Origin of the sequence: Pseudomonas sp. NBRC 111119 (assembly GCF_001320125.1) — a bacterium.
In the GTDB taxonomy this organism is placed as follows: domain Bacteria; phylum Pseudomonadota; class Gammaproteobacteria; order Pseudomonadales; family Pseudomonadaceae; genus Aquipseudomonas; species Aquipseudomonas parafulva.
Genome location: NZ_BCAV01000024.1, coordinates 1 through 55850, shown reverse-complemented (window position 1 = coordinate 55850; position 55850 = coordinate 1). Strand labels below are relative to the sequence as shown.

Annotated in this window: 60 protein-coding genes and 1 pseudogene (1 of these 61 running past the window's edge); 40 read left to right on the top strand and 21 right to left on the bottom strand. The window is 61.4% G+C overall.

Going from position 1 to position 55850, the window contains the following annotated elements; genetic code table 11:
• The 3 genes in view from uvrA to APH25_RS11245 are tightly spaced (at most 6 nt apart) and all read left to right on the top strand, a layout consistent with a single transcriptional unit that may run on beyond the window.
• Positions 1-132: the 3' end of an excinuclease ABC subunit UvrA gene (gene uvrA, locus APH25_RS11255; RefSeq protein ID WP_060481980.1), read on the top strand. The gene continues 2382 nt to the left of window position 1, outside the view; only the last 132 of its 2514 coding nucleotides appear in the window; its start codon lies off the left edge, out of view; it ends in the stop codon at positions 130-132.
• Between the two features lie 6 nt (positions 133-138).
• A complete protein-coding gene (locus tag APH25_RS11250; RefSeq protein ID WP_060481979.1) occupies positions 139-1785 on the top strand; it encodes an MFS transporter in 1647 nt (548 codons plus the stop codon).
• Complete coding sequence (locus APH25_RS11245) at positions 1785-2918, top strand: HlyD family secretion protein (RefSeq protein WP_060481978.1); 1134 nt, start codon at positions 1785-1787, stop codon at positions 2916-2918. Before APH25_RS11250 ends, APH25_RS11245 begins: the two co-directional genes overlap by 1 nt.
• A 3-nt stretch (positions 2919-2921) precedes the next feature.
• On the opposite strand, the gene APH25_RS11240 is transcribed toward APH25_RS11245, so the two are convergent.
• Entirely contained in the window at positions 2922-3797 is an 876-nt protein-coding gene (locus tag APH25_RS11240; protein WP_060481977.1) for an AEC family transporter, read from the bottom strand.
• 411 nt (positions 3798-4208) lie between these two features.
• Between APH25_RS11240 and APH25_RS11230 the strand changes: the two genes are divergently transcribed.
• The 10 genes from APH25_RS11230 to APH25_RS11185 all read left to right on the top strand — a co-directional run bounded on the left by APH25_RS11230 (position 4209) and on the right by APH25_RS11185 (position 15684).
• A complete protein-coding gene (locus tag APH25_RS11230; protein WP_028634105.1) occupies positions 4209-5495 on the top strand; it encodes an MFS transporter in 1287 nt (428 codons plus the stop codon).
• Between the two features lie 115 nt (positions 5496-5610).
• Positions 5611-5910 carry a hypothetical protein gene (locus APH25_RS11225; protein ID WP_028634106.1) on the top strand — a complete coding sequence of 100 codons (300 nt, stop codon included), beginning with the start codon at positions 5611-5613 and terminating at the stop codon, positions 5908-5910.
• 561 nt (positions 5911-6471) lie between these two features.
• On the top strand, positions 6472-7575 hold the full coding sequence (locus tag APH25_RS11220) for a 3-deoxy-7-phosphoheptulonate synthase (RefSeq protein ID WP_060481975.1): 1104 nt from the start codon (positions 6472-6474) through the stop codon (positions 7573-7575).
• Between the two features lie 32 nt (positions 7576-7607).
• Positions 7608-7889 (top strand): peptidylprolyl isomerase, encoded by a 282-nt coding sequence (locus tag APH25_RS11215; RefSeq protein ID WP_060481974.1) that lies wholly within the window; start codon positions 7608-7610, stop codon positions 7887-7889.
• Positions 7890-7899: 10 nt separating this feature from the next.
• Positions 7900-9828 (top strand): extracellular solute-binding protein, encoded by a 1929-nt coding sequence (locus APH25_RS11210; protein ID WP_060481973.1) that lies wholly within the window; start codon positions 7900-7902, stop codon positions 9826-9828.
• A complete protein-coding gene (locus APH25_RS11205; protein ID WP_060481972.1) occupies positions 9825-10883 on the top strand; it encodes a microcin C ABC transporter permease YejB in 1059 nt (352 codons plus the stop codon). The genes APH25_RS11210 and APH25_RS11205 overlap by 4 nt, the downstream gene beginning before the upstream one ends.
• A complete protein-coding gene (locus APH25_RS11200; RefSeq protein ID WP_060481971.1) occupies positions 10883-11899 on the top strand; it encodes an ABC transporter permease in 1017 nt (338 codons plus the stop codon). Before APH25_RS11205 ends, APH25_RS11200 begins: the two co-directional genes overlap by 1 nt.
• 57 nt (positions 11900-11956) lie before the next feature.
• Positions 11957-12727, top strand: a complete 771-nt coding sequence (gene hbdH / locus APH25_RS11195; RefSeq protein WP_060481970.1) for a 3-hydroxybutyrate dehydrogenase — start codon at positions 11957-11959, stop codon at positions 12725-12727.
• A gap of 61 nt (positions 12728-12788) precedes the next feature.
• Positions 12789-13064, top strand: coding sequence for a peptidylprolyl isomerase (locus APH25_RS11190; RefSeq protein ID WP_028634112.1), 276 nt, complete (start codon positions 12789-12791; stop codon positions 13062-13064).
• Between the two features lie 121 nt (positions 13065-13185).
• The gene (locus tag APH25_RS11185) at positions 13186-15684 is read left to right on the top strand and encodes an autotransporter outer membrane beta-barrel domain-containing protein (RefSeq protein ID WP_060481969.1); all 2499 of its coding nucleotides are present in this window, start codon (positions 13186-13188) and stop codon (positions 15682-15684) included.
• Here the strand turns inward: APH25_RS11185 and APH25_RS11180 are convergent.
• The gene (locus tag APH25_RS11180) at positions 15681-16304 is read right to left on the bottom strand and encodes a LysE family translocator (protein ID WP_060481968.1); all 624 of its coding nucleotides are present in this window, start codon (positions 16302-16304) and stop codon (positions 15681-15683) included. The genes APH25_RS11185 and APH25_RS11180 overlap by 4 nt on opposite strands.
• Before the next feature lie 130 nt (positions 16305-16434).
• Between APH25_RS11180 and APH25_RS11175 the strand changes: the two genes are divergently transcribed.
• Both APH25_RS11175 and APH25_RS11170 read left to right on the top strand, forming a co-directional pair.
• On the top strand, positions 16435-17244 hold the full coding sequence (locus APH25_RS11175; protein ID WP_060481967.1) for an AraC family transcriptional regulator: 810 nt from the start codon (positions 16435-16437) through the stop codon (positions 17242-17244).
• Between the two features lie 83 nt (positions 17245-17327).
• Entirely contained in the window at positions 17328-17942 is a 615-nt protein-coding gene (locus APH25_RS11170; protein WP_060481966.1) for a LysE family translocator, read from the top strand.
• On the opposite strand, the gene APH25_RS11165 is transcribed toward APH25_RS11170, so the two are convergent.
• A complete protein-coding gene (locus tag APH25_RS11165; RefSeq protein WP_060482022.1) occupies positions 17908-18615 on the bottom strand; it encodes a metallophosphoesterase in 708 nt (235 codons plus the stop codon). The two genes, APH25_RS11170 and APH25_RS11165, sit on opposite strands and share 35 nt — an antisense overlap.
• A gap of 138 nt (positions 18616-18753) precedes the next feature.
• On the opposite strand from APH25_RS11165, the gene APH25_RS11160 reads away from it, so the two are divergent.
• Together APH25_RS11160 and APH25_RS11155 are read left to right on the top strand one after the other, a co-directional pair.
• Entirely contained in the window at positions 18754-19494 is a 741-nt protein-coding gene (locus APH25_RS11160; RefSeq protein WP_060481965.1) for a carbon-nitrogen hydrolase family protein, read from the top strand.
• Positions 19491-19733: a hypothetical protein gene (locus APH25_RS11155; RefSeq protein ID WP_060481964.1), complete on the top strand. Its 243-nt coding sequence runs from the start codon at positions 19491-19493 to the stop codon at positions 19731-19733. Before APH25_RS11160 ends, APH25_RS11155 begins: the two co-directional genes overlap by 4 nt.
• Positions 19734-19736: 3 nt before the next feature.
• On the opposite strand, the gene APH25_RS11150 is transcribed toward APH25_RS11155, so the two are convergent.
• Positions 19737-20237 (bottom strand): methylated-DNA--[protein]-cysteine S-methyltransferase, encoded by a 501-nt coding sequence (locus APH25_RS11150; RefSeq protein ID WP_060481963.1) that lies wholly within the window; start codon positions 20235-20237, stop codon positions 19737-19739.
• A gap of 183 nt (positions 20238-20420) precedes the next feature.
• Between APH25_RS11150 and APH25_RS25670 the strand changes: the two genes are divergently transcribed.
• Positions 20421-20588 carry a hypothetical protein gene (locus APH25_RS25670; protein ID WP_177331169.1) on the top strand — a complete coding sequence of 56 codons (168 nt, stop codon included), beginning with the start codon at positions 20421-20423 and terminating at the stop codon, positions 20586-20588.
• A gap of 124 nt (positions 20589-20712) precedes the next feature.
• Here APH25_RS25670 and APH25_RS11145 read toward each other — a convergent pair whose 3' ends face one another.
• Positions 20713-21042, bottom strand: coding sequence for a hypothetical protein (locus APH25_RS11145; protein WP_156333156.1), 330 nt, complete (start codon positions 21040-21042; stop codon positions 20713-20715).
• Between the two features lie 180 nt (positions 21043-21222).
• On the opposite strand from APH25_RS11145, the gene APH25_RS11140 reads away from it, so the two are divergent.
• Both APH25_RS11140 and APH25_RS11135 read left to right on the top strand, forming a co-directional pair.
• Positions 21223-21426 (top strand): hypothetical protein, encoded by a 204-nt coding sequence (locus tag APH25_RS11140; protein WP_028634122.1) that lies wholly within the window; start codon positions 21223-21225, stop codon positions 21424-21426.
• Positions 21427-21542: 116 nt separating this feature from the next.
• Positions 21543-21770 (top strand): hypothetical protein, encoded by a 228-nt coding sequence (locus tag APH25_RS11135; RefSeq protein ID WP_060481961.1) that lies wholly within the window; start codon positions 21543-21545, stop codon positions 21768-21770.
• Between the two features lie 42 nt (positions 21771-21812).
• On the opposite strand, the gene APH25_RS11130 is transcribed toward APH25_RS11135, so the two are convergent.
• The 5 genes from APH25_RS11130 to APH25_RS11110 all read right to left on the bottom strand — a co-directional run bounded on the left by APH25_RS11130 (position 21813) and on the right by APH25_RS11110 (position 24265).
• Positions 21813-22136: a hypothetical protein gene (locus APH25_RS11130; protein WP_060481960.1), complete on the bottom strand. Its 324-nt coding sequence runs from the start codon at positions 22134-22136 to the stop codon at positions 21813-21815.
• 18 nt (positions 22137-22154) lie between these two features.
• Entirely contained in the window at positions 22155-22895 is a 741-nt protein-coding gene (locus APH25_RS11125) for a YafY family protein (protein WP_060481959.1), read from the bottom strand.
• 47 nt (positions 22896-22942) lie between these two features.
• Entirely contained in the window at positions 22943-23251 is a 309-nt protein-coding gene (locus APH25_RS11120; RefSeq protein ID WP_060481958.1) for a hypothetical protein, read from the bottom strand.
• 89 nt (positions 23252-23340) lie between these two features.
• A complete protein-coding gene (locus APH25_RS11115; RefSeq protein ID WP_060481957.1) occupies positions 23341-23874 on the bottom strand; it encodes a ClbS/DfsB family four-helix bundle protein in 534 nt (177 codons plus the stop codon).
• A 127-nt stretch (positions 23875-24001) separates the two neighbouring features.
• Positions 24002-24265 carry a hypothetical protein gene (locus tag APH25_RS11110; protein WP_060481956.1) on the bottom strand — a complete coding sequence of 88 codons (264 nt, stop codon included), beginning with the start codon at positions 24263-24265 and terminating at the stop codon, positions 24002-24004.
• 240 nt (positions 24266-24505) lie between these two features.
• Between APH25_RS11110 and APH25_RS11105 the strand changes: the two genes are divergently transcribed.
• A complete protein-coding gene (locus APH25_RS11105) occupies positions 24506-24763 on the top strand; it encodes a hypothetical protein (protein WP_060481955.1) in 258 nt (85 codons plus the stop codon).
• Positions 24764-25320: 557 nt separating this feature from the next.
• On the top strand, positions 25321-26331 hold the full coding sequence (locus tag APH25_RS11100; RefSeq protein ID WP_060481954.1) for an MsnO8 family LLM class oxidoreductase: 1011 nt from the start codon (positions 25321-25323) through the stop codon (positions 26329-26331).
• 28 nt (positions 26332-26359) lie between these two features.
• Here the strand turns inward: APH25_RS11100 and hpaR (APH25_RS11095) are convergent, their stop codons facing one another.
• A complete protein-coding gene (gene hpaR, locus APH25_RS11095) occupies positions 26360-26782 on the bottom strand; it encodes a homoprotocatechuate degradation operon regulator HpaR (protein ID WP_060481953.1) in 423 nt (140 codons plus the stop codon).
• 184 nt (positions 26783-26966) lie between these two features.
• Positions 26967-27872 carry a 4-hydroxyphenylacetate catabolism regulatory protein HpaA gene (gene hpaA / locus APH25_RS11090; RefSeq protein WP_060481952.1) on the bottom strand — a complete coding sequence of 302 codons (906 nt, stop codon included), beginning with the start codon at positions 27870-27872 and terminating at the stop codon, positions 26967-26969.
• Positions 27873-28041: 169 nt separating this feature from the next.
• Here hpaA and APH25_RS11085 point away from each other — a divergent pair, with 169 nt between their 5' ends.
• The 8 genes from APH25_RS11085 (at position 28042) to hpaI (ending at position 35412) form a co-directional block, all read left to right on the top strand.
• On the top strand, positions 28042-28713 hold the full coding sequence (locus APH25_RS11085) for a fumarylacetoacetate hydrolase family protein (protein ID WP_060481951.1): 672 nt from the start codon (positions 28042-28044) through the stop codon (positions 28711-28713).
• Positions 28710-29477 carry a fumarylacetoacetate hydrolase family protein gene (locus tag APH25_RS11080; protein WP_060481950.1) on the top strand — a complete coding sequence of 256 codons (768 nt, stop codon included), beginning with the start codon at positions 28710-28712 and terminating at the stop codon, positions 29475-29477. Before APH25_RS11085 ends, APH25_RS11080 begins: the two co-directional genes overlap by 4 nt.
• Before the next feature lie 5 nt (positions 29478-29482).
• Positions 29483-30943 carry a 5-carboxymethyl-2-hydroxymuconate semialdehyde dehydrogenase gene (gene hpaE, locus APH25_RS11075; protein WP_060482021.1) on the top strand — a complete coding sequence of 487 codons (1461 nt, stop codon included), beginning with the start codon at positions 29483-29485 and terminating at the stop codon, positions 30941-30943.
• Between the two features lie 91 nt (positions 30944-31034).
• Positions 31035-31958 carry a 3,4-dihydroxyphenylacetate 2,3-dioxygenase gene (hpaD, locus tag APH25_RS11070; protein ID WP_060481949.1) on the top strand — a complete coding sequence of 308 codons (924 nt, stop codon included), beginning with the start codon at positions 31035-31037 and terminating at the stop codon, positions 31956-31958.
• 57 nt (positions 31959-32015) lie between these two features.
• Positions 32016-32426: a 5-carboxymethyl-2-hydroxymuconate Delta-isomerase gene (locus tag APH25_RS11065; RefSeq protein WP_060481948.1), complete on the top strand. Its 411-nt coding sequence runs from the start codon at positions 32016-32018 to the stop codon at positions 32424-32426.
• Between the two features lie 44 nt (positions 32427-32470).
• Positions 32471-33778, top strand: a complete 1308-nt coding sequence (locus APH25_RS11060) for an MFS transporter (RefSeq protein ID WP_060481947.1) — start codon at positions 32471-32473, stop codon at positions 33776-33778.
• 17 nt (positions 33779-33795) lie between these two features.
• Positions 33796-34599 (top strand): 2-oxo-hept-4-ene-1,7-dioate hydratase, encoded by an 804-nt coding sequence (hpaH, locus tag APH25_RS11055; RefSeq protein WP_060481946.1) that lies wholly within the window; start codon positions 33796-33798, stop codon positions 34597-34599.
• A 9-nt stretch (positions 34600-34608) separates the two neighbouring features.
• On the top strand, positions 34609-35412 hold the full coding sequence (hpaI, locus tag APH25_RS11050) for a 4-hydroxy-2-oxoheptanedioate aldolase (RefSeq protein ID WP_060481945.1): 804 nt from the start codon (positions 34609-34611) through the stop codon (positions 35410-35412).
• Positions 35413-35476: 64 nt separating this feature from the next.
• Here hpaI and APH25_RS11045 read toward each other — a convergent pair whose 3' ends face one another.
• Together APH25_RS11045 and APH25_RS11040 are read right to left on the bottom strand one after the other, a co-directional pair.
• On the bottom strand, positions 35477-36418 hold the full coding sequence (locus APH25_RS11045) for a p-hydroxyphenylacetate 3-hydroxylase reductase component (protein WP_028634143.1): 942 nt from the start codon (positions 36416-36418) through the stop codon (positions 35477-35479).
• Between the two features lie 78 nt (positions 36419-36496).
• Positions 36497-37666 carry a p-hydroxyphenylacetate 3-hydroxylase oxygenase component gene (locus tag APH25_RS11040; protein WP_060481944.1) on the bottom strand — a complete coding sequence of 390 codons (1170 nt, stop codon included), beginning with the start codon at positions 37664-37666 and terminating at the stop codon, positions 36497-36499.
• Positions 37667-37919: 253 nt separating this feature from the next.
• Between APH25_RS11040 and APH25_RS11035 the strand changes: the two genes are divergently transcribed.
• Positions 37920-38513, top strand: coding sequence for a TetR/AcrR family transcriptional regulator (locus APH25_RS11035; protein ID WP_028634145.1), 594 nt, complete (start codon positions 37920-37922; stop codon positions 38511-38513).
• 21 nt (positions 38514-38534) lie between these two features.
• On the opposite strand, the gene hpaR (APH25_RS11030) is transcribed toward APH25_RS11035, so the two are convergent.
• Both hpaR (APH25_RS11030) and tyrS read right to left on the bottom strand, forming a co-directional pair.
• On the bottom strand, positions 38535-38957 hold the full coding sequence (hpaR, locus tag APH25_RS11030) for a homoprotocatechuate degradation operon regulator HpaR (RefSeq protein WP_028634146.1): 423 nt from the start codon (positions 38955-38957) through the stop codon (positions 38535-38537).
• 72 nt (positions 38958-39029) lie between these two features.
• Positions 39030-40259 (bottom strand): tyrosine--tRNA ligase, encoded by a 1230-nt coding sequence (gene tyrS, locus APH25_RS11025; protein ID WP_156333154.1) that lies wholly within the window; start codon positions 40257-40259, stop codon positions 39030-39032.
• A 319-nt stretch (positions 40260-40578) separates the two neighbouring features.
• On the opposite strand from tyrS, the gene APH25_RS11020 reads away from it, so the two are divergent.
• Positions 40579-41877 carry an FAD-binding oxidoreductase gene (locus tag APH25_RS11020; protein ID WP_060481943.1) on the top strand — a complete coding sequence of 433 codons (1299 nt, stop codon included), beginning with the start codon at positions 40579-40581 and terminating at the stop codon, positions 41875-41877.
• A 29-nt stretch (positions 41878-41906) separates the two neighbouring features.
• On the top strand, positions 41907-42272 hold the full coding sequence (locus APH25_RS11015) for a cupin domain-containing protein (RefSeq protein ID WP_028634149.1): 366 nt from the start codon (positions 41907-41909) through the stop codon (positions 42270-42272).
• Between the two features lie 64 nt (positions 42273-42336).
• Here the strand turns inward: APH25_RS11015 and feaR are convergent, their stop codons facing one another.
• The 4 genes from feaR to APH25_RS25665 form a co-directional block, all read right to left on the bottom strand.
• Positions 42337-43290 (bottom strand): transcriptional regulator FeaR, encoded by a 954-nt coding sequence (gene feaR, locus APH25_RS11010; RefSeq protein WP_028634150.1) that lies wholly within the window; start codon positions 43288-43290, stop codon positions 42337-42339.
• 112 nt (positions 43291-43402) lie between these two features.
• Positions 43403-43918: a DUF3156 family protein gene (locus tag APH25_RS11005; protein WP_345940163.1), complete on the bottom strand. Its 516-nt coding sequence runs from the start codon at positions 43916-43918 to the stop codon at positions 43403-43405.
• Between the two features lie 49 nt (positions 43919-43967).
• Complete coding sequence (locus tag APH25_RS11000) at positions 43968-45464, bottom strand: APC family permease (protein WP_060482019.1); 1497 nt, start codon at positions 45462-45464, stop codon at positions 43968-43970.
• Positions 45465-45831: 367 nt separating this feature from the next.
• Entirely contained in the window at positions 45832-46128 is a 297-nt protein-coding gene (locus tag APH25_RS25665) for a hypothetical protein (RefSeq protein WP_177331168.1), read from the bottom strand.
• A gap of 454 nt (positions 46129-46582) precedes the next feature.
• Between APH25_RS25665 and APH25_RS26240 the strand changes: the two are divergent.
• From APH25_RS26240 to APH25_RS10960, 7 genes and pseudogenes are all read left to right on the top strand, one after another.
• Positions 46583-46792, top strand: a pseudogene (locus APH25_RS26240) (hypothetical protein); the annotation flags it as partial.
• Positions 46793-47148: 356 nt separating this feature from the next.
• On the top strand, positions 47149-48636 hold the full coding sequence (locus APH25_RS10985; RefSeq protein WP_060481940.1) for an aldehyde dehydrogenase family protein: 1488 nt from the start codon (positions 47149-47151) through the stop codon (positions 48634-48636).
• Positions 48637-48646: 10 nt separating this feature from the next.
• Positions 48647-49099 carry a heme-binding protein gene (locus APH25_RS10980; RefSeq protein ID WP_060482018.1) on the top strand — a complete coding sequence of 151 codons (453 nt, stop codon included), beginning with the start codon at positions 48647-48649 and terminating at the stop codon, positions 49097-49099.
• A 174-nt stretch (positions 49100-49273) separates the two neighbouring features.
• Entirely contained in the window at positions 49274-50584 is a 1311-nt protein-coding gene (locus APH25_RS10975) for a hypothetical protein (RefSeq protein ID WP_060481939.1), read from the top strand.
• Positions 50585-51275: 691 nt separating this feature from the next.
• On the top strand, positions 51276-52415 hold the full coding sequence (locus APH25_RS10970; RefSeq protein ID WP_028634160.1) for a tyramine oxidase subunit B: 1140 nt from the start codon (positions 51276-51278) through the stop codon (positions 52413-52415).
• A gap of 29 nt (positions 52416-52444) precedes the next feature.
• Positions 52445-52867, top strand: coding sequence for a RidA family protein (locus APH25_RS10965; RefSeq protein WP_060481938.1), 423 nt, complete (start codon positions 52445-52447; stop codon positions 52865-52867).
• Between the two features lie 51 nt (positions 52868-52918).
• A complete protein-coding gene (locus tag APH25_RS10960; protein WP_060481937.1) occupies positions 52919-54214 on the top strand; it encodes an FAD-binding oxidoreductase in 1296 nt (431 codons plus the stop codon).
• 421 nt (positions 54215-54635) lie between these two features.
• Here the strand turns inward: APH25_RS10960 and umuC are convergent.
• A partial coding sequence (gene umuC, locus APH25_RS10955; RefSeq protein WP_060481936.1) for a translesion error-prone DNA polymerase V subunit UmuC occupies positions 54636-55850 on the bottom strand: 1215 nt, incomplete at its 5' end.

Here is a 55850-nt window from a genome sequence, read left to right as displayed (position 1 = left end):
AGCGACTGGGTGATCGATATTGGGCCGGGTGCCGGCGATGCTGGGGGCAAGGTGGTAGCGTGCGGCACGCCGCAGCACGTAGCCCGCTGCGACGGCAGCCGCACCGCAGCATTTCTGGCCAAGGCGCTGTAACACACCATGGACAAATACGCCCCTCGCGACTGGTTGCCCCACGAAAAGCCCGTGCTGCCCGGCTCGCCCTCCACCCCCCTGCACGCACCGGGCAAACGCCTGGCTTATGGCCTGGTGGGCCTGCTGGTAGCGATCACCGGTGGCCTGGGGAACGCCTTGGTCACCGCCAACCTGGTATTTCTGCAAGGTGCGCTGGGTGCGACCACCGCCGAGATGGCCTGGTTGCCGGCAGCCTATGTGATGACCACGGTGTCCATGAACCTGCTGCTGGTGAAATTTCGCCAGCAGTTCGGCCTGCGCGCATTCACCGAAGTGTTTCTGGTGCTTTATGCAGTGGTCACCTTCGCCCACCTGCTGGTCAACGACCTCAACTCGGCCATCGCCGTGCGGGCGGCCCACGGCATGGTGGGCGCGGCGCTCACCTCGCTGGGGCTGTACTACATGATTCAGGCCTTCCCGGCAAAGTGGCGGCTGAAGTCGATTGTGCTGGGGCTGGGCGCCTCGCAGCTGGCTTTGCCGCTGGCGCGCATCTTCTCGGAAGACCTTCTGCTGATTGGCGAATGGCGCGGGCTGTACCTGTTCGAGCTGGGCCTGGCGCTGGCCGCCCTGGGTTGTGTGCTGCTGTTGAAGCTGCCGCCGGGCGACCGCTTCAAAACCTTTGAACCCCTGGATTTCCTTACCTTTGCCCTGATGGCCAGTGGTACCGCCCTACTCTGCGCCGCGCTGTCGTTGGGGCGTATCGACTGGTGGCTGGATGCACCGTGGATCGGCATGGCGCTGGCGGGTGCCATTGCCTTGATCTTCAGCGGGCTCGCCATCGAGCACAACCGCCAGAACCCGCTGCTGATGACCCGCTGGCTGGGCAGCGGCGCAATCATCCGCCTGGGGCTGTGCGTCATTCTGATCCGCATGGTCACGTCCGAGCAGTCCACCGGTGCTGTGGGTTTTCTGCAGATGCTGAACATGGGCAGCGAGCAAATGCGCACCCTGTACTGGATCATGCTGCTGGGGGCCGTAGCCGGGCTTGCCACCAGCGCCCTGACCATCTCACCCAATCACTTGATATTGCCGCTTCTGATATCGCTGCTGGCGATGGCCATTGGCGCGTTCATGGACAGCTCATCCAGTAACCTCACACGGCCGGCACAGATGTATTTCAGCCAGTTCCTGCTGGCGTTCGGCAGTACGTTCTTCCTGGGGCCGTCCATGGTGCTGGGCATCAGCCATGTACGCGCCAACCCGCGCAACCTGGTGAGTTTTTCCGTGTTGTTCGGTATCTGCAACAACCTGGGTGGCCTGATTGGCGCCGCACTGCTGAGCACCTTCCAGATCTGGCGAGAAAAATTCCACTCCAGCCACCTCATGGACCACCTGAGCGCCGTGGAACCGCTGGTGAGCGCGCGGGTTCAAAGCGGTGGCGCCGCCTATGCGCACATCCTCGCCGACCCGGCCCTGCGCACCGAAGCCGGTTTGCGCCAGCTGGCCAGCGCCGCCACCCGCGAAGCCAATGTAATGGCCTACAACGATGTGTTCATGCTGATCGGCAGTATCGCTATTCTGACCATGGTCTGGATTTGCATCCGCGGCACCTGGCTGTGGTACAGCAAACGCCAGGCCAGCCTTAACGACTCCACTTCCGGCGCAACCACCTGATGACTGACGATACCCGCACCACGACCACCACCGCCATCGCCGAAGCCCCGGAGGGCACCGCCCCGCCCAGTGAACCCACCAGCCCCGGGCGCTCGCGGCGGGTGCGGGTGATGTCGGCGGTTACCTTTGCCTGCGTGGCGCTGGCAGGCGTGCTGGTGGTGCTGTACGCCTGGCGCCTGCCGCCATTCAGCAGCGCCATCGAAAGCACCGAGAACGCCATGGTGCGTGGCCAGGTCACGCTCATCGGGCCACAACTGAGCGGTTACATCGTCGATGTGCCGGTGCAGGACTTCCAGCACGTGAAGGCCGGGCAGTTGCTGGTGCAACTGGACGACCGCATCTATATCCAGCGCCTGGCCCAAGCCATTGCGCAACAGCAGCAGCAAGAGGCGGCGCTGGCCAATAACGCCCAGCAACGCAAAAGTGCCGAGGCCACCATCGCCCAGCGCCAGGCGGCCATCGGCGATGCCGCAGCGCAGGTAACCAAGGCCCGGGCAGACCTTGCCCGCAACCAGGCGCTGGTGACGGATGGTTCGGTGTCGCGCCGTGACCTGGACGTTACCCGTGCCAGCGAAGCGGCTGCGGTCGCCAGCATGGCCCAAGCCAAGGCGGCCCTGGAAATCGCCCGGCAGGACCGCGAGACGGTGGTGGTCAACCGCGCCGCACTGGAGGCTGCGGTGGAAAATGCCAAGGCCGCTGTCGCCCTGGCGCGCATCGACCTGGACAACACCCGGGTCACCGCACCGCGGGACGGCCAGCTGGGGCAGATCGGCACACGGCTAGGGGCCTATGTGAACTCAGGGGCGCAACTGATGGCGCTGGTGCCGGACACCTTGTGGGTCATCGCCAACATGAAAGAAACCCAAATGGCCGACGTGCGTATCGGCCAACCGGCGAGCTTCACCGTCGATGCCTTGAACCACCTCAAGCTGCATGGCCACATCCAGCAGATCTCGCCAGCCACCGGTTCTGAATTCGCCTTGCTGCAGGCGGACAACGCCACCGGTAACTTCGTCAAGATCGCCCAGCGCATCCCGGTACGGATTACCGTCGACCCTGACCAGCCCCAGGCCCGGCACCTGCGCCCGGGCATGTCGGTGGTGGTCAGTATCGATACCAACGGCGACCAGTAGCGCCTACATCCACCAGGCCAGCACCGCCGGCAGCCAGGCAAAGGACAATACCGTGGAGCACATCACCAGGTTGGCCACCTGCTCGGGCTCCCGGTTGGCGCGCACCGCCATCAGGTAATTGAACACGGCCACCGGCATGGCCGATTGCACCACCAGCACCGCTCGCTCAAGGCCCTGCAGCCCCAGCAGCGTACCCACCGCCCAACCCATGCCGGCGCCCAGCACGATCCGCAAGCCGCCCAACACCAGCCCGCTGCGCACATGCTGCAGGCGGATGCTGGCCAACGATACCCCCAACGTGAGCAGCATCAGCGGGATGGTCATGCCACCGAGCAGGTCGGCGGTGTTGGCCAGCCAGCGCGGTAGCTCGACATCCAGAAAGATGATGGGCAGCACCCCCGCCAGGCTGATCACAATGGGGTTGCGCAGCAAGGCCTTGAGCGAAGCAGCCGTGCCCGAAATGGCCATGCCGACGGTGAACTGCACGATCGACAAGGTGAGGAAGAAGGCCACCGCCAGCGCCAGGCCATGCTCACCGAAGGCATACAGACTGATTGGCAGGCCCATGTTGCCGGTATTGGGGAACATGAAGGCGGGCGTCAGCACCCGCCAGTGTATGCCAGATAACCGGCACACCAGCAGCGCGGCAATGGCCATGCCCAACGTGCACAGCAGGCAGGCCAGGGCCATGCTGGTAAACGCGCCAGGGTCCAGTTCGGTGCGGCTAAGGGTGGATAACACCAGGGCCGGGGTACCGACTGTCATCACCAGGCGGGCAATGAAGGTGGTTGGGTATTCCAGGCCGGCGCGGGCCCAGGCAAAACCGATACCGGCAACGATGAACACCGGGGCCAGAACCGCGAACAGCGAAGCGAACATGAGGGCCTTCCTTGCAGGGGGTGCTGCATTATGCCGCAGCCCGGCAGGTTGTCGGCGACCCGTTAACGGCCAGCATATGCCTGCCCAGGACATTGACGTGCCCAACCCGGCGTGCGGCATCTCGTCGCAGGCCCTGGCCCCTTGGGCAAAACCGCGCAAGCCCGTAGAATCGCGCTTCCTTTTCGCCCGTCGCCTTGAACGGTGGCAACCGGCAGCAAAGACCGAGTCCGTGCCTGACCACATGAACGCACATGTGAAATAGGCTCAACCCTCCCCGCCCAGCCTTCTCCCTGATGGCCAAGCGGTTGAGTCTTGCCCAGGTCCCATCCGTGCAGCCCTCGCCCCCTTTCGGGCCAGACCGTGCGCGCGTCCGCAAAGGCATACATTCCGCTTATCCAACCTGAGGTACCTATGTCTCCGCGTTTGCTGGCCATGGCGCTGGCGCCCCTGCTCGGGCTGTTCATCATTGCCCTGGGCAACGGCTTCATGTCTTCCCTGACCACCCTGCGGCTGGGCGATGCCGGTGAGTCCGCCACCACCATCGGTATTGTGTCGTCCACCTACTTCATCGGCCTGACCCTGGGCGCCATCTTCAACGACCGGCTGATCCTGCGCATTGGCCACATCCGCGCCTATACCAGCTTCGCCTCGTTGATCGGCGCGACCATCCTGCTGCAAGGCCTGTTCTACGACGTCACCTGGTGGTCAGTGCTGCGCCTGATCAACGGCTGGGCAGCCGTGGGCGTGTTTCTGGTGATCGAAAGCTGGCTGCTGCTGGCCGGTGACGCCAAGATCCGCGGCCGCCTGCTGGCCTTGTACATGATCGCGTTCTACGGGGCGGGCGTGCTGGCCCAGGCGGGGCTTGGCGAAATCACCCGCCTGGGCGACAGCGCACCGTTCATGCTGGCAGGGGTGCTGACTGCCTTGTCGGTGCTGCCTATCGTGATCCTGCCTCGGGTGTCGCCGCTGCTGGAGCAAGTGGAACCGCTCAAACCGCGGCAGCTGCTGGGTGTCGCGCCCTCCGGGTTGGTCGGCTGTTTTGGCTCTGGCGTGGCCATTGCCGGCATTTACACCCTGCTGCCGCTGTACCTGCAACGCATCGGCCTGGAGGTGGGCGAGGTCGGCAACATGATGGCCTGGGTGATCCTGGGCGCAATGTTGCTGCAGTACCCCGTCGGGCGGTGGTCCGACCGCAAGGATCGCCAGGATGTACTGATTGCCCTGGCAGGGCTGTGCGTGGTGCTGGCGCTGGTCACGGTGTTTCTGCCGTCGGACTCGTTCCTGCTGCCGGCCATGTTGTTCCTGTTGGGTGGCGGGGTGTTCACCCTGTACCCGGTGGCGGTCAGCCACGCCGCCGACCGTGCGCCGTCCGATGCGCTGGTACCGATGATCCAGGGCCTGCTGCTGATCAACTCGCTGGGCTCGGCCATGGCACCGGTGGCGATTTCGCCGATGATGACCGAATTTGGCGAAGCCGGCCTGTTCTGGGCCTTTGCCGTGGTCAACCTGTTCATGGTGGCGTTTTTCCTGTGGCGCCGTGGCAAACGGCCAGCCGCCGAGCACCCTGCCCCGTTCACGGCCTCGACCACCTTCTCGCCTACCGGCGCAGAGCTGCGCGTCACCGAAGACCTCATGCACGCCGCCCAGGAGCACCCACCGCTGGAGCCCGCCGAGGCTGCTCCCAGCGACGCCCGCTGAGGCACTCGGGGCCGCAAGCCGGCCCCGCCCTACCCGACCATCCGTCGCCCCAGTAGCACCTCCTGTGCGCAGCCCTGCCCAAGCAAGGACAGATCATCCGCACAGGAGCTTTGCCATGATCCGCATCCGTAGCCTCTCGCTGTCCGTCGCCTTCGCCCTGGCCACCCTGGCCGGTACCAGCTACGCCGCGACCGAAAGCACCAACACCGACATGCATCCTAAAACCGATCAATCCGGTGGTAAAACCGCCGGTGAAGGTAGCAGCGTCAACACCCCCGGCAGCAGCCGCGACAACGACAGCAGCAACGCCGGCGTGCATGACGGCGCCAGTGGTGGCTCCAACAGCACTGGGGAAGCCACCGGGTCTGGTGCAGGCGCCAGCGGCGGCACCGCTGAAGACCAAGACAGCAACTGACCTTGTGCAGGCCGTGATCGCCACTGGCATTTCTACGACTGATCACGGCCATAGCATTTATCCATTGAATCAGCCGCGCCACCTGCAGTAAGCTCGGGCTCATTCACTGGAGCGCAACATGCCATCATCTACCTTCAATCACGCCAACCCCACGGGCCGCACGCTGCGCCCTGTGCTGGCTGTTGCCGGCTGTGTCGCACCTGCCAGCTATTACTTTGGGTATTGGTTTAGCCACTAGGCGCCGATACCCAGACGGCGCCCACCTTCGAGGGGCCGCCGAACATGAGAAAACTCAACCCCCGGTCGGCTTCCCGACCGGGGGTTTTGCTTTTCAGGCCCTTTTAAATCAGCGATTCACACAGGACAACCCCATGAACTACGTCACCTATTACCGCGCTTGCACCTACACCTGGCGATTTAGCCATAACCGTTCGGGCCAGCCTGCCGCCTCCGACCGGTCCTGCACAGGTGGCCTCGCTACAGCCAACAACCTATCAACGATCTGTCGAACACCTCGATAGGGCCGACGGCGCGCGCCGTCCGCCCAAAGGAACCTACACCATGCAAGCCACCAGCCTCGCCCTGACCCAGCCACACGCCGCCAATACCACCGTCAGCAAGCGCCTGCCCAGCCCGCACCTGCTCAAACAGCAAATGCCGCTGCCCAACACCCTCGCCCAGCAAGTCCAGGCCCACCGCCAAGCCATCGGCGATATCCTCCAGGGCCGTGATCAGCGCCTGCTGGTGATCGTCGGGCCCTGCTCCCTTCACGACCCTCGCGCAGCGCTCGAATACGCCGACCGGCTGGCCACCCTCAGCCGCCAGGTAGGCGACCAACTGCTGCTGGTAATGCGTGCCTACGTGGAAAAACCCCGTACCACAGTGGGCTGGAAAGGCCTGGCCTACGACCCGCACCTCGATGGCAGCGATGACATGCACGCCGGTATCGCGCTGTCTCGCGGGTTGATGCTGAGCATGATCGAACGCGGGCTACCGGTGGCCACCGAGTTGCTGCAACCCATGGCCGCCGGCTACTTCGAGGATGTGCTGGCGTGGGCGGCCATTGGTGCGCGCACTACCGAATCGCAGGTGCACCGGGAAATGGTCAGCGGGTTGGAACTGCCTGTGGGCTTCAAGAACGGCACCGATGGCGGCGTTGCAATCGCAACCGATGCCATGCGCAGCGCTGCGCACCCTCACCGCCACTTTGGCATGGACGCTCAAGGCCACCCCGCGATCATCGAAACGTTGGGCAATGCGCATACCCACCTGGTGCTGCGCGGCGGCCATCAAGGCCCCAACTACGATGCCCACAGTATCGCCCTGGCCCGTCAGGGGCTGGCGAGGGCCGGGCTGGCGGCACGCATCATGGTCGACTGCAGCCATGCCAACAGCGGCAAGGACCCGTCACGCCAGCCGGCCGTGTTCAACGATGTGCTGCAGCAACGCCTGGCAGGCGACCAATCGCTGATCGGCATGATGATCGAGGGGCACCTGTTCGACGGCTGCCAGGCACTGGGCAAGGGTGCGCTGAAATACGGCGTGTCGGTCACCGACGCCTGCCTTGGCTGGGCGTGCACCGAAAGCCTGTTGCAACAGGCCGCACAGCAACTTCGTGAAACAACGGGCAAGGCTTGCGAGACACAGCCCGGACAAGTGCGCTAGGCTTGCATTTTTTACCCCGAGGAGCAGTACCCATGGCCCGTGCAACCGCCCGCCACATCCTGGTCAGCAGCGAAGAGAAGTGCAACGAACTCAAGGCCCAGATCGAAGGCGGTGCTGACTTCGCCGAAATCGCCAAAGCCAACTCCACCTGCCCATCCAGCCGCCAGGGCGGTGACCTGGGTTCGTTCGGCCCGGGGCAGATGGTCAAGGAATTCGACACCGTCGTGTTCAGCGCTCCGGTCAATACCGTACAGGGTCCGGTCAAGACCCAGTTTGGCTACCACCTGCTGGAAGTGACCAGCCGCCAGGACTGATCGCCAAGCGCTGATCATGTGCCCGGTGAAAGCGGGTTTGCCCAAGGCCAGGCCTGTGTCTGCAACCTCGTTGCGTATACAGGCTTGTTCAGGGGCAAACCCGCTTTTGCTTTTTCTGGGGGGCCTGCTGCTGTTGTGCGCAAGCCTTGCAGCGCAGGCCGCACCCAGCCATGCCCTTACCGTTTATGGCGAGCCACCGCACTACGGCGGAAGCTTCCAGCATTTCGACTACGTGAATCCGGAAGCCCCCAAAGGCGGCAGCTTGCGGCGCTCTGCCATCGAGATCGGGCAATTCGACCATATTTTGCCGTACATCGACAAAGGCACCGGCGTGAGCGAAGTCGATGGCTGGCTGTATGCGCCACTCGCCGTTCGCGCCTTCGATGAACCCTACACCGTTTATGGCCTGATCGCCCGGCGCATGGAGCGCGGCCCCGCTGACGCCTGGCTGCGCTTCGAGATCGACCCTCGCGCCACCTTCGCTGACGGTAAACCCGTGCGCGCCGAAGACGTACGCTTCACCTTCGAACTGCTCATGAGCAAGGGCAGCCTCAAGTACCGCACACAGTTCGCCGCGGTCACCGGCGTTACGGTCGAAGGGCCGCGCTTGGTGCGTTTTGATTTGCAGCCCGATCACGGCCGTACCTTGCCCCTGGACCTGGCCAGCCTGCCGGTACTGCCAGCCCATGACTGGCAGGCCCGCGACTTCGCCAGTGGCGCCGGCTTCGAAAAGCCCGTGGGCAGTGGGCCCTACCGTTTAGGTCGCATCGACAACGGGCGCAGTATCACCTTCGAACGGGACCCCACCTGGTGGGCCCGCGACCTGCCGGTCAACCGGGGGCGCTACAACTTCGACCAGTTGCGCATCGAGTATTTTGGTGACACCGAAGTGGCCCGCCAGGTGCTCAAGGGTGGCGGTTACGACTACAACCGGGAGTTCTCCGCCACTGCCTACACCCTGGGCTACAACGGCGCCCAACTGGAGGACGGCCGCCTGCAGCGTGCCCATTTGGGCCCCGCCAAACCTCAGGTCGCCCAGGGGTTCGTGTTCAACCTTGACCAACCGCAGTTCCGTGACCGCCGGGTACGTCAGGCACTGGGCATGCTGTGGGACTTTGAATGGAGCAACCGGCAGATGATGCGCAACTTGTACATCCGCCAGCAGAGCTTCTTCTCCAACACCCCCTTGGCCGCCACGCAACTGCCCGACGCCGATGAGCTGAAACTGCTGGCTCCCCTGCGGGGGCAGGTACCTGACGAGGTGTTTACCACGGTCTTCACCGCCCCAGTGACCGACGCCAGTGGCATCATCCGCAACCAGCAGTTGCAAGCCTTGAAGCTGCTCGAGCAGGCAGGCTGGACACCGCAGGGCGACCACCTGGTGAATGCGCAGGGCGTGCCCCTGGCATTCACCTTTCTCAATGGCCAGGCAGGCCTGGAGCGCCTGCTGCTGCCGTGGAAGCGCAACCTGGCGCAGATCGGCATCACCCTGAACATCCGCAACGTGGATGCGGCCCAGTACGTCAACCGGCTGATGGCTCGTGACTACGACATGATCGTGACCGGTTACCCGGTCAGCCTGTCACCCGGCGCTGAGCTCTACAGCTATTTCGGCTCTGCTGCCGCCCACGACCCGGGCTCGAATAACCTCATGGCGTTGCAGGACCCTGCCGTGGACCACCTGATCGATGGCCTGGTGCGTGCCGCTACTCAGGCCGACATGGTGCGGCACGCCCACGCGCTTGACCGTGTGTTGCAATGGAACCACTACTGGATCCCCAACTACTACCCGCCAGGCAGTTCAACCGCCTGGTGGAACCGTTTTGGCCTGCCCAAGGTTCAGGCAACCTATGACGAGGGGCTGGACACCTGGTGGGAGGTCAGCCCCACACCCCTTACCAATGCGCAGATGGCCGAGCGGCTGAGGGCGACACCGTGACCACCTACATCCTGCGCCGGCTATTGCTGATCGTGCCGACGCTGCTGGCCATCCTGCTGGTCAACTTCGCCATCGTCCAGGCGGCGCCGGGTGGGCCAGTGGAGCAGGCTGTGGCTCGCCTGCAGGGGCTGGCCGGTGGTGTACCCGGTGGCCGTGCCGAGGTGGTGAGCGGCGACTCCCGCGCCACCCGTGGCCTGGACCCGAAGCTGATCGAAGAAATTAAACACCAGTACGGCTTCGACAAACCGGCACCTGAGCGTTTATGGCTGATGCTGAGCCAGTATGCGCGGCTGGACTTTGGCAACAGCTTTTTCCGCGGCGCCAAGGTGACTGACCTGATCGTGCAGAAGTTGCCGGTGACCTTGTCCCTGGGTTTCTGGGCCACGTTGATTACCTACCTGGTATCAATCCCGTTGGGCATCCGCAAGGCAGTGCGTCACGGCAGCCGCTTTGATACCTGGAGCAGCGCCTTGATCGTGATCGGCTACGCCCTGCCCTCGTTCCTGTTCGCCCTGTTGTTGATCGTACTGTTCGCGGGGGGGACCTCGCTTGCCTGGTTCCCGGTGCGGGGCCTGGTGTCGGACAACTTCGACAACCTCAGCCTGCTGGGCAAAGTGGCCGACTATTTCTGGCACCTGGTGTTGCCCGTCAGCGCGCTGGTGATCGGCGGTTTCGCCACCCTGACACTGCTCACCCGCAACGCCTTTCTCGACGAGATCTCCCGGCAGTACGTCGTTACGGCGCGGGCCAAGGGGCTGAGTGAGCGCCGTGTGCTGTATGGCCATGTGTTGCGCAACGCCATGCTGCTGGTGGTGGCCGGGCTGCCGCAGGCGTTGATCACCGTGTTCTTCGCGGGCTCGTTGCTCATCGAGGTGATCTTCTCCCTCGATGGGCTGGGCCGCATGAGCTACGAAGCCGCGGTTTCACGTGATTACCCGGTGGTGTTCGGCACCTTGTTCATCTTCACCTTGGCGGGGCTGTTGATCCGCCTGTTGGGCGACCTGGCCTACACCCTGCTAGACCCCCGCATCGATTTTGACGCGAGGGCGCACTGATGCTGTCGCCGCTGCTACGCCGCCGCCTTCAGCGCTTTCGCCGCCACCGCCTGGGTTGGGTTTCGTTGTGGCTGTTCGCCGCGCTGCTGCTGACCAGCCTGCTGGCGGAGCTGGTGGCTAACGACAAGCCACTGCTGTTGGGTTACAAGGGCGAGCTGTTCGTGCCGGCACTCAAGCGCTATACCGAGCAGCAGTTTGGGGGCCAGTTGCCGTTTCAGCCCGACTACCGCAGTGCCTACGTGCGCCAGCTGATCGACCAGCAAGGGGGCTGGATGCTGTTCGCCCCCATTCCCTTCAGCGCCGACACACCCAACTACGACCTGCAAGTGCCCACGCCCAGCCCGCCGAGCGCCAGCAACTGGTTGGGCACCGACGACCAGGGCCGCGACGTACTGGCCCGGGTACTGTACGGCACCCGTGTGTCGCTGCTGTTCGCCTTTGCGCTGACGGCAGCCAGTGTGCTGGTGGGGCTGGCAGCTGGTGCCTTGCAGGGCTATTACGGCGGCTGGGTAGACCTGTTGGGCCAGCGGTTGCTGGAGGTGTGGTCAGGGCTGCCGGTGTTGTACCTGCTGATCATCCTCAGTGGCTTCGTCGAGCCTGACTTCTGGTGGTTGCTGGGCATCATGGCGCTGTTCTCGTGGTTGACACTGGTAGACGTGGTGCGCGCCGAGTTCCTGCGCGGGCGCAACCTGGAGTACGTCAAGGCCGCACGGGCGTTGGGGCTGCCGGATAGCCAGGTGATGTTGCGCCACATCCTGCCCAACGCACTGAATGCCACCCTTACCTATGTTCCCTTCATGCTCACCGGGGCGATCACCACCCTCACCGCCCTGGATTTTCTGGGCTTCGGCATGCCGGCAGGCAGCGCGTCGCTGGGGGAACTGGTGACGCAAGGCAAGCAGCACCTCGAGGCCCCTTGGCTAGGCTTTACTGCATTCTTCGCGCTGGCAGTGATCCTGTCGCTGCTGGTGTTCATCGGTGACGGCTTGCGCCAGGCGCTTGACCCCAGAAGTTAGCTGCGCCTGGCCGTCGTCTTTTTACGCAGCGCCCAAGGGGCTGCCAAGGAGTCTGCTATGCCACTCACAGGCAAAACCGCATTGGTCACCGGCTCTACCAGTGGTATCGGGCTGGGTATTGCGCACGTGTTGGCTCGGGCCGGGGCCAACATCGTGCTCAACGGCTTTGGCGAGCCCGCAGCGGCCATCGCCAGCATTGCCCGGCACGGCGTCGATGTCGTCCATCACCCGGCCGACCTGGCCGACGTGGCGCAGATCGAAGCGCTGATGGCCTTTGCCGAACGGCAACTGGGCCCGGTGGACATCCTGGTGAACAATGCCGGCATCCAGCATGTGGCCCCGGTTGAGCAGTTTCCGGTGGAAAGCTGGGACAAGATCATCGCCCTCAACCTGTCGGCGGTTTTCCACGGCACGCGCCTGGTGCTGCCAGGCATGCGCGAGCGCAACTGGGGGCGCATCGTCAATATCGCGTCGGTGCATGGCATGGTGGGCTCGACCGGCAAGGCCGCCTACGTGGCGGCCAAGCATGGCGTGGTTGGCCTGACCAAAGTGGTAGGCCTGGAGACGGCCACCAGCAACGTGACCTGCAACGCCATCTGCCCAGGCTTCGTGTTGACACCCCTGGTGCAGCAGCAGATCGACGCCCGTGCCGCTGCCGGCGTCGACACCCAGCAGGCACAACGCGAACTGCTGGCAGAAAAACAACCGTCACAGGCCTTCGTTACTCCGCAACACCTGGGTGAGCTGGTGCTGTTTCTGTGCAGCGAAGCCGGCAGCCAGGTGCGTGGCGCTGCCTGGAACATGGACGGGGGCTGGCTGGCCCAATGACTGGTGGCGGGTCAGTCGGGCATAATGAATCCTTTTTTGCTGCTACACGCACAGGTACATCATGAAAGCCCAAGCTCGCCACATCCTGGTCAAGACCGCTGAAGAAGCCGAGAAGCTCAAACAGCGCATCGCCAACGGTGAAGCGTTCGATGTGCTCGCCAAGAAGTGCTCGATCTGCCCTTCCGGCAAACGCGGGGGAGACCTTGGCGAGGTTCGCCCCGGGCAAATGGTCGGGGCCATTGACCAGGTCATTTTCAAGAAGCCGCTGCGGGTGGTGCACGGGCCCATCAAGAGCAAGTTCGGCTACCACCTGGTGCAGACCTTCTACCGCGACTAAGGCAATAGCATTTGGCCACCTAGCATTTTTGCCAGTTGTGCCGCTGATGACGGCTTGTATACAAACCTCCTGACCCTGCGCGGTAGTCAAGGCACGCGGGCAATCTCTGGAGGCTTTGCCGATGCGCCTGCACCTGATCCTCACCCTTGGCTCACTCCCTTTGCTGGGTGCTGCGCTTCCCGCCGCCCACGCCGCATGTGCCTTCACCCCTGGCCCCGGCAACGACAGTTTCGTCTGCGACAGCGGCACGGCCGACGCGCTGTTAGACACCGAGGGTGACAACAGCCTGTTGCTGCCCGCAGGTGGTACCGGCGCCATCACCGGTGACGTTACCTTCGGCCCAGGGCGCGATCGCATCGACATGGCATCCGGCAGCATCGGCGGCAACGTCAACCAAGGTGCCGGCATCGATGACTTCGTCATGAGCGGCGGCGTTATCGAAGGCAACCTCAACCAGGGCGACGGCCTGGACACCTTCTACATGAACGGTGGCTGGATCAAGGGCACCTTCGACAGTGGCGACTATGCCGAGATGGATGCTGGGCGCATCGGCAACGTGAACATGCGCCTGGACAAGAACACCTTCATCATGCGCGGCGGCAGCGTCGACCGGAACATCATTACCGCATTCGATACGGACTACATCGAAGTCTTCGAGGGCACCATTGGCGGCAATATCAGTGTCAGCGGGGGTGACGACCAGGTGTTGATCCATGGTGGCGAAGTGGGCGGTGACGTGCTGTTGAGCACCGGTAACGACCGCTTCGTCTGGGATGGCGGCCGCATCGGCGGCAAAGTGGATGCAGGCCCTGGGGATGACACCGCCTTGCTTTCCGGGCTGGGGCCGGATGCACTGGTGATCACGCTGGACGGCGGCGAAGGTAACGACAGCCTCACGTTCAATGGCAGCCAGGCCGAGGGCGGGGCCAGTTACGTGAACTGGGAACGCGTGGCCTTGACCAACAGCAGTTCACTCGACCTGGATGACACGCTGGTACTGGGCGACATCACCAGCAACACCGGCAGCCTCAACCTCGACAGTAGCAGCACCCTCAGCTCCCGGCAGGGAGTGATCACCGCGTTTGGCCCAGGGCAGCGCGCATCGGTGAACAACGCCGGCACGCTCAACCTCGGCGGGGGCAACGATGCCCTGGGCCGTCTTACCATTCAAGGGGACTACACCGGCGAGAACGGTTTATTGCGCCTCAACAGTGTGCTGGGTGGGGACAACGCCGCTTCCGATCGACTGGTGGTGAGCGGCGGTGCAATCGCTGGCTCCACACGCTTGCTGGTGAACAACCTCGGTGGAGCGGGTGCGGCCACCACGCAAAATGGCATTCAGGTGGTAGAGGCCCGCGAGGGCACTACCAGTACCTCCACCGCCTTCGTGCAAACCCAGACGCTTTCGGCGGGCGCCTACGACTATCGGTTGTTCAAAGGTGGGGTAACTGCCGGCAGCGAAAACAGCTGGTACTTGCGCTCCACGCTGGTAGCACCGCCTGTTATCGCTCCGCCCTCCCCACCCACCGAGGTGCCTGAGCAGCCCGGCACACCGCCGGTCGTCACTCCCCCGGTGGCGGCGCCCGTTACGCCTCCCGTCGCGGCACCGGCGCCCGGCCAGCCTGACTTGCCCACCCCGGTTCAAGGTACTGAAAGCCTGCCACTCTACCGCCCTGAAGTCCCGGTTTATGCCGCTGCCCCCAGAGGCGCAGCCATCATCGCCCGCCAGGCGCTGGGTACCTTCCACCAACGTCAGGGCGACCAGCAACTGATGGGCGGCGAAGGGGCACTGCCTGCCGCCTGGGGGCAGGCGTATGGCGGCACCCTGCGCCAGCAATGGAGCGGCACGGTCAACCCGAGCCTGGATGGCGACCTGTACGGCTTCAAAGTAGGGCAAGGCCTTTACGCCACTGTCAGTGAGCGTGGCTACCGCCAGCAAGTGGGCGTGTACGTGAGCCACGCGCGGTTGACTGCAGACGTGAAAGGCTTCGCCCTGGCCCAGCAAGACCGCCGTGTCGGTGACCTGAGGCTTGACGGCGACAGCGTGGGTGCCTACTGGACGCTGGTAGGGCCGCAAGGCGGCTACGTAGACGCTGTAGTCCAGTACACCCGGCTCGATGGCCGGGCCCGTTCGGATCGCGGTGACGCACTGGATATCGACGGCCACGCCTGGACAGGCTCGGTTGAGAGCGGCTACCCAATCGCCCTCTCTGACCGCTGGACCCTAGAGCCACAGGCACAGCTGATCGCGCAGAAGGTACAGCTCGACACGGCCAGCGATAGCGTGGCGCGGATCAGCCATGATGCCCAGGTCGAGTTGACCGGGCGGGTTGGCCTGCGCCTCGAAGGTGCGTTCAAGGGCAGCAGCGGGCGCCTGCTGCAACCCTATGCCCAGGTGAACCTGTGGCATGGCGACGGGGGGCGCGACACCCTGGTCTTCGATGATACCGACAAGATCAAGACTGATTACCGCTACACCTCGGTGCAGGTAGAAGGCGGCGTAGTGGCGCAAATCAACCAGGCCTTGAGCCTGCACGGCGGCGTGCAGTACACCAGCAACCTGGACAGCCGCCAGCAACAAGCCAGCGGCGTGAACCTGGGTGTGCGCTGGCAATTCTAGCGGCGGGCGGCCAGCAGCCCGATACCGGCGCATCCCAGCAGTGACGCACTCACCCGGTTGAACAGCCGGCGTGGGCGCGGCTGGGCGAACCAGCGCTGCAGGTAGGTGCCCAAGCCCGCGTACAGTGCGATGGCCACCCACTCCAGAAGCAGAAACAACACCCCCAGCCACAGGAACTGTTCGCTCACCGGGGTGGTGCTGCCCACCGACACGAATTGCGGCAGGAAGGCGGTGAAGATCAGGATGGCCTTGGGGTTGCCAGCTGCCACCAGAAACTCCTGCCGTGCAAGCTGCCAGGTCCCCCGCGGCAGCTCAGCCGCTTCTGCCACCTGCCCGACCGGCGCGCGCCACAATTGCCAGGCGATGTAGAACAGGTAAGCGGCCCCAGCCAACTTGATCACCCAGAACAGGTACGCACTGGTATGCAGTACCACGGCCAGGCCCATGGCAGCCAGCGCGATCATGGCGCTGAACGCCAGCAAGCGGCCGCCCCCGGCTACACAGGCGGTACGCAACCCATAACGGCTGGCGTTGTGCAGCGACAGCAGGTTGTTCGGCCCCGGCGCCATGTTCAGCGCGAAGCAGGCAGGGATGAAAAGTAGCAGGCTTGCAAGATCCATTGTTGTTTTCCTCTGGGTTTCGCCGGTATTGCGCCGCACTCCCCGCTTTCAGGTCAAGGTACAGCCAGCAACGACAACTGTACTGATGTGCGCCAACTGCTACTCTGCTGCGCAAAAGGAGGACTTCGTCATGCCCCGTGCACACACTGCTATCTGGCGCGACCCGGCGTTGCCGCAGGTAGAAAGCCGCCGCGCCTGCCATAGCCGCGCATGCTACAAGCCCCACAGCCACCCTACTTTCTCCATCGGGGCTGTCGATGTTGGCCACAGCCGTTTCGAAGGGGCAGGCAAAGGCCAGGCGCACCTTGGGCCCGGTACGGTGGTGATGGTACCGGCGCACAGGGTGCATGCCTGCAACCCTGACCCAGGGCAGGCGTGGAGCTATCAGATGCTGCACGTGGACGCCGAGTGGCTGGACGCCTTGCGCGAGGAGGCGGGGCTTGCAGGGTACGGCAGCGCAGAGCCTGCACGTATCTGCCGTGAGCCGGGGGTGTACCGCCAGTTCACCGCGCTCAATACGCTGCTGTTTTCCCAGGCCACACCTGCCGAAAAACAGGCGGCCTTGGTTGCCTTTCTGTGTGATATCGACGTGCGTGCGTATGCCCCGCTCACCCCCGCCCCGTCCCTCGCGGCGCCAACCCTTCACCGCTTGCTGACAACGATTGAGGCACAAGGGCCGTCGCACCTGAGCCTGGACGCCCTGGCCCAGGAGGCAGACCTGGGGCGTTACCAACTGATTCGCGCGTTCCGCGCGGCAACCGGCTTCACGCCCCATGCCTATTTGCTGAACGCCCGGGTTAACCGTGGTCGCCAATTGCTGGGACAGGGCCACCCGCTCGCGCAGGTGGCCTACCAGCTGGGTTTCGCTGACCAGAGCCATTTCCAGCGGGTGTTCAAGGCCCATGTGGGCGTTACCCCAGGCCAGTATCGCCAGGGCTGAGCAGCGCAACGCTGCAATATTGTTCAATACGCGCAGTGCAGCGAGGGGCAGACTGCGGCTTTCAACGTCGAGGCCACTGCCCCATGCAAGCGTTCGTGATCATTGCCCTGGCCCATTTTTTGGCCTTGTTGTCCCCAGGCCCGGACTTTTTCCTGGTAGCACGCACCTCCATCAACAGCGGCTGGCGCGTGGCCACAGGTGCGTGCCTGGGCATCGCCCTGGCCAATGGTGCGTTCATAGTGCTGGCATTCACCGGTGTGTCCGTGCTGCGCGAGGGCACCCTGCTGTTCGATACCCTGCAACTGGTTGGTGCCGTGTACCTGATGTACATCGGCGTGCTGTTCCTGCGGCACGCAGGCAGCACGCCTCTGGGCGCTGTAGCGGGCCGCAATGCCGGCCACGGCTGGTGGCGCAGCCTGCTGATGGGTGGGTTGTCCGGTATTCTCAACCCTAAAAACGCACTGTTCTATGCCAGCCTGGCCAGCCTGGTGGCGGGTAGCAGTGTGGGTTGGAAGGCCGCCTACGCGCTGTGGATGTTCAGCGTGGTGCTGCTGTGGGACCTGTTGGTAGCGGTGGCAATAGGCAACCCACGGTTGCTGCGGCGCTTTGGGCGCAGCCTGCCATGGTTGGAACGCGCCTCTGGCATCATGTTGATGGCGGTGGCTACAGGGCTGCTTGTGCAGGTGGCGCGGGGCTGACCAGCTCGAAGGTGTGCATGTCCAGGAGGCTGAAATGGCCGTTGGCCCAGCCCCCGGTATCCAAGTGCCAGACATTGCCCAGCTGCTTCACCTGCGGTACTGGCGTATGGCCGACCAGCAGACCCCGCAAACCGTCCACAGGCCGTGTGTCACCTGCCTTCAACCGCCGCCGCGACCATTGGCATACCTCCCGCACATCGGGGTCGTCATCCAGCTCCAGCCACGTGCGCAAGACACCCCAGTCGTCGAATGGGCAGTCCGCATGCAGGAGCCCAACGGGCCCTGCAGCCGTCTCGACTTCCAGGGCGATAGGCAATTGCTCGAACTGCTCGACGAACCGCAGTTGTTCGTTGCGGGGCAACCCTATGAACCATGCCCCGCCTGCGGCGTGGTACATGGCCAGGTCCAGCCGCCCTCCACGCACAAGGGTGATCGCCAGCGCCTCATGGTTGCCCTGCACCGCGTGAAACCACGGTTGCGCCAGCCATTGCAGCACCGCCTGACTGTGCGGGCCGCGGTCTACCAGGTCGCCTACACTAAACAGGCGGTCCTGCTGCGGGTTGAACCCCACTGCGTCCAGGCTCAGTTGCAGGCGGTCGAAGTGGCCATGGATATCACCCACTGCCAGGTCCCGGCCAAGGGGGTTGGCAGCCATGCGTTCGAAACGCTCCATCATCCGGCCCTCTGAGCATGCAATAAATGGGTAACGTGGTTCACGTGGTTCACGTGCGCTCTCCTCTGCTCAGCATGGCACAACGTGCGTGCCGGTAGTATGCTCGGCCTTTCAACCTGCACCAGGGAAGGACTGTCGATGCTGCTGTGCGCCGTTCAACTTGCGTCGCTCAAAGGTGATGTGCCGGGCAACGTCCAGCGCCATGTGGCCTGTATCGAACAGGCGGCGAACGTGGGCGCCGAACTCGTCGTGTTCCCTGAACTGTCGCTCACAGGTTACCAGCCGACCCTGGCGCGGCAGGCTGCCCTGCCGCTGTCCTCGACCCGCCTTGACCCGTTGCAGGCCGCCTGCGACAGGCTGGGCGTCACGGTGGCAGTGGGTTTGCCGCTGCCCACGCCCAATGGCATCCGCATCGGCATGCCCATCTTCAGCCCTTGTGCACCGCGCCAGGCTTATGCCAAACGCCGCCTGCACGATGATGAACTGCCCTATTTCTGCCCTGGCGACGAGGGCCTGTTGCTGCGCATAGCCGGGCACAGTGTTGCCCCTGCGATCTGCTTTGAGTCGATGTTCATGGCCCATGCCGCCGCCGCTCACTACCAGGGCGCCGACCTGTATCTGGTCAGTGTCGCCAAAACCGCCAAGGGTATACGCGAGGGCTACACCCATTACCCTCAAGTGGCTCGGGAGCTGGGGATGACCGTACTCATGGCCAATTGCGTCGGCCCTGCCGACACCTTCATCGGTGCAGGTGGCTCTGCAGCGTGGGGCAGCGACGGGCGCCTGCTGGCGCACCTTGATGAACAGCGTGAAGGGCTGCTTCTACTGGACACTGACGCCGCCAGCGCGTCGGTATTTGCCTTGGACACGTCTGCATGATCTACGGGTTTCTGGCCCTGTTGAGCTATGCCCTGACTTACTACGTGGTCGGGCTGCTGTTGAACGGCCAGCTGGCGGACATTGCCGAAGGGCTGCGTCACCGCCCCGACGCGCCGCCCCCCGGCGAGTACCTGCGTGCAGTGCACGTACGCATGCGCCAGGCTCAAAAGCACTACACCCTCATTGCTGGCACGCCGCTAGCGGCACTGGCCTGCCTGGTGGTGCATTGGCTGGCTTGACACTCACAGGTCAAGTGCCAGGCTCTGGCGGCCCTCCAGCGCCAGCAGAAACTGCTTGGCCGGCAGGCCGCCGGCAAACCCGGTGAGGTGCCCCGACGCCCCAATTACCCGATGGCAGGGGGCGATAATCGAAATCGGGTTGCGGCCATTGGCAGCTCCTACTGCACGCACCGCGCTGGGGCTGCCAATCTGCCGCGCAATCTCGCTGTAACTGCGGGTTTCACCGAAAGGGATGGTGAGCAGCGCGCTCCACACCCGGCGCTGGAAATCGGTGCCGGCGAAGTCCAGTGGCAGTTCGAATCGCTGGCGTTGGCCGCTGAAATATTCGCCCAGCTGACACGCTGTATCAATCAGTACAGGGCAGTCTTCCTGCTCGACCAAGGGCCCCAGGCGCACACGGTTTTCGCGTTCTTCTTCCCACAGCACAGCGGCCAGCCGCTGATTGCGGGACACCAGCATCAACTTGCCGACGGGCGAATGCATGTGTGTAAAAACGCTGGTCATTCCTGGGCTCCTGAAGGGGGTACAAGGCCAATGTACGCCTGTGTCGGCCAGCTAACGCGCACATTCTTGCGGTCACTATCCGAATGGCTGCTATCACCAACCGACTAACCCCAATTGAACTGAATTACTTTGATTACCACCCTGTCAACAATTATGAACGTAGCCAACATGACGAGGTGATTCATGACCATTGAAGCCAAGACACTGGCGGAGCTCGCTCAAGCGCTCAAGGCCCAGGGCGCGCGCCTGATCTCGGACCTGACGTTCATCCGAGCACCCTACCGCTGTGGCAAACGGTGGGTATGCAATGTGGTACGGCGCAAGGCCCGCAAACCTGCATTGCTGCAATGAAGCCCGGAACCCGCCAGCAGACTAACGGCCCGGCAAGCGGCGAAGGACCGCCATCCCCTTCCGATATCTACTTCCGCTATAGGTTGGTGTGATCTTATTGCCCTGAGGCCACGCTAAAACCGCATCAGTCCAGGCACTCTCTGGCCGCCTGCCGAAGTTTGTCTCCAGACAAGAAACTGCCTTTGTAAAAGGTCGCCCGGCTACCGTCGCCCGACTCTATCACCTCAAGCACATCATCGGTGGCAACAGCGCTCGGCGCCGTCATGCGCACGCCATGAGGAATGGATTTCTGCGTAGCATTTGGCATCAGGGCCTGCCATTTAGGCATGACACAGGCGGCATACTGCTGCGGGGATTTGCCGGTCAATTTGCTCGCCGTAGGTTTACCAGGCGTTGCACACCCCGCCAAGGTTATGGCTAACGCCCCGAAGAGCGCGTTACGAAAGATAGGCATATACAGGAGGCCCCTTGAAGTTTGCCGCATTCTACCCAGTGGTACCGAAGGTGGCTAATCAAACCAAAGCAGGGGTGTATGCCGGCAACTGACAGTTTTACCAGTAGCACGGTACTCACAGGGCTGCGACAGTGGCATTGACCACCCGCACTGATCCACACCCGACTGGGAGTTCGCACCATGCCTAAACAGGACAGCAGCACATTGTTTTTTTATCAAAACGGAAAACTCGTCACCCTCAGGGTGGGGGAGCAAGGTCATCAAATCTTCCGACACGCAGAGATGCCCCTGGCTGAAATCAGCGCCCACGGGGGTACGGCGGGCGGGATACTGGCAACGGATGACAAAGGGTCGGTGCTGAACGTACAGGCACCGGATAACTGAGCCATTCGCCCCTCCTTACCCATAGCCGGCAAAGCACAAAATAGTTGCACTCCAGGCGGTACACCAGCGATGCTCTGGGTACCGCTGAAGCCACTATCAATGGAGTGCCTTGCCCTATGGAAACGCTTCACAGCATCAAAGCGGACCTGGTCAGAACCGCAGACCATCTGGATGGGCTGAGGCAGGCCATGAATGGGCACGCCAGGTTCATGCAGGCCCGTGGCAGTGCGCAAGAGCGCCTCGATGTAAACGCACATATTGCGTCGATTAGCCACGTAGTGGATGAACTTCGCACCCTTGCGGCCAAACTCGAGGCGGCCGATGCGCTGCCTGACAGCGCTTGAGAAGTAGGGTCGCAAATAAGGGGGCCGGGCTTGCTATTGCCGTCAGTCCCTCCGCCCCTCTTGCGGCTCTAGTGCGAAGTGACTCATGAACGTCAATTGCTCAATGGCCTGCATATAGGGGGCAAATCGCATGTCGCCGGCGTTGAACGCATCCGCTACGCGCCGTGCACTCTCCAGGCTGTCCCATACTGCCAGATCAGCAAATACACGGTCATTACTGATTGGGCAATACGCCCCGTACTGGATCAGCCCAGGGAACGCTTTCAGTACTTCCCTCAGCCCCGCGCGCAACGCGGGCATCTGCGACTCGAACTCTGCTTTGACGGTGAAAATGGCGACTTCCAGTACAGCGTCCGGATAGTACATGGCTTGGGTCCTTCTCAGTTATGGAGAAGGCCCAGTGTCCGCCATGCCTACTGACAACGTACTGTCAGTGAGTGTTTTGGCTTTCCACTGTTTTGCCTGGAACTGCATGTACGCCTTGAGCCCGATGCCAGCGGGAAGCGCTGTTGGCTGATAGGCCAGCGAAACCGATTCGATGCAATCCACCCGGAAATCACGATAAGCCGCTTTGCTGCAGCACCAACTGCCAACTGTCCATTTTCCGCCCCAATAAAACAGCCCCAGCGGGTAGATGTTTCGCTGCGAGACAAGGCCGTGCAAGCTCGTGTACACGATCTGCACCGGGCGCTGCTGTTCCGAGGCTGTGCGCAAATCGGCCAAGTGTGCGCGTGTTTTCAATGCCATACCGCCCAGTGCCCGCACCTTGGCATCTGCTGAGTCCATCTTGTGCTGGGTCAACGTTGCCCCCACCTTACTCAGGAGCATGTTCGCTGCTTGCGCCATGGCTGGGTCAGCCGTGCAGGCGAGCATTTCCATCCCCAGCATCAAGGCATCCACTTCCAGGCGATTCAGGGTCAACGGGGGCATCTCAAAATCGGCATCCAACGCATAGCCAATACCTGGCATACCATAGACCGGGATGCCCGAAACAGATACATCGTCTACATATCGGTAAACGGAACGCACTGAAACACCCATGCGCTCTGCAAGGCGCTCTGCGGAAATAGGCTGATGCACCCTGATCAGGTTCACAAGCTGAAACAGACGGTCAGCTTTACGCACCCTGGTGGCTCGCAGTCATAGGGTTGACTCCAGCCAACGCGCCATCCTCAGCGAAACCTGAGCTTCACGACTTTGCTCAAGGCCCAGCCGCCGAAGACATAGAACGCGTCCAGGTAAAAGCGCCCTGCATAGTTGGGCAGTGGCTGCTGATTCATAAGCTGCTCTGGCCCGGGCGCTGGCGGCAGGAGCGCATGAATGCCATTGGGGACCACAGCCAACGCAATCAGCAGCGCGTACGTGATGAACTGTATGGCCTTGGCACGCCCCGCCGCTTTACCGGACCACTTGAGCCCATAAAACGCGACCAGGCCGGCAACAGGCAACACCCAGAAGTGCGTCGGTATCCCGATGAACATTTCGGCTACAACGCTTCGTGCCTGCACAACCACCACCTCCGTTAAAAGGGCCGATTATTGCGGGCGCGCAGGGCAAATGCAAAACCTGATCAGCGCACCCGCAGGGAGGTCGGTTCGGCGCCCAGCGCTTTCTTCCACTGACGCACGCGTTTACGCGCATTGGCGTAAGGGGACGCCGTGTTCAACTGAATCATCCGCCCCTTGCTGTACCGCTCGTACCAAGGGCGGCCGTACAGAGAGTCGTCGGTTTCATGTTCAAGCAAGGCCAGAATCTCGGCGTTTACACCTGCCAGTTGCTCACGTAACTGGATAAAGGTAAGCCCTGCCCCCTCCGTATAAAATCGTTGTGCGAGGCGACCTAACTCATTCCACTTGTACCCTGTTTCTGGAAAGTCGACAGGCAGCCCCCTGGCTTTGGCGTTGCACCATTTAATCACCAGCCGATTCCAACCTACCAAATAGGCGAGCAGGTCCGAGAGACTCATTGAGGTCCCCTGCGCATGCCCCGCCAGAGAAGCTTCACGTGTGCGGGCAATGGGGATGTCTGCCAGGTCTGCCTCCAAACGCGAATAATTGAGGCGAATGGCCTCGATGAGTTGCTGCTTGTTTTGCGGTATCGCCACGTCACGCCTCTCCACTGAGCATCGGGCGTTTTAAATCGCTGCCTACAGTAATAGCGGGCAAATCGGCGCCCCGACATTCGTGTGGGAGCGGACTTGCCCGCAAAACGCCGCAGCGCCTTCTACCGGATCAGAGGTCTTTCTTGACCTCTTTATCAATATGCTTGCCCGCCTTGTGGCGTTCCTTGTTCAGGTGGCTGGCGCCTTTATCAATTTCCTTGCCATCATGCTTAACACCTTTGCTGATTTCCTTACCCGCGTGATCGGCGCCCTTATCCACTTCACGGACATCGTGGCGAACACCTTTCGCTACATCCCCTTCTGCTTGCGCGGCGGACATCGTCATGACGGCGGCGAAAGCAATGGCAACAGCGGCAACCGTTTTCTTGAGCATTTCAGCGCTTCCTTCAAAAGAGTGTGGAGGTTCCCACACCCCAAACATAGATGATGGCTTGCGGATAAACCACGATGTGAAAATAGTTTAACACCCGGTCCGGCGCTGGGTTTGCATCCAGTGTGGATGCAATGCCAGTACCCCGCCCCACGCCGGCATAGTAGCGTTGGCCATTCGACGAACTGTCTCGGTCCGTTGCATATGCCCACGGACCGGGCCTCTCACGAACTAGGAAGTCAAATGGAACATGTTCAAACCGTCAATCAAGAGGTGCTAGACCACGCCCTGATAGCGTTTTCTCGCTACAAAATCGGTGAAATCAAGTTATTCGATTTGGAGTGCGCCATGAGTTTTGAGGCGGGCGAAGCCCTGTCGCGTAGCGGACTGGTGCGGTTCTCGATAAGCAAAATGCCGTCAGGGCGCTACCGCATCAGTGACGAAGGTGAGAATGCGATCACCGAGGCGGGCCGCGCCCGTCTTGAAGTTATCAGAGGCTAATGACGCGCCCACGGCCACGTGGGCCGCAAGCACTATGGGCGGGCCAGTTCCGCCCCTTTTTCAAGCGCCCTGATTCCAGTGCACGGCGATCGCCAGCACGGTAAATACCAACACCGCTTCGACGACCAGGTAAACCCCGTAAAAGTCTTCCGAAAACATGTAACTCAACCTGCTGGCAAGGGTCGATATTCTTTCACCCCGTGCTGGGCACGCGGTGCGAAGATCAGAGCAACTGCCGTGCGAAGAAGTTCACCCATGATCGGGAGAAACAGTGCTGAAACACTTCAGCCTTCACTCGGCGCCGGGTGGGATACCGTCCTTGTTCTTGTCTTTCAGACGCGCCCTCTCTTCTTCGGTCGAGTGGGCAGGCACCTGGTTGTCCTGCTGGTCACGTTTTGGCTCGGTCATGTCGCTCTCCTTGGGTTGATGAGCATTGGGCACCCTGGCAGCCCGGCAGTTCGCCAAATCTTCGCGTTCAATTCGATAATTTATTAACATTCTGCCCCCAAAGCGGCAGAATAGTTAATAAATTAATGATCTCCCGATGAGTAACGTCCGTGACCCTGCTCCTGACCGTAATTGACCAATCACCGGTTCATCAGCACCAGACCCTTGTCACTGCGCCTGGGCTGTCGCTGGAGCTGGCCACCGAATGTGAACGGCTCGGCTATCACCGCTACTGGTTGGCAGAGCATCACAACAGTCTCCAGTTCAGCGGTACCGCACCGGAGATCCTCCTGACCCGTATCGCCAGCGCTACTGGCAGCATGCGCGTTGGCAGCGGCGGTGTAATGCTGAGCCATTACAGCCCTTATAAAGTGGCGGAAACCTTTGCATTGCTTGGCGGACTTTTTCCGGGTCGGATAGACCTGGGCATCGGACGTGCACCCGGCGGCAGCGCCTTGAGTGCCCACGCGCTGGCCGCGCCAGGCCTCGTGCCGGAGGTTGATCAGTTCCCTGCTCAGGCCGCCATGTTGTGTGCATTTCTGCGAGACGGCTTCCCCGCCGGTCACGCTTATGACCTCCTTACCTTCGATTTGCCGTCCGAGTCGATGCCCTCGCTTTGGATGCTGGGCTCCGGCGGGGGCAGCTCTCAACTGGCCGGTCAACTGGGAATGGGCTTGGCGCTGGCGCAGTTCATCACCCCAAACGCCTGCACTGCGCAGATTTTTGACGATTACACACGGGCATGGCAGCTTGCTGCACGGGTCACCCCTCCCCCGCGCCTGCTAGCGGTCGCGGCTATCTGCGCGAGTACGGATGAAGAGGCCCGCTACATCGCCGGCACGGCGGTATACCGAAAACTCAGCGCCGGCAGGACGCCACGCGAGGTTCTGCTCAGCCCTGCTGAAGTGCAGCAACGCTACAGGCAGATGAGCCAGGTTGAACGTGCCAATTACGATGAAACCCTGGCGGGTATGGTGGTGGGCTCGGCGCAGACCTGCCGACGTAGGATTGCCGAATTTGCGCGAGACTTCGAATGCAATGAAATCGGCATCGTCACCGTTACCCATCGCTTCGAAGACCGACTGCGCAGCTATCAATTGCTCGCAGGCGATCAGCCCTGACCGCTTGATTGCTCAACCCAGGCCAGGTTCACGGCTCAACGCGTTTGAGCTCGTTAAGCAACTGCAGCAGCTGCTGAAGTTTATCTTCACCGAACTGCGCCTGAATCTTGCGGTAGTTGGCTTCCATTCCTTCACGCATGGCATCGAAACTCGCGCGCCCGGAATCGGTGAGCGTCACGAAGACTCGACGTTGATCTTCGGTGCCCTTGCGTCGGCAAACCAGCCCATCCCGCTCCAGGCGGCTGAGAACCCCGGTCATGCTCGGTTTGAGAATGCACGCCAGGTGCGCCAGCTGGTGGCTTTCCAACTCACCCTGCTGGTGCAGGATGCGAATAACCCGCCATTGCTGCTCTGTCAGATCGTGCTCATTGAGCAACGGCCTGAAAAATGCCATTGCGGCCTCACGGGCCTGCAGCAAGCTCAGCGTCAGTGAAGGGCGAGTCTCGGTCATGAGTAAAGCCTGTGCCATTTGATCCAGCTGACAAGCTTAGGGACATCTGACGAGTGCGACAACTGCCCCAGCCGATGGAAAGTGCAATCTCTTCCACGAAAAACCCATTCAAGCCCGCCCTGCAAGCTGCGAGCATCATTCTCAAACAACGACAATTCCTTGCAGGTATCGCCACGTGACCACCTCACTGCAACTCCGCCTGCCGCTGCCGATACTCGCCCGGTGTAAGTCCTGCATACCGATTGAAGAAACGGCTGAAGTAGGCCGGGTCCTTGAACCCGAGCTGGTAGCAGACTTCATTCACCGAGCCGCCAGAGAAAAGCAGCAAGCGCCTGGCCTCCTGCATCAGCCGTTCCAGCACCAGGCGTTTGGATGGCAGATCGGCGATTCGCCTGCAGATGTCGTTGAGCCGCGCTTCAGTCACCCCGATCTGTGCCGCGTAGCTAGCCAGCGGCCAGTGCTCGAGATAGTGCGCCTCGATCAGCGCGTTGAAGCGATGGAATATCTTCAAGTCTTCATGACGGGCCGGAGTCGCCTCGCGCGAGTTGGGGCAAAGCCGCAACAAGCTGATCACGATCAGCCGCGTGAGCGATTGCAGCGCCGCTTCGCGTCCCGGATCGGAGCCTGCGAACTCATCGCTGAGCGCCTCCAGCCAGGTTTCCAGGCGCCGCGCCTCGGCCTGATCCGCCGCCGGCACGTTGGCCAGCGCCACACACGCCGGCCGCACCTGCATTCCCGTCGGCAACAGGCTGGCATCCGCCTCGATCAATTGCCAAACCAATTGCTGGCGTACGGTGAGTACATGCCCGTCGCTGTCCGGATCGGTGACGAAAGAGTGAGTCACGGTCGGCGGCGTAAGGAAGAACATCGGCCCGGATTCGATGAACTGCTGGTCATCCAGATACACCCGCACAGTGCCGGACTTCACGTAGTGCACTTGAAAGAAGCGATCGTGGCGGTGCACCGGCATGTTGCGTCCGAAAAATCCGGCGAGGTTGTCCAGCCGGTCGTGATGCACCTCGCTCTCACTGTAGCGCTGGTCGTAAACCTGACCGATGTTGATGTTCGGAATGGGATGCCGATTGCTCATTGCTGCTTGTCCGCCAATGACTTGACCCAATTTGCAAAGGCTCATGGTGCACCCGCCAGGCGGGCGCTACAAGAGAAGCCTTGACCATAGTTAACATATTAACTATAACATTAACACATTAACGACTTTGCGGAGCAGCGTGCTGCTCCACCACCGCCAGGAGATAAGCATGAGCCATGCGTTGCATGACGTTGCGAACGGCACCGTGTTCGGCGTAGCGCTGAACTACAACGGTCTGCTACAGCAGCGTCTGGCCGAATTCGAGCAGCCGCCTTACAAACAGGCGCCGGTCAAGCCGGTGCTCTTCATCAAGACGCCCAACACCCGCAATACCCACGGTCGCGACGTGATTCACCCAGCCGGTGAACGCTTGCAACCAGGCCCTGCCTTGGGCGTGGTGATTGGCAAAGACGCCACCCGGGTGAGTGCCGCCGATGCGATGGCCCATGTAGCCGGCTTCACCATCGTCAACGAGTACAGCCTGCCGGAAGACAGCTACTACCGTCCTGCGGTCAAGGCCAAGTGCCGCGATGGCTTTTGCACCATTGGCCCCGACCTGGTCCCGGTGAGTGCAGTCACCGACCCACACCAGCTGGCCCTCAAGCTCTATGTGAACGGCGCTGTAGTGCAGGAAAACACGACTGCCAACCTGGTGCGCAGCATCCCGCAGTTGATCGCCGAACTGAGCGAGTTCATGACCCTGCACGCGGGCGATGTGCTGATCACCGGCACTCCGGAGGGGCGTGTCGACGTCCATCCTGGTGACCTCGTCGAAGTCGAGATCACCGGTCTTGGCCGCCTGGCCAACACCATCGTTGCCGAGCCGGGGGAGCCAGCATGAAACACGCGCGTATCTGTTATGAAGGCAGCGTCCATGCTGTCACCGTCGAAGCCGACAACACCGTTCGCCTGGCCGACGGCCGAGTGCTTGGTGAGCGCCAGGTCGAGTGGCTGCCACCGGCAAACGGAAGCATGTTCGCCCTCGGTTTGAACTACGCCGACCATGCCAAGGAGCTCGCCTTCGCTCCGCCCACCGAGCCGCTGGCGTTCATCAAGTCGCCGGGCACATACACCGGACACAACCAGGTCACCTGGCGCCCGGACTACGTCGGGTACATGCACTACGAGTGTGAACTGGTGGCTGTCATCGGCAAGCCGGCGAAGAACGTCAAGCGTGAGAACGCCATGGAGTACGTGGCCGGGTACACCGTGTGCAACGACTACGCCATCCGCGACTACCTGGAAAACTACTACCGCCCCAACCTGCGGGTGAAAAACCGCGACGCCACCACCCCCGTTGGCCCGTGGATCGTCGATGCAGCGGACGTGCCAGATGTGAGCAACCTGAAGCTGCGCACCTGGATCAACGGTGAGCTGAAGCAGGAAGGCACCACTGCGGACATGATCTTCGACATTCCGCACCTGATCGAATACTTCTCCAGCTTCATGACCCTCCAACCGGGCGACATGATCGCCACCGGCACGCCAGAGGGCCTGGCCGACGTGGTGCCGGGCGATGAAGTGGTGGTGGAAGTCGAAGGCGTCGCACGCCTGGTCAACCGCATCGTCAGCGAAGCTGACTTCTTCAAGAACAACAAGGCATGAGCAGCATGATCAAACATTGGATCAACGGCCGTGAGGTCGAGAGCAAAGACACCTTCGTCAACTACAACCCTGCCACTGGCGAGGCCATCGGCGAAGTGGCCAGTGGCGGCGCCGAGGAAGTTGCCGAGGCCGTCGCCGCGGCGAAGAAGGCCTTCCCGAAGTGGGCCAACACGCCGGCGAAGGAGCGCGCTCGCCTGATGCGCAAGCTGGGTGAACTGATCGACCAGAACGTGCCGAAACTGGCCGAACTGGAGACGCTGGACACCGGCCTGCCGATCCACCAGACCAAGAACGTGCTGATCCCGCGTGCCTCGCACAACTTCGACTTCTTCGCCGAAGTGTGCACCCGCATGGACGGCCACACCTACCCGGTCGACGACCAGATGCTCAACTACACCCTGTACCAGCCTGTGGGTGTGTGTGGCCTGGTGTCGCCCTGGAACGTACCGTTCATGACCGCCACCTGGAAGACCGCGCCGTGCCTGGCATTGGGCAACACTGCGGTACTGAAGATGAGCGAACTGTCGCCGCTGACGGCGAACGAGCTGGGCCGCCTGGCAGTAGAAGCCGGCATTCCGAATGGCGTATTGAACGTGATCCAGGGCTACGGCGCCACCGCCGGTGACGCGCTGGTCCGCCACCCGGACGTACGCGCCATCTCCTTCACCGGCGGTACCGCCACCGGTCGCAAGATCATGCAGACCGCGGGCTTGAAGAAATACTCGATGGAACTGGGTGGCAAATCGCCCGTGCTGATCTTCGAAGATGCCGATCTTGAGCGCGCGCTGGACGCAGCCTTGTTCACCATCTTCTCGCTGAACGGCGAACGCTGCACTGCCGGCAGCCGCATCTTCATCCAGGAAAGCGTGTACCCGCAGTTCGTCGCCGAGTTCGCAGCCCGCGCCAAACGCCTGATCGTCGGCGACCCGACCGACCCGAAAACCCAGGTTGGCTCGATGATCACGCAAGCGCACTACGACAAGGTCACGGGCTACATCAAGATCGGCATGGAAGAAGGCGCACGCCTGGTTGCAGGCGGCCTTGAGCGTCCAGCCAACCTGCCCGAACATCTGGCCAAAGGGCAGTTCGTCCAGCCGACCGTGTTCGCCGACGTGAACAACAAGATGCGCATCGCCCAGGAAGAGATCTTTGGCCCAGTGGTCTGCCTGATCCCATTCAAGGACGAAGCCGAAGCGCTGCAACTGGCCAACGACACCGAGTACGGCCTGGCCTCCTACATCTGGACCCAGGACATTGGCAAAGCGCACCGCCTGGCCCGCGGCATTGAAGCCGGCATGGTGTTCATCAACAGCCAGAACGTGCGCGATCTGCGTCAGCCGTTCGGTGGTGTGAAAGGCTCGGGTACCGGCCGCGAAGGCGGACAGTACAGCTTTGAAGTGTTCGCCGAAATCAAGAACGTATGCATTTCCATGGGTAGCCACCACATCCCGCGCTGGGGCGTGTGACTGTCAACCCAACGCGCCGGGCGGGCCAATGTTCTGACGACAGCCTGATCCGCCCGGCGCCACGGGGTCTACAACAATAAGGAGTCTGATCATGGGTAAAGTGGCCCTAGCGGCAAAGATCACTCACGTGCCCAGCATGTACCTGTCGGAAATGCCTGGCCCTCGCCACGGATTTCGCCAGGCCGCGATCGACGGGCATTACGAGATCAGCCGCCGTTGCCGTGAACTGGGTGTGGACACCATCGTCGTGTTCGACACCCACTGGCTAGTCAATGCCAACTACCACGTCCTCTGCGGCGAGCATTTCGAGGGGGTATACACCTCCAACGAACTGCCGCACTTCATCAGCAACATGGCCTATGGGTTCCCCGGCAACAAGGAACTGGGTCTGATCCTGAGCGAAACCTGTAATCGCTTCGGGGTCGAGACCATGGCCCACCACGCCACTACCTTGGGCCCTGAATACGGCACCCTGGTCCCGATGCGCTACATGAACCAGGACCAGCACTTCAAAGTGATTTCAGTCTCAGCGCTGTGCACGTCGCACTATCTGGCCGACAGCGCCCGCCTCGGCTGGGCCATGCGCAAGGCGGTGGAAGACCACTACGACGGCACCGTGGCGTTCCTTGCCAGCGGCTCGCTGTCCCACCGCTTCGCCCAGAACGGCCAGGCGCCAGACTTTGCCACCAAGGTCTGGAGCCCGTTCCTCGAAACCCTGGATCACCGTGTGGTGAACATGTGGGAGAACGCCGAATGGGAGGCATTCTGCGGGATGCTTCCTGAATACGCGGCCAAGGGCCACGGCGAAGGGTTCATGCACGACACGGCGATGCTCTTGGGTGTACTCGGCTGGTCGAAGTACGACGGCAAGGCCGAGGTAGTGACCCCGTACTTCGGTTCATCCGGTACCGGGCAGATCAACGCTATCTTCCCGATCACGCCTCAGGACGGCTCGGCCATACCGCCTGGGCAAGCAGCGAATCCGGCGAGTGTGGTTTCCACCAGCCGACTCTGACCCACCTGCCAGGCCTCCGCTTGGCGGCCTGGTGCCCTCGCCACAAGGAGGCACCTCATGCCACACCTGGTTCTGCTCTACACCCCTGACCTGGAAGCGGATGCCGACATCCCCGGTCTGTGCCGCGCCCTGGCCGACTGCATGCTCGAACAGCACGACGCAGCCGGCAAGGCGGTCTTCCCAACCGGTGGCACCCGCGTACTCGCCTACCCTGCCGCCCATTGCGCAGTGGCAGACGGCAACGGCGACTACGGCTTCTTGTACGCCAACCTGCGCATGGGCAGTGGCCGAAGCCCCGCTGTACATAAAGCGGTCGGCGACAACTTGCTGCAGGTGTTGAAGCAACGTCTGGATGAGCTGCTGCGCCAACGCCCGATCGGCATCACCGTGCAGATCGATGAAAGCACCCAGCAGGTCTACGACGCCAAGCACAGCACCTTGCACCCCCTGTTCAACCGCCCGGCCTGAGTCCAGGTCGCCCGCTGCCTCATCACACAACAAGTACAAAAAACATGAGTACACTCGAACATGCCTCGCCGGCCCCGACTCAGACCGAACTGGCCGACGCGACCCACCGCGCGGTCACCTGGCGGCTGATGCCGTTACTGCTGATCTGCTACCTGTTCGCCCACCTCGACCGCATCAACATCGGCTTTGCCAAGATGCAGATGAGCCAGGACCTGCAGCTGTCCGACACGGTCTACGGGCTGGGCGCCGGGCTGTTTTTCATTGCCTATGCCTTGTTCGGGGTGCCTAGCAACCTGATGCTTGAACGCTTCGGCCCACGCCGCTGGATCGCCACATTGATGGTGGTATGGGGCACGCTGTCGGCCAGCATGCTGCTGATCGAGAGCAGCAGCGCGTTCTACCTGCTGCGCTTCGCGCTGGGGGCCGCCGAGGCAGGGTTCTTTCCGGGCATCCTGGTCTACCTCAATCGCTGGTACCCCGCCGGGCGCCGGGCTCAGGTCACCGCATTGTTCGCGATCGCCGTGCCACTGGCCGGGGTGGTTGGCGGGCCGTTGTCAGGGGCGATCCTGGCATTCATGCACGAGGCAGCTGGCCTGCGTGGCTGGCAGTGGATGTTTTTACTGGAAGGCGCGCCAGTGATCCTGCTGGGCCTGGTGGTACTGTCTGCACTGCCTGAACACTTCGAGCGGGTGCACTGGCTCGACGACCAGCAGAAGGCTGCATTGCGTGCCCAGTTCGGCCGCGAAGATCAGCGCAAGACCGTGACATCGTTGGGCGGCATCCTCTGCAGCCCGGCGATCTGGCTGCTGGTGACGGTGTACTGCGCAGTGATGCTGGCGGTCAACACATTGGCCTTCTGGATGCCCAGCCTGATTCATGGCGCCGGCATCGGCAGCGACGCGCGCGTCGGCCTGCTCAGCGCTCTCCCCTACCTGGCCGGCTGCGTGTTCATGCTCGCGTGCGGCCGTTCCAGCGACCGCCAGCGCGAGCGCCGCTGGCACCTGTGCGTGCCACTGCTGATGGCCGCAGCCGGCATCGCCATCACCGGTTTGGCCCCGCAGCAACCCTGGCCCGTACTGGGTGGGCTGGTATTGGCGGGCATGGGAGCCAGTGCGGCCTTGCCGATGTTCTGGCAATTGCCTCCAGCATTCCTCAATGCCCGCACCCAAGCTGCCGGTATTGCCCTGATCAGTTCACTGGGCAGCATCGCCTCGTTCGCGGCGCCCTATTTCATCGGGTGGGTGCGCGACACCACGCAAAGCGCAAGTCTCGCGCTCTACGCGCTCGCCTGCTTCATCACCCTCGGAGGCCTGCTGGTGCTACGCACCCGGGCCGCCATCGTCAACCCTTGAACACAGAGATTGTCATCATGCTTGATAACGCTTTCATCCAGCAGGCCGCCGAACGCCTCGACCAGGCCGAGCGCTCTCGTGAGCAGGTCCGCCAGTTCTCCCTTGAGCAGCCAGCGATTACCATCGAAGACGCCTATGCCATCCAGCGCGCCTGGGTGGCCAAGAAGATCGCCGCTGGCCGCAAGCTGGTCGGCCACAAGATTGGCCTGACCTCGCGCGCCATGCAGGTGTCGTCGAACATCACTGAACCCGACTACGGTGCCTTGCTCGACGACATGCTGTTCGACGAAGGAAGCGACATCCCCTTCGATCGTTTCATCGTGCCGCGAGTCGAGGTGGAGCTGGCGTTCATCCTGGGCAAGCCGCTCAAGGGCCCCAACGTCACCGTGTTCGATGTACTGGAAGCCACTGAGTGGGTGATTCCGGCACTGGAGATCATCGACGCCCGTATCCAGCAGGTCGACCCGCAGACCCAGGTAACCCGCAAGGTGTTCGACACCATTTCCGACAACGCCGCCAATGCTGGCGTGGTCATGGGCGGGCGGGCCGTGCGCCCTACCGACATTGACCTGCGCAAGGTGCCGGCGGTGCTGTATCGCAATGGTGTGATCGAGGAGTCCGGTGTGAGTGCCGCTGTGCTCAATCACCCCGCCAAAGGTGTCGCCTGGCTGGCCAACAAGCTGGCGCCGTACGACGTCACCCTGCAGCCTGGCCAGATCATCCTCGGCGGCTCCTTTACTCGCCCGGTCGCCGCTCGCCCTGGGGACACCTTCCACGTCGACTACGACATGCTCGGCCCGATCGCCTGCCGCTTCGTCTGAGGACTGACCATGGACATGCCAATCAACCATTTCAAACAACGCCTGCGCAGCGGCCAGGCCCAGATCGGCCTGTGGCTCGGCCTGGCCGATGCCTACTGCGCCGAACTGGCCGCCAATGCTGGCTTCGACTGGCTGCTTATCGATGGGGAACATGCGCCCAACGACCTGCGCGGCATGCTCGCGCAGTTACAGGCAGTGGCCCCCTACCCTAGCCAGGCCGTGATACGCCCGGTGATCGGCGATACCGCACTGATCAAGCAAGTGCTGGATATCGGTGCTCAAACCCTCCTGGTACCGATGGTCGAAAGTGCCGAGCAGGCGCGACAACTGGTCAAGGCCGTGCATTACCCGCCGACCGGCGTACGTGGCGTGGGCAGTGCACTGGCGCGGGCGTCGCGCTGGAACAGCATCGCCGGCTACCTGGACCAAGCGGACGCGCAGATGTGCCTGCTGGTACAAATCGAGAACAAGGAAGGCCTGGCCAACCTGGACGACATCGTCGCAGTGGACGGCGTCGATGGCGTGTTCATCGGCCCTGCCGACCTCAGCGCTGCCATGGGCCACCGTGGCAATCCGGGGCACCCTGAAGTGCAGGCAGCGATCGAAGATGCCATTGTGCGAATCGGCAAGGCCGGCAAGGCGGCGGGGATTCTCAGTGCCGATGAGAAGCTGGCACATCGTTACATCGAACTGGGCGCGGCCTTTGTCGCAGTCGGCGTCGATACCACCGTGCTCATGCGCGGGCTGCGGGCCCTGGCGGGCAAGTTCAAGGATACGCCTGCGTTCAATAGTGTCGCAGGCGGTGTGTACTGAACCTTCGCTATCGCTAGAAACAAAAACGGCGCCCGATGGGCGCCGTTTTTGTTCAAGACCATTGTCACATCTGAATAATGGCTTTGAGCACGGTCTTGAAGGTCTCCAACTGCTCAGCACTGAACTGCCCGAACACCTTGTCCTGCTGCTCCTGAGCAATGCCCCACAGCGCTTCGGTCTCATCCACCCCTTTTGCAGACAGCCGCACACGACCGTCGTCGTCAGCGATCAAACTCTTGCGCTTGAGGTTGGCTACGGCCTCCTCAATCTCACGCGCAGGCATCGCCACTTCGCGCTGCAGGTCGTTCAAGCTGAGCCCAGCATCGTTTTCCAGCACCATCAACATACGGGCTTCGCTAGTGCGCAGGCCAGTGCACAATTGACGCGGCTGATAGTCGGCCTGGTAGGCACGCAGGGCCTGAGTCATCAGGTAGTACAGGTTGTGCTGCAGACGGCCCTGGAAGTGACTGCTCGGCGCCTGCCCTTCCGCCCGTCGGGTCATGCGGGTGTGCGGCAGCACCATCGAGTAAGCACCTTGATGGTAAAGCAGCGGAGAGCGGCCAAAGTCATCGAAGGCTACGACCTTGCCGACCAGGATCCAGTGATCGCCGCCGTCCAGTTGCTGGAACTTCTCACACTGGAAACGCGCCGCACAGTCGGCGAACAGCGGCGCACCACCGATCCCTTCCTCGTACTCGATGCCGGCGAAACGATCGTCCTTGGGACGTGCGAAGTTGTTCGACAGGTCGATCTGATCGGCCGCGAGGATGTTCACTGCAAAGTGCGAAGCTTCCTCGAAAACCTCATGGCTGGTGGAGCGTTTATCGATACTCCAGAGGATCAATGCGGGGTCCAGTGACACCGAGTTGAAGCTGTTGGCGGTGACACCGACCTTGCGGCCACTCGGCCCGGCTGCGGTGACCACAGTCACGCCAGTCGCGAAATTACCCAAGGCACGGCGGAAGGCACGGGTATCGAAATCGGTCACAGAGGTTGAATTGGACATGCAAGACTCCCGGGCAGGCCGAACGGGCCTGCCCCTGTTTGTTGTTGTGGTTGTTGCGGGGGATCAGCCGGGCGGCGGTCAAACCATCGCCGGGTCAGGCTCCAGGCCCATCAGTGCACGGCCAAGGATCTGTGCGCAGACGTCATAGTCGGTGTAAGCATGGGCACCGGTCATGTGCGAATCACGGAACAGTCGCTGCAGTTCATTGGTATCGAACCAAGCGCCGCCGCCGGCTGCTTCCATCAGGCGATCGACCGCCTGGATGCACATTTTCACCGCGTAGCCTTGGTTGGTGCGCCAGAACGCCAAGGTAGCGCGCGATGGGTATTCATGACGTTCGCTGTATTGCGCAATCTCGTCCCAGCTCTTTTCCAGCAACGCCCGTGCGGCAGCCACCTGGTGGGTGGACTCAGCCAGGCGCATCAGGGCAGGCGTGGCGGTACCGACCGCCGCACCGGTGTAGGCACGCACGCGGTTGCGGGTTTTCTCGCGGAACACTTCCAGCATGCGCTCGGCAATGCCCAGGCTGACGGTAGAGAAGCCGCTGGCGAAATAAGGGCGATACGGAGCGAAGAAAATCTTGCTGTCCGGGTACATACCGAAGCCGGCGGACTTGCCTTCCATCATATCCTTGGCCTTCTGGATGCGGTGCTCGGGCACGAAAGCGCCGCGTACGATCAGCGTCTTGCTGCCGCTGCCGCGCATGCCCACTGCATACCAGTCGTCACGGATTTCATAGTCGCTGCGCGGCAGAACCGCGAAGCAGTAATCCTGGGTGCCTTCGTCATTGGGCCGACGGAAGCCGAGGATCGCCCACTCGGCGTGGTCGCAGCCGGAGCTCCAGCCCATTTCACCACTGAAGGTCACACCGCCTTCCACCTCTTCGGTACGGCCGAACGGCGCGATGCTGCTGCTGGCCGTGGCGTCCGGGTCAGTACCCCATACGTCCTGCTGCAACTTGGCCGGGAACATCGCCATCTGGTGGCTGTGGGTGCACAGCAGGCTCATAGCCCAAGCGGTGCTGGCACACGCGCCGGCCAGCAACGCGATGCACTGGGCGAACTGCGGCAAGGAAATTTCCAGGCCACCGTACTGCTTGGGCAGGAAAGCGCGATGCATGCCGATACTTTTGAGCGAGGCGATGTTCTCTGCTGGCACACTGCGGTCTTGCTCAGCCTTGAATGCGTTGGCAGCAATGGCCGGCAGGATGGCTTTGAGGTCTTCCAGCAAAGGATTTGGCTTTTTCATGAACGGTCTCTTTATTATTGGATAACCAGCGTGCAACCCCCTGCGCGGCAGCGGGCAGCCGAATAGTCTCAATGACGCGTTCAGTATGTGGCTGAGGCAGGTGTCGAGAAATGCACGTTACGAGGGGAAAATTGTACTTTCCATGGTATCGGCCCTGGGTTCACCTCGAAGCGATTGACCCCTGCCCCAGTCGCCACCACAATCCTCCTCGAAGCGCGCGTGGCCTACCCGCGCCATTGATGGAGTGACCTGGTTGAAAGCGCTTTCCCCCTCTGCGGCACGTATCTGCGACGCCGCCGTCGGCCACTTCGCAGCATTCGGTTACGACGCCTCCTCGTTGAATGAGATCGCTCAACTGGCTGGCATGCGTAAAGCCTCGCTCTACGCGCACTTCGCGAACAAGGATGCATTGTTCCTGGAAGCGTTTCAGCGTGCACTGGAAGTGGAGACCCAATTCGTCGAGAGCACTTTTCGAGAGGAGGCGGCGGGCGCAGTAGCGCCTGGGCACTGGCTGGTGCTTCACCTTGCCGAGCGCTACCAACAGTCGCAGAACCTGCGTTTCATCCTGCGCACCGCGTTTCTGCCTCCGATCGATATCAAGGAGGCCGTCACCTCAGGGTTCGAGCGATATCTGGACGGCGTGCGCGAAGGTTTTTGCCAAGCGCTGCATGCGCGCTATAGCTGGGCCGACCTGGCAAGCACACGCCTGGAGGTCTATGCCGATGCCTACCTGGGCATCATCGACAGCCTGCATGTGGAACTGATGTATGCCGACCCCGCCGTCTATGCACGACGTGCGGCATCGCTGTTGAAAATCCTTGACGACTCATTGTCGCTGAACCGCTAAGGCGAGGGCAGCCACGCGGACCTACGGCTTGATCTTCTTCATCTCTTCGAGCAGCCGGGTCAGTTGCTGAAGCTTTTCCTCGCCGAACTGACTCAGGATCTTGTCGTAGTTGCGGCCCATTTCCTCGCTCATGGCCAAAAACACCTGCTGCCCCTTGACCGTGAGGTTGATGAATACCCTGCGTTGGTCTTCAGAAGACTTGCGCCGCGCGACAATACCGTCGCGCTCAAGGCGCTTGAGCACGCCGCTCATGCTCGGTTTGAGAATACAGGCAAGCTCAGCCAACTGATGGCTTTCCAACTCACCCTGCTGGCGCAGGATACGAATGACCCTCCATTGCTGTTCGGTCAACTCGTGGGCGTTCAGCGCCGGGCGGAAGAACGCCATGGTGGCTTCGCGAGCCTGCAGCAGCGTGAGCGTAAGGGAGGGGCGTGGCGTGGTCATTCGTACGGGGGCTCGTCGATAAAAAGCGTGCAGGCGAGTATGCCAGCACGCGCTCATTAATACATTAACCAATTACTCGATAAGCAAGTGGTAATGGCGCTTCTTGCCCAAGCTCAGGCGCCATTGATGCTGGCCAGGCGGTAAATCGGCGTCCACTGATAGCACCACCTCACCATCCAGGCGCAATCCACCACCCTCCGCCAGTCGCCTTGCCGCACCACGCGACGTTTGCAGACCGGCCTGCACCAGTACCTCAGCCAGGCTCAAGACCTGCAGCGTGCTGCGTGCTACGGCAATAGTGGTCAACCCAGCGCTGCTGCCGTCCCCGTACACGCCACTGGCGGCCTCTCGCGCAGCCTTGGCAGCCTCAGCGCCGTGCGCCAGGGCTGTCACCTCATCGGCCAGCAGCGCCTTGGCCTGGTTCAAGGCCGCACCACCCTCGCGCGTCAGTTCGGCGATCCGCTCCAGCGAAAGTTCTGTAAACAGGGCCAGAAAGCGCGGAAGGTCCCGATCGTCGCAATTGCGCCAGAACTGCCAGAAGTCGAAGCTCGGCAGGCGACGCTCGTCAAGCCAGACTGCGCCGTTGAGCGACTTGCCCATCTTCTTGCCATCGCTATTGGTCAATAACGGCATGGTCAGACCGAACAACTGACGCTGATCACGGCGCCGGGCCAGCTCGACGCCATTGATGATGTTGGCCCACTGGTCAGCACCGCCCAATTGCAGCGTGCAGTCGTGCTGACGCGCCAGCTCGGTAAAGTCATGGGCCTGCAGCAGGGTATAACCGAACTCCAGAAATGACAGCGAGTGTTCCCGGTCCAGGCGTTGGCGCACCGAGTCGAACGTCAACAGGCGGTTGATCGAGAAGTAACGCCCAACCTGGTCGAGGAACTGCAGATAGCCGATACCATCGAGCCACTGCGCGTTGTCGACCACCAAGCCCTCCCCCTCACCCAAACGCAGGTAGCGCCCGAAGGTCCGCGTGATGCCAGCGATATTGGCCTGAATCTGCGCCTCATCGAGTACCGGGCGGCTCTCGTCCCGGAAGCTTGGGTCACCGATCCGCGTGGTCGCGCCACCGATCAGCAGGATCGGGCGGTGCCCAGCCTTCTGCAGCCAGCGCATTAGCATCAAACCCTGCAGGTGCCCGACATGCAGGCTGTCGGCTGTGGCATCAAAGCCCAGGTAGAACGTGCGCGGTCCATCGCGCAGATGAGAGCGTAGTCCTTCGAGGTCAGTGCTCTGGTGAATGAAGCCCCTGGCTTGCAGGTGGCCGATCAGGTCGGAATGCAGGTCGCTCATGACAACTCCTGGGTAAAGCCCGAGGAGCGAGACACACGTCCAGCCGCCCCGGGCGGATGACGTGCACGCAGTCACGACCGCCTCAGCTTGAGGTGGCGTAACGGCGGTAACGTAGTAGATTTATTAACATATTCATGACATCCATGATCAAGGAGTCTACGACGTACGTCAAGCCTCCACCTACACTGCGCCCTGGCACGCAGATCAAACGCCTTGGCAGGCTCAGGCAAGACGCCTACCGATCGTTAGGTGCTCAATGGCACCACGTGCACTGCCTCGGCAAAGGCCCCATCACAATTCCAATTCAGCAGGCTGCGTCATGATCAACATCGAGACCCCGACCTACTACACCGCGACCAAAAAATACAACCTTGGCTTCCCCACCCTAGAAAGCGACATCGACGCCGATGTCGTGGTCATCGGTGGCGGCTTCTCGGGTATCAACACAGCACTGGAACTGGCAGAAAAAGGCGTCACCAATATTGTGGTACTCGAAGCCCGCTACCTGGGTTTTGGCGGTACCGGGCGCAATGGCGGGCAGATCATGGCCGGCATTGGACATGATCTGGAAAAGATCAGAAGCAGCGTCGGCGACCAGGGGCTGAAGCAGATTTTCGAGATCAGCGAACTGGGCGCCGACATCATCAAAGAGCGCATAGCCCGCTACAACATTGATGCCGACTTCTGCCACGGCTATGGCTACATGGGCTTCAACAAACGCCAGGAAAAGACCCTGCGAGCATGGGAAAAAGACTTCAAGTCGATCAACACCCATGACGAGATCCGCTTTCTAGGTGGTGCTGAGGTCAAGCAGATCATCGGCAGCGACGCTTACAGCAGCGCCCTGCTGCACATGGGCGGCGGCCACGTGCACTCGCTCAATCTGCTGTTGGGCGAAGCCCAGGCCCTGATAGGCCACGGCGCGCGCATCTTTGAACACAGCCCGGCGCTGGAGGTGACCTACGGCGAGCGTATCAAGGTGCGCACCGGCCGCGGCTCGGTACGAGCCAGCAAGCTGCTGTGGGCCTGCGACAGCTTCCTCAACAAAATGGAACCGGAGCTGCACGCACGCACCATCAACACCTACGCCTTCCAGATGATGACTGAGCCACTGCCGGAAGAACTGATACAGCGTATCAGCCCGATCCGCGGCGCTTACAGCGATATCCGCCCGGTGATCGATTACTACCGCGTCACCCGCGAAAACCGCCTGCTGTTCGGAGCCGCCACGCCGTTCATCGAGCACATCCCGCTGGACCTCAAGACCTGGAACCGTGCCTTGATGCTGAAGATTTTCCCCTACCTCAAGGATGTGCGGATCGACCTCGCCTGGGGCGGCCCAATGGCCACAAGCGCCAACCTGTTCCCGCAGATCGGCACACTCAGCAATCGCCCCAACGCATTTTACGTTCAGGGATATTCGGGCTTTGGCGTCACGCCCAGCCACATCATTTGCAAGATTCTCGCCGAGGGCATGCACGAAGGCTCATCGCGCTACGACCTGATCAGTTCGGTCAAACACGCACGGATCCTCGGCAAGGACCATTTCCGCCCGCTGCTGCTCACCGCCGGCAAGACCGTGCACCAGCTTTCGGGCTATTTCAACGGCCGCCGCTAACCGTATCTTTCACCCACTGGAGAACTGCCATGACCCTCACTGCCGCCAAGCAAGGCATACAACTGTCCGAACTCGATGCCTGGGGCACCGTTGCCGATCTGGGCTCGGAAATCCTCGAAGGCGAAGTCAAAGCCTTTGGCAAAATGACCCACGGAGCGCCGACCGACGCCGTCAGCAGCGCTTACTTTGGCACCACCCGCGGCAAATTCCGCATGGTTTACCCGTTCAACGAGCAGGCGGTAATCGTCACAGGCGAAATCCAGCTGACTGACGAGTCCACAGGCCAGGTCACTCGCTACAAAGCCGGTGACGCCTGGTTCGTAACCAAGGGCACGCCGGTGCTGTGGGAGATTTTGAGCGAGTCGTTCGTCAAGCACTACTTCGCCGTGGCTTGACGCAAGCAGGTATTAAAAACGCCGCCAGCGCTACACGCGCTGGCGGCGTTTTTACTGCGGTGGGTTAGCGCAAGCAGGAGTCCATAGCCGTGGCCCGGTAGTCCTTTGGAGATTGGTCATACTGCTTTTTGAACGAGCGGCTGAAATGGGCGGAGTCCGTGAAGCCCCACTTATAAGCGATTGAGGTAATCGACTCGCACCTGAAGAACGGATTGGCGAGATCCTCGGCGCTCCGCTTGAGCCGGGCTCGTTGAATGTAGCGGCACACGCTGTCACCGTCCTCTTCGAACAAGCGATAGAGGTGGCGCACTGAAATGTTAAGCCCGCCAGCCAACGCAGCAGGCGTCAACCCGGGTTGTGACAACGACTTGTCAATCACCTTCTGCACATAACTGCGCAGATTGCCGCCGTTAAGCGCATCTATGCTGCCAAGGTTGCCTTCTCCAAACTCAAAGCCCGGCTCCAAAAGCGCGGTGAATGCTGCTTCCAACGCAGCGCCCTGAGCACCGTCTTCGCCTGTGTTCTCATCCTTGCACATCTGATCCATCAACACATGAAGCATGCGTCCACACGCGTTGCTGGATGAAATCTTTCCTACCAGAGTTCCTCTGCCAGGAACCTGTTTGCGCACCTGATCGCGGGAAAGCGCCAATGAAACATGCTCGATCAGACCCGCCGGCTTGATTTCGCAGCGCCCCACCGAGTCCATGAGCATGAGATCACCAGGGGCCAGGTAGATGGTCAAACCGCCCTGCTCGACCGTAGAGCGCCCCGAACGCTGCAGGACCAGAAAACAATGCTGGTCATCATCCAGCGCGGGATTATCACCCAGCCGCCGAATGACGCCGGCGTTCGTACGCAAAGAGGCGACTGGCAAGCCTGCGCGCGTATGAGCTGAGACATCGCCAATGAAGAGCGAATGATTGCAAGCCAATTCCGTTTCGAAACGGCCGCAAATCCCCTGCATGGCAGCGGTCCAGCGATCAAGTCCCTGATGGTCGGGTTGTTGAGTCTGCATAGTGGCCTCGGCGCGAATTTGTTGTTATGCAGCCATTGATAACATGTTAACAATGGCCGCACAACTATCACATTTGGTTGAGTACACTGAGCAAAGGGTATGCCAGGTCGCTTCAGATCCGCTGCAGAAACTCCCTGAGGCCAGACAGGCAGGCGAGTAAATGCGAACGCTGCTGCGGACTTACTTGAATATAGCGACGAAACGCCGGCATCCGGTTGACCACCTCGCTAGCACCCATATGCTCCAGAGCAAGCTGCCATTGGCCATCGCGGCATTGCAGCGTCAACCGCTTGAAATCCAGCGGCATCAGCTGCGCCAACAGCGTCGCATCTCGGCCTAAATGATCGCGTACTTGGGCAAAGAGGGCCTGGTCACCGCCCCGGAACACGCAGGTGACGCCGGTGCGCCGAAACGCCCCGGTGTGGCGCAGCTCCAACCGCACATCGCCCTGTTGCAGGGCAGGCACGCTCAACCGAAACTCGCATGTCACGACGTGCATCAGCAGGTGCGCTTCGACGCACTCACGCACCTCGGCCTGCCAACCCTGGGGCGGGAAACACAGCTGTGCGACACCCGCTTGCGCCCGCTGTATCTCCAGCGGGCCGAGATTACGCAGCAGATGCCCCAAGGTGACACCGGGCCGATAACCGGCAGGCGCCCGAGGCGCCAGCAGCCTTTCACGCAAATGTCTGATCATGTTGCGTACGCTCCGCAGCGTGGCCAGGTTCGGCGGCGAATTCTTTTTCCAGCACATCCTCAACCCGGGCAGGCTTGAACGGGTTGACCTTCTGCACACACACAGACCAGAACAGCGCGTAGGCTGCCGTGCCGCCAAGCATGATGGCAAACGGCACGTAAACATCCGCCGGATTCATTCCAGGCGGCGTGATAAACAGCATACCGATGATGATACCGACGCTGGAAACGATTTGCGGCAACGGGAACAACGGCGAACGATAGGCGCGCGGCAGGTCTGGGCGACGGATACGCAGGATCACCACCGACAGTGTCACCAGCAAATAGGCCGTGCTCCAAGCGCAAACGGCAGCCAGCACGAGGTGCAGGATGTTGTCTGGGTTGCCACCCAAGTACCAGGCATGCAGGCACGGGATCAGTGCAACCACCAGAATGCACAGCAGTGGTGTCTTGAAGCGCGGATGCAGGTAGGTGAATACCTTAGGCAACGCCCCGTCTACGGCCATCCCGTAAAGAATGCGCGGCACCCCGGCCATCAGCGTGTTGATGGTTGCCGCACCGGCGAACAAGAATCCGATACCCAGCCAAACTGGGCCGATGTCACCCATCACCTGTTCGGCAAAGCGTGGAATGGCCATGGGCGTATCCAGCAGGTGTACGCCGGTGGCGGCATCGAGTATGACGTTTTCCACCTGGCGCTTCATCGCCGCGCCGTAGATGAACATGCAACTGGCCACACCAAACAGCCCCAGCGCCATGGCGCGTGGCAATACCCAGGCCGAGCGACGCAGTTCGGGGGCAAGCGGCGTCACGAACTCGCAACCGACAAACATGAACATGGCCATGCCGATCAGTGAAAGGATGGTCATCACATCAGAGCCCACCAGAGAGACGCCAAACGGGCCCTCCAGCTCCACCGCAGGTGCGGCGATGAGCCCCAACACACCGAACACCATCAGCGTCGTCCACATGCCGAAGGTGAGAATCACCTCCGCGCGACTGAACGCGCTGACGCCGAACGCGTTCAGTACCGCGAACGACAGCACGAAACAGACGCCCAACAGCCAAGAACCGCCCGCAGACTCAACGAGCGTGTTGAGGTGTTCAAAATTCACCAACGCCATCACCCCAGACAGGATTGTCTCGGCAGTGCCGGCGAACACATGCACGATCAAGTAGGCTGAAAGCGTACCGGTAATGGCGAAGAAGCGACCCATACCGCAGTTGATGTAGTCGTAGACCGAGCCAGTGGTCGGCAGGATCGAGGCCGCCTCGGCGAAGGTGGTCGACTGGGCCAACATCATCAATGCAGCGATGACCATGGCGATGGCAAACGCACTGCCACCGATACCGAAGCCCATCGTCGCAGTCAGGATTACGGGACTGGCCATGATCAGCCCGACGGTGCTGGCGAGTGCGGTAGGGAAACCGACCGTGCCTTTGTTGAGGTGCTCAGTGAGCTTATTGTTGGTTGACATCTTGATCAAGACCCTGGCTTCAGTGTTGGCTGGTAGAGGGTAAGCGGACCATTGCACATGCAGGCCCGACCTACCTCCATGTACCTGCACTGTGCGCCCTGCGTGCTCCGTAGTCTTGCCTTTGCCTGCCGAGACCCTTGTTACAGGCTGCCAGACAGCCAGTTCGCCGGGGAAGCGCTTATCCCGCATCTGTAGGATGGCACCCGCGGCTGGCTGGTCAAATACTGGTAACCAAGCTACTCGACATCAACGACGTTCGAAGTGCCTGCCAGCAATAATAAAAAATCGCCCGGAGACTTCCCGTATGAGCGATCGTCTCGCCCAAACACTGAGTGCTTTCAGTAACACCGTGCTCGACATCCAGCGCTTAGCCCAAAGCCAGAGCATCGAACACTTCCACAACCGCATGATTGAACGTCTCAGTGAACTCATTGCATTCGACAAGGCGTGGTGGGGACTGGCCGCATTGATCAACGGGGTGCCGGTGGAACGCAGTACGCAGCTTTTCAAGCTTCCAGCGCAGTATCTGCTGGACTGGCAATCGATCAGCCACGACGACGTCACGATCGACAGCGTGCACAGCCGCCCTGGCCACGCTGTTGTCATCGACATGAGCACCACAACTGGTCTGACGTGGCTTGGAGCCAAGCACCATATCGGCCAACTGATGTGCATCATCGTAAGCGACCCGATAACTCGGCTTTCCGAGCACCTGACGTTGTATCGCAGCCCGGACTCCGCATCCTTCAGCCCGCAGGACGTTCTGCTCCTAGAAACCCTCATGCCCCACTTGTCCGCAGCCGCTGCGTCCAACCGCATCCGAACGCTGATTTCGATCCGCGAAACCCTGAGCAACCCTCAGAACCTTGCCCTGGCCGTGTGTGACCGCAACGGTACGCTGCATTGCGCCGAACCTGCCTTCATCGCGCTACTGCTGCAAGGTTGGCCACAGTGGAGCGGACCTACTCTGCCCATTGCCATTGAGACCGGTGAATTCATCATCGACCGAATACACCTAAGCGTCTCACATGCCGGTGACCTTTTCCTGATCGCAGGGCGCCATCAGAGCCCACTGGAAACCCTCAGCCCTCGCGAGCACGAGGTCGCCCAAAGCTTCGGTGAAGGCAAGACCTACAAGGAGGTCGCCCGTGACCTGGGACTGGCTGATCATCCCTGCCATCGAACGCTTCGAGCCAGAGCTGATCGTCGTTGCATGCGGCTACGATGCCAATGCCGTCGACCCGCTGGCCCGGATGCTGCTGCACAGCGAGTCCTTCCGGGCCATGACTCAGCGCATGCGCGACCTCGCCGACCGCGTGTGTGGCGGCCGCTTGGTGCTGGTACATGAAGGCGGGTACTCCGAGTCCTATGTGCCCTTCTGCGGACTGGCAACGCTCGAAGCGCTCAGCGGTGTTCGCACAGACGTGATCGACCCGATGCTTGAATTTATCCAGGCGCAACAGCCGAACCCACAGGCCTGCGCGTTTCAACGCGGGTTGCTGGACACGCTGACCTTGCAGCTGGCATGAGCCAAAGATACGTCGCAAGCCGGACCCATGCTCGGGATGCGACGTATCACGCTGGCACTCAGCGTCATGCGGCTGACAGGCTCAGACAAGATGTCCAGCAGGACACCACGCTAGGCTCCAGCATTCCCTTCTTCACTGCCCGGAGTTCGCGCACCATGAGCGATATCAACCTGCTGCCTGCAGTCACCGCCTTTCTGGCGCGTGATCATGGCCTGTACATTCATGGCCAGACTGTCGCCGGCGAATCCTCAAACCGCTTAGCGGTAGTCAACCCAGCCGATGGCAAAACCATCGCGCAAATCGCCGACGCCAACCAAGCCGATGTCGACCGCGCAGTGGACTCGGCTCGCCAGGGTTTCACCCGTTGGTCGCGAACCAGCCCAGCTGCACGCGCCGGTGTACTCCTCAAGCTCGCCGACCTGCTGGAAGCCAATCGGGAAGAGTTGGCCCAGATGGAAACGCTGCAATCGGGCAAGCTGATCGGCATCTCGCGTGCATTCGAGGTCGGGCAGGCTGCACACTTCCTGCGTTACTACGCAGGCTGGGCGACCAAGATCACCGGCCAGACCATCACACCGTCTCTGCCTTCGTTCGCCGGTGAGCGCTACAGCGCCTTCACCCTGCGCGAGCCTATCGGTGTGGTCGTCGGCATCGTGCCATGGAACTTCGCGACCATGATCGCCATCTGGAAGTTGGCCTCGGCGCTGACCACGGGCTGCAGCATCATCATCAAACCCAGCGAGTTCACACCGCTGACGCTGTTGCGTATCGCCGAGCTGGCCACTGAAGCAGGCCTGCCGGCGGGCGCATTGAACGTGCTGACTGGCGCTGGCTATGTTGGCAAAGCACTGATCGAGCACCCGGGTACTGACAAGGTATCGTTCACCGGGTCCGTACCTACCGGTATCGCTGTCGGCCAAGCTGCCATGAGCGCAAAACTTACCCGCGCCACTCTGGAACTGGGTGGCAAGAACGCCGTGGCGTTCCTACCGGACGTAGGTTTGGAGAAAGCCGTCGACGGCATCATCGAAGCTGGCTTCCTGCATTCGGGGCAGATTTGTGCCGCCGGTGAGCGTTTCTATGTACACCGCTCGCACATCGACCCACTGCTCGACGCCCTCTCCCAGCGCTTGGGCCAATTGAAGGTGGGCTCGCCGCTGGACGAAACCACGCAATTCGGCCCGGTGGCCAACAAGCCACACCAGTTGAAGCTTGCCGAACTGTTCGCCACTGCTCGCGCCGAAGGTAGCCAGATCATCCATGGTGGGCGTATTGGGGATGGCCCAGGATGCTTCGTCGAGCCGACTGTGATTCTTGCCAAGTCCGCCAACGATACCCTTCTCAACCAAGAAACCTTCGGCCCGGTGGCAACCTTCCTGCCTTACGACAGCGAAGATGAGCTGCTTCAGTTGATGAACACGTCGCCTTACGGGCTGAGCGCCAGCCTATGGACCAACGACCTGGGCAAGGCCATGCGCCTCATTCCGGAAATCCAGGCCGGCACACTGTGGGTCAACATGCACACGCTGCTCGACCCGGCCGTACCGTTTGGCGGCATCAAGGCTTCCGGCATCGGCCGTGAGTTTGGTTCGGCGTTCATCGACGATTTCACCGAACTCAAATCGGTCATGATCCGCTATTGAGATGCTCGAAATGTCGCTCTGGCTACGCGAACAACTCACCCTTACCCTGCCGCTGGCCATGCAGGCGCTGCGGGCCGCGCTCGACGCGGCCACTGAGCAGCAGGTCAAAGTCAGCTTGGCAATCGTCGATGGCTGTGGCCTACCGATCCACACTGCGCATATGGACGGTGCACCCCGTCCAGCACATGCCATAGCGTTGCGCAAAGCCCTTACGGCTGCGGGGTTCGGCATAGCCACGGCTGACTGGGAGCAACGCTTGGAGCGCTGCTCCGAGGCGGTGCGCAACGGTTTTCCGCTGCAGCCAGGAATGGCCTTGTTCGGTGGCGGCGAACCCTTGCGCCATGCCGGGCAGGTCATCGGGGCGATAGGCGTGTCTGGTGCCAGCGAGGCCATCGACACACTTTGCGCCAAGGCCGCCGCCAATCATGTTACGACCCTTCTGCAGCCTGATCGAACGCTGTAAATCTGTGCGTGTGGCCAAGCCGTGCAAGCGCCTTGGCAGCCAGAAACAAGACCCCGACCTGCCCCTCACGCACTAATAAGCCGTCGCAGCCAACCGCGACGGCGCCCGCCAATGCGGGTGCCCACGTACAAGAAAGCGCCTTATCAAAGGCGACTGACAACGAGGGAAAGTGCAATGGTCAAACCACAAACGCTGTCGACCCTGGCCCTGGCAGTCCTACTCGCCAGCCAGGTCGCGCCGGCTTACGAACTGTACGCTGACGAAGACAGCCACTTGAATGCTGACATGCTGGCGGTCTGGGGTATGTTCAACAGCCGCAAGAACTATGACGGCACTTCAGGAGGCTCAACCTGGCGCGAGGGTTTCATCAAGTATGGACTCAGTGGTGATCAGGGCCTCACTGGCAACGGCACCTTGTATGGCGCATTGAACTGGGTAAGTTCCGCGACGTGGGGCGACGGTGATGCCGCCGGCTACACGGACGGCTCCGAGCGCACCACCAAGATCGAGGACGCCTATTTGGGCTGGCGTTCGGGCGACCTGGTGCCACTACTGGGTAAGGACGGTGTAGATGTTTCCGCCGGCCGCCAAGTGGTCCGCCTCGGCACTGGCTTCCTGATCAACGACGACGGGCCGAACCTGGGCAATGGTGTCGCAGACGGTACGCTGGATCGGGGTGGCGCTTACTACCTGGCGGCGCGCCATGCCTTCGACCGCACGGCAGTGCTGCGCCTGGGTGGCCAGGACGGTTTGCACGGCAGCCTGTTGTGGCTCAAATCCGACAACCGCGCCCAGGCCGAAACCGAACTGGCTGCCGGTACGCTGGACTACACCCACGCCCTGGGCACCCTGGGCCTGACCTGGATTCACGGCATCGATGTCACCGACCAGTGGGCCAGCGATTTCCAGAAGGCTCGCGAAGGCATGGATGTGTACAGCGTGCGTGGCGAAGGCAGTGCTGGTATCGAAAACGCCAGCTTCGCCTTTGAATATGCCTGGCAAGACAAACACGGGGGCCCGGAAAATGCCTGGTACCTGCAGGCCGGCTACACCTTTGCAGACTTGCCTTGGGCTCCGCAACTGACCTACCGGTATACCCGCTACTCGGCTGAATGGGATCCTCTATTCAGCGGCCTGTCCAGTGGCTATGGCACCTGGTTCCAGGGTGAAGTCGCTGCCAACTATGCCGGCCCGTTCAACAGCAACACCGGCATTCACCATATTGGCCTGAAAGCCAAACCCCTGGAAAACCTCACGGTCGGCGCCCTGTACTTTAACCTCGATACCGTGCGTACCCGCGACAGCTTGAACCTCGATGCCCGCGAACTCGACCTGTATCTGGAATGGGCCGTCAACGACCACCTGATCATCAGTCCCCTGGTCGGCCTGTATCAGCCGCGCAAGGATCAGGATAACGGTGGCAACCAGGTCGGCGGCAACGGCACCAACGTCTACAGCCAACTGACCGTGGCGGTACCGTTCTGACATAAAAAACCGCCGGCCCATGGCCGGCGGTCTAAGCGCTGTATCTATGAAGTATGAAAGCTGCCCTGGTGAGGCGGCGTCACTATCCCCTTTCCTCTCTGAGCCTGCTTGCCTCAGCGTGCCAGCGCCTTTGTCTGGGCGTGACGACCGCCACTCTGCACGTTTACAGCGTTTGACCTCACGGGCGCGCAAGCATACGATTCGCAAACCTACCGACCGGTAGGTAGCAAACTGAAAGAGCTGCTGTAGTTCTGCAACACGGCCCGGTGGCTTGGGCCGGGCTTCTAGCAGTTAGCACACTGCTGGTCTGTGTGCTGACCACCCTGAGCCTGCGAGACGTGCCAGCAAGCTATTCATTGGCTGGGCACTGAGGAAGTGCAATGAGCAATCACTTCCTGGGCTACTTGATTTGCAGCGGAATTATCGTGTTTGGCGTGGTGTACCACCTAAGCGAATGGAGACGTGCCAAAGGGCCGAGGCCCTCAACTGACGACCCGAATTGAAGACGAACCGATTGAGCTGGCACAGATGATCAATTGCTCTGGCAGACACAAACAAGACGACCTACCAGTCGTTAGCGAAACTGCCCATTACCTTGAGATCACCTGTCCAGCCCGGTCCAGCCGGGTAACACAACAATAAAACCCCAGTACGGCGGCCCCTAGGTACCGTCCGTACAGTGAGACCCGCTATGACCTTCGACACCCGTATCGATTTCATCTACCTCTCCGAACAGGACATGATCCGCGCAGGCGTGACGGACATGCCCGCCTGCGTCGACACCATGGAAGAAATGTTCGGTTTGCTCTACCACGGCGACTACCGCATGGCCGGTCCGAACAGCGACTCGCACGGCGCAATGATCACCTTCCCCGAGCATTCACCGTTCTCCACCATGCCCAAGCCAACCGCCGACCGCCGCATGATGGCGATGCCCGCCTACCTCGGCGGTAACTTCCAGACCGCAGGCGCAAAATGGTACGGCTCCAACATCGCGAACCGCGAAAAGGGCCTTCCGCGCTCGATCCTGATGCTCACCCTTAATGACGCCGACACCGGCGCCCCGCTCGCGCACATGTCAGCCAACCTACTTTCAGCCTACCGCACCGGCGCGATCCCGGGCGTCGGCGCCCGTCACTTGGCACGCAAGGATTCAAAGGTCATCGGTCTGGCCGGCCCGGGAGTGATGGGTAAGACCACGGTCGCCGCGTTCATGGCCGTGTGCCCACAGGTCGATACGATCAAGATCAAAGGCCGCGGCCAGAAGAATCTCGACGCGTTCGTCAGCTGGTTGAACACCGCCTTCCCGCAGATCACCAACGTGCGGGTGGTACAGACCCTGGAAGAAGTAGTACGCGACTCCGACCTGGTCAGCTACTGCAGTTCCGGTGAAGTCGGCGACCCATCCCTCTACCCGCTGGTGAAGCGCGAATGGGTCAAGCCCGGCGCCTTCCTAGCCATGCCCGCCCCGTGCAGCATCGACGCTGGGATGGAACAGGCCGACGTGCGCAAGGTGGTGGACAACACCGGCCTCTACGAAGCTTGGTTCGAAGAACTCCCCAAACCGGCCCACAACCATGTGCCGCTGGTGGGCGTGCGCTTCATGGACATGATTGCCGAAGGCACCCTGCAGGCCGAGCAGGTCGAGGACATCGGCAAGATCATCGCCGGTGAAGCGCCGGGACGCCTGAACGACGAGGAAATCATCCTCATGTCAGTCGGCGGCATGCCGGTGGAGGACGTCGCCTGGGGCACCGTGGTGTACCGCAATGCCATCGAGAAAGGCATCGGCGTCAAGCTAAATCTTTGGGAACAACCCGTTCTCAGCTAATCGATTTCTCTCGCAATGAAGGCTTCTCCATGACCCAAATCACCAAACTGAAAACCGGCTCCAAGTTTGAAGACATGGCCAGCTACTCCCGCCTGGTGGCGGTCGATAACTGGATCTATGTCTCCAACACTGCTGGCCGTAACCCGCAGACTCAGCTGATCGCCGAAGACGTGATCGAACAGACTCACCAGGTGTTCGCCAATATTGAAAGCGCCTTGGCAGCCGTCGATGCCAGCCTGGCTGACGTGATTTGTTCACGTGTGTTTATCCAAGAGCCGAGCGACGTGCCAGCCGTTATGGAGGTGATCGGCGAGAAGTTTCGTGGCATCGACCCGGCCACCACGGTCACCTGCCCACCGCTGGGTTCTACCGTTTACAAAGTTGAGCTAGAAGTCACTGCCTATCGCGGGGCCTCGCGCGCCCAGGTCAAGCTGATTCGCCTCGGCCAGTAACGCCTAACACCAGCACCGTGCCACCTGTACTTATCACCGCCGAGTAACGCCATGTCCCCTGCTATCGACCCTGTAATCACCAGCCCCCATCAACCGGAAGCGACCACTGTCGTGATCATCGGTGGTGGCATCATAGGCCTGACCGCCGCGCTGACTCTCGCCGAGCGCAAAATCCCGGTGGTGGTGCTGGAGAAAGGTCGTATCGCAGGCGAGCAGTCATCGCGCAACCTTGGCTGGGTGCGTAAAACCAACCGCCATGCACACGACATCCCTCTTGCCTTGGCGGCCGATCGACTCTGGGCCGAAATGCCGCAACGGGTCGGGAGTGACGTGGGCTACCGACAGGCCGGAATCATGTTCGTGGGTCGTAACGACACGCAGATGGGCATGCACGAAGGTTGGCTGAAGAGCGTCGAACACCTTGGTCTGGACTCGCGCCTGCTTAGCAATGGCGAGATCGCCAGAATGGTTCCTGGAGGGCGCACTGACTGGGCCGGTGCTATCTACACTGCCTCAGATGCTCGTGCGGAGCCAACCTTGGCGGCCAGCGCAATTGCCCGTGCGGCGATGGCCAAGGGAGCAGTGATCGTTGAAAATTGCGCGGTACGCACCCTTCAGACCAGTGCCGGATGCGTCAGCGGCGTGGTCACCGAACAAGGCGAGATTCGCTGTGATCAAGTGCTGCTGGCTGGCGGTCTATGGTCGCGTAAATTCCTCGGCAACCTGAAAATCGACCTCCCGACTTTGCCGTTGACCTGCTCAGTGCTGCGCACAGAACCGATGGAAGGCCCCACGGAGATTGCTGTGGGCGCTCCAGACTTTTCATTCCGTAAACACAAGGATGGAGGCTTCATCATCACCCAGCGTGGGAAACTGGATGCCTTCCTTACCCTCGATCACCTGCTGCTGGGTACACGCTACTTGCCACAGCTTCGCGCGCAGCGCGACTTTCTGCAGATCAGTCTGGGCAAATACTTCCTTAAGGATATTGCCCTGGCGCGGCGCTGGAAGGCCACGGATGTATCGCCCTTTGAAAAAGTCCGGGTTCAAGACCCTCAGGCAAATGTTGCGTTGAACGACGACGCACTGCGCAACCTCAGGGCTGCGTGGCCGGTGTTTGAGCAAGCACGGATCGCTTCTGCGTGGGCCGGGACAATTGACGTGACCCCTGACTCAAACCCAGTCATTAGCTCAGTATCGACTTTGCCCGGACTGACCCTGGCGACCGGTTTTTCCGGTCACGGTTTCGGCACCTCGCCTGCTGCGGGTCAGTTAGCAGCAGATCTGGTTTCGCAACAAACGCCGTTGATCGATCCTGGTCCCTATAGCTTTGACCGCTTCCTGTGATCCGGGTATGACGTGAAATGAGGGTGTCAGCCAAGCAAAGGACTACTCAGTCAATCACCTGAGTCAACCAAAACCATTACATCGGGGGATACTTTTCCTTCACTCTTTTTTACTTCGCGTCGAGCATACTCAAGCTATCCCTATGTGATAGATGCTCCTTTGCCCGCCTGACAGCGGGCTTTCTTTTGCCAACGGCAAATACAGGAAGATTTGAGTCAGATAGGTATTGCCGCTTCCCGAAAACTGATCTAGCTGTTCCTCTACACTTGCTGCAAGCACCAGTTCAGCCAAGAACGACGGCAAGGTCGGCGGGCGCGTTAAGAACGCTAGATTTTCCTCTCGGGGACTGGTAACGAGCGAGATTCCTACTTCCGAAATTGGGCTCGTACATCACAGCCACAGAGTTACTAAGCAGGCAAGCTCAACATTTGACAGTCCATAACTGATCGATCCGCGTGGTGTAGGACTGGCTCATCATCCCTCTTTTCATTCCCCAATCCGGAGTAAGAGGCACCCTTGCAGTACGCATCGTCCCGCGGCCCCAGCGGTCGTTGATGTCATCCATAACTCGCATGAGCCGGCCACTTGCAACAGGCTGATTGAGCGCGAACAAATCCTCCGAGAACTCACCAGGTTGCCGCAGATCCATTAGCAAGACCTCCGCCTTGCTATAGCGGAAACCGGGCCGGAAGATCTTTGACACCGCATCGGTGGCTAATCTTGTCATCAGTAACGTGTCGCAGGTTGGGTATGGCAACTCCACCAATGCTCCCTGAGCATGGTGGGCCTCCTGGGGATTGAACATGCCGGTGCGGATGCTCACGCGCATGCGCTTGCACAGCGAGCCCTGTGCCCGCAGCTTTTGCGCAGCGCGCCCCACATAAGTGGCCACTGCCTGCTTGATCGACGGCAGGTCGCTCAAGCGTTCGCCAAACATACGGCTGCTGCAGATCTCATGCTTGGCCATCTCCACATCCTCCAGTTCCAGGCACGGTGTGCCCCCCAGTTCACGGGCGGTCTTTTCCACCACCACACTGAACTTCTGCCGAAGGGTACGGGCGTCGGCCCTGGCAAGGTCCATTGCCGTGTAGATGCCCATGGCCTCCAGGTGGGCGGTCATCTTGCGGCCGATACCCCACACATCACTGGCCTTGGAGTTACGCAGTACCCAGTCACGCTTGACCGGGTCGGTGATGTCGATCACACCGTCCGTTTGGCTCAACAGCCTCTTGGCCATGTGATTGGCCAGCTTGGCAAGCGTCTTGGTACCGGCGATGCCTACGCCTACAGGGATGCCGGTGCATTGCAACACGCGAGTACGCAGGCTGTTACCGAACTGCGTGAGGCCTTGCTGAATACCTGACAGGTCGGCAAAGCACTCGTCGATGCTGTAAACCTCCAACGCCGGTACCATGCCCTCGATCAGCGTCATCACACGCTCGCTCATGTCCCCATACAAGGCATAGTTGCTGCTGAACGCGACAACGCCATGCCGGCGAAGCTTTTCCCGCGCCTGAAAGTACGGCTCACCCATTTTCACGTAAGGCTTGGCGTCGTATGACCTGGCGATCACACAGCCATCGTTGTTGCTCAGTACCACGATCGGCGTCTTGGCCAGGTCTGGCCTGAATACCCG

Excerpts from the sequence above, each read along its gene's own strand:
- APH25_RS11250 (WP_060481979.1), top strand. The coding sequence starts at position 139 with ATGGACAAATACGCCCCTCGCGACTGGTTGCCCCACGAAAAGCCCGTG.
- APH25_RS11245 (WP_060481978.1), top strand. The coding sequence starts at position 1,785 with ATGACTGACGATACCCGCACCACGACCACCACCGCCATCGCCGAAGCC.
- APH25_RS11240 (WP_060481977.1), bottom strand. The coding sequence starts at position 3,797 with ATGTTCGCTTCGCTGTTCGCGGTTCTGGCCCCGGTGTTCATCGTTGCC.
- APH25_RS11230 (WP_028634105.1), top strand. The coding sequence starts at position 4,209 with ATGTCTCCGCGTTTGCTGGCCATGGCGCTGGCGCCCCTGCTCGGGCTG.
- APH25_RS11225 (WP_028634106.1), top strand. The coding sequence starts at position 5,611 with ATGATCCGCATCCGTAGCCTCTCGCTGTCCGTCGCCTTCGCCCTGGCC.
- APH25_RS11220 (WP_060481975.1), top strand. The coding sequence starts at position 6,472 with ATGCAAGCCACCAGCCTCGCCCTGACCCAGCCACACGCCGCCAATACC.
- APH25_RS11215 (WP_060481974.1), top strand. The coding sequence starts at position 7,608 with ATGGCCCGTGCAACCGCCCGCCACATCCTGGTCAGCAGCGAAGAGAAG.
- APH25_RS11200 (WP_060481971.1), top strand. The coding sequence starts at position 10,883 with ATGCTGTCGCCGCTGCTACGCCGCCGCCTTCAGCGCTTTCGCCGCCAC.
- hbdH (WP_060481970.1), top strand. The coding sequence starts at position 11,957 with ATGCCACTCACAGGCAAAACCGCATTGGTCACCGGCTCTACCAGTGGT.
- APH25_RS11190 (WP_028634112.1), top strand. The coding sequence starts at position 12,789 with ATGAAAGCCCAAGCTCGCCACATCCTGGTCAAGACCGCTGAAGAAGCC.
- APH25_RS11185 (WP_060481969.1), top strand. The coding sequence starts at position 13,186 with ATGCGCCTGCACCTGATCCTCACCCTTGGCTCACTCCCTTTGCTGGGT.
- APH25_RS11180 (WP_060481968.1), bottom strand. The coding sequence starts at position 16,304 with ATGGATCTTGCAAGCCTGCTACTTTTCATCCCTGCCTGCTTCGCGCTG.
- APH25_RS11175 (WP_060481967.1), top strand. The coding sequence starts at position 16,435 with ATGCCCCGTGCACACACTGCTATCTGGCGCGACCCGGCGTTGCCGCAG.
- APH25_RS11170 (WP_060481966.1), top strand. The coding sequence starts at position 17,328 with ATGCAAGCGTTCGTGATCATTGCCCTGGCCCATTTTTTGGCCTTGTTG.
- APH25_RS11165 (WP_060482022.1), bottom strand. The coding sequence starts at position 18,615 with ATGGAGCGTTTCGAACGCATGGCTGCCAACCCCCTTGGCCGGGACCTG.
- APH25_RS11160 (WP_060481965.1), top strand. The coding sequence starts at position 18,754 with ATGCTGCTGTGCGCCGTTCAACTTGCGTCGCTCAAAGGTGATGTGCCG.
- APH25_RS11155 (WP_060481964.1), top strand. The coding sequence starts at position 19,491 with ATGATCTACGGGTTTCTGGCCCTGTTGAGCTATGCCCTGACTTACTAC.
- APH25_RS11150 (WP_060481963.1), bottom strand. The coding sequence starts at position 20,237 with ATGACCAGCGTTTTTACACACATGCATTCGCCCGTCGGCAAGTTGATG.
- APH25_RS25670 (WP_177331169.1), top strand. The coding sequence starts at position 20,421 with ATGACCATTGAAGCCAAGACACTGGCGGAGCTCGCTCAAGCGCTCAAG.
- APH25_RS11145 (WP_156333156.1), bottom strand. The coding sequence starts at position 21,042 with ATGCCTATCTTTCGTAACGCGCTCTTCGGGGCGTTAGCCATAACCTTG.
- APH25_RS11140 (WP_028634122.1), top strand. The coding sequence starts at position 21,223 with ATGCCTAAACAGGACAGCAGCACATTGTTTTTTTATCAAAACGGAAAA.
- APH25_RS11135 (WP_060481961.1), top strand. The coding sequence starts at position 21,543 with ATGGAAACGCTTCACAGCATCAAAGCGGACCTGGTCAGAACCGCAGAC.
- APH25_RS11130 (WP_060481960.1), bottom strand. The coding sequence starts at position 22,136 with ATGTACTATCCGGACGCTGTACTGGAAGTCGCCATTTTCACCGTCAAA.
- APH25_RS11120 (WP_060481958.1), bottom strand. The coding sequence starts at position 23,251 with ATGTTCATCGGGATACCGACGCACTTCTGGGTGTTGCCTGTTGCCGGC.
- APH25_RS11110 (WP_060481956.1), bottom strand. The coding sequence starts at position 24,265 with ATGCTCAAGAAAACGGTTGCCGCTGTTGCCATTGCTTTCGCCGCCGTC.
- APH25_RS11105 (WP_060481955.1), top strand. The coding sequence starts at position 24,506 with ATGGAACATGTTCAAACCGTCAATCAAGAGGTGCTAGACCACGCCCTG.
- hpaR (WP_060481953.1), bottom strand. The coding sequence starts at position 26,782 with ATGACCGAGACTCGCCCTTCACTGACGCTGAGCTTGCTGCAGGCCCGT.
- hpaA (WP_060481952.1), bottom strand. The coding sequence starts at position 27,872 with ATGAGCAATCGGCATCCCATTCCGAACATCAACATCGGTCAGGTTTAC.
- APH25_RS11085 (WP_060481951.1), top strand. The coding sequence starts at position 28,042 with ATGAGCCATGCGTTGCATGACGTTGCGAACGGCACCGTGTTCGGCGTA.
- APH25_RS11080 (WP_060481950.1), top strand. The coding sequence starts at position 28,710 with ATGAAACACGCGCGTATCTGTTATGAAGGCAGCGTCCATGCTGTCACC.
- hpaE (WP_060482021.1), top strand. The coding sequence starts at position 29,483 with ATGATCAAACATTGGATCAACGGCCGTGAGGTCGAGAGCAAAGACACC.
- hpaD (WP_060481949.1), top strand. The coding sequence starts at position 31,035 with ATGGGTAAAGTGGCCCTAGCGGCAAAGATCACTCACGTGCCCAGCATG.
- APH25_RS11065 (WP_060481948.1), top strand. The coding sequence starts at position 32,016 with ATGCCACACCTGGTTCTGCTCTACACCCCTGACCTGGAAGCGGATGCC.
- APH25_RS11060 (WP_060481947.1), top strand. The coding sequence starts at position 32,471 with ATGAGTACACTCGAACATGCCTCGCCGGCCCCGACTCAGACCGAACTG.
- hpaH (WP_060481946.1), top strand. The coding sequence starts at position 33,796 with ATGCTTGATAACGCTTTCATCCAGCAGGCCGCCGAACGCCTCGACCAG.
- hpaI (WP_060481945.1), top strand. The coding sequence starts at position 34,609 with ATGGACATGCCAATCAACCATTTCAAACAACGCCTGCGCAGCGGCCAG.
- APH25_RS11045 (WP_028634143.1), bottom strand. The coding sequence starts at position 36,418 with ATGTCCAATTCAACCTCTGTGACCGATTTCGATACCCGTGCCTTCCGC.
- APH25_RS11040 (WP_060481944.1), bottom strand. The coding sequence starts at position 37,666 with ATGAAAAAGCCAAATCCTTTGCTGGAAGACCTCAAAGCCATCCTGCCG.
- hpaR (WP_028634146.1), bottom strand. The coding sequence starts at position 38,957 with ATGACCACGCCACGCCCCTCCCTTACGCTCACGCTGCTGCAGGCTCGC.
- tyrS (WP_156333154.1), bottom strand. The coding sequence starts at position 40,259 with ATGAGCGACCTGCATTCCGACCTGATCGGCCACCTGCAAGCCAGGGGC.
- APH25_RS11020 (WP_060481943.1), top strand. The coding sequence starts at position 40,579 with ATGATCAACATCGAGACCCCGACCTACTACACCGCGACCAAAAAATAC.
- APH25_RS11015 (WP_028634149.1), top strand. The coding sequence starts at position 41,907 with ATGACCCTCACTGCCGCCAAGCAAGGCATACAACTGTCCGAACTCGAT.
- feaR (WP_028634150.1), bottom strand. The coding sequence starts at position 43,290 with ATGCAGACTCAACAACCCGACCATCAGGGACTTGATCGCTGGACCGCT.
- APH25_RS11000 (WP_060482019.1), bottom strand. The coding sequence starts at position 45,464 with ATGTCAACCAACAATAAGCTCACTGAGCACCTCAACAAAGGCACGGTC.
- APH25_RS10985 (WP_060481940.1), top strand. The coding sequence starts at position 47,149 with ATGAGCGATATCAACCTGCTGCCTGCAGTCACCGCCTTTCTGGCGCGT.
- APH25_RS10980 (WP_060482018.1), top strand. The coding sequence starts at position 48,647 with ATGTCGCTCTGGCTACGCGAACAACTCACCCTTACCCTGCCGCTGGCC.
- APH25_RS10975 (WP_060481939.1), top strand. The coding sequence starts at position 49,274 with ATGGTCAAACCACAAACGCTGTCGACCCTGGCCCTGGCAGTCCTACTC.
- APH25_RS10970 (WP_028634160.1), top strand. The coding sequence starts at position 51,276 with ATGACCTTCGACACCCGTATCGATTTCATCTACCTCTCCGAACAGGAC.
- APH25_RS10965 (WP_060481938.1), top strand. The coding sequence starts at position 52,445 with ATGACCCAAATCACCAAACTGAAAACCGGCTCCAAGTTTGAAGACATG.
- APH25_RS10960 (WP_060481937.1), top strand. The coding sequence starts at position 52,919 with ATGTCCCCTGCTATCGACCCTGTAATCACCAGCCCCCATCAACCGGAA.